Below are 55467 nucleotides of genomic sequence, written 5' to 3'. Positions count from 1 at the left end.
GCGTCGATGCGGCCCTCGACGTGGGTGACGTCGGGGTCGGTGAACACCCGCACGACCTGGCAGATCGCGTCGGACTCGCGGATGTTGGCGAGGAACCGGTTGCCCAGCCCCTGCCCCTCGCTGGCGCCGCGCACGAGCCCGGCGATGTCGACGAAGCTGACCGTCGCGGGCACGATCCGGGCCGAGTCGAACATGGCCGAGAGGCGAGTGAGCCGCTCGTCGGGCACCGGCACCACGCCGACGTTGGGCTCGATCGTGGCGAACGGGTAGTTGGCCGCGAGCACGTCGTTCTTGGTCAGCGCGTTGAACAACGTCGACTTGCCGACGTTGGGCAACCCGACGATGCCGATGGTCAGACTCACGACGGACCACGCTACCTGCGCGACCGCGGTCGGCCGGGGGCCTCAGTCGGCGAGGGGTGCGGGGTGCGCGCGCAGCGTCGACCCCGACTCGCCACGCAGCACCTCGAGCCGCGCCGGCGCCCGCCGCTGCAGCTCGGCGACGTGGCTGACCAGCCCGACCAGCCGGCCGCCGTCGCGCAGCCCGTCGAGCACCTCCATCACCCGGTCGAGCGCGTTGTCGTCGAGCGACCCGAAGCCCTCGTCGACGAACAGCGTGTCAAGCCGCCGGCCGCCCGTCTCCTCCGCGACCACGTCGGCCAGCCCGAGGGCCAGCGACAGCGCGGTCATGAACGTCTCGCCGCCGGACAGCGACGACGTCGGTCGCTCGCCACCGGTCCACAGGTCGCGGACGGCGAGGCCGAGGCCGCTGCGACGGCGCCCGTCGAGCAGGTCGTCGGTGTGCACGAGGGTGTAGCGGCCGCTCGTCATGTGCGACAGTCGCGCGCTCGCGCGGACCGCGACCGCCTCGAGCCGGGCGGCCAGCACGAACGCGGACAAGGTCATGTTGAGCCGGTTGCCCGCGCCTCCCGCTGCCAGCTCGGCGAGGCCCGCGACCAGCGCCAGCCGCTGCTCGACCGGGGCGAGGCGGCGCTCGAGGTCGGCGAGCCGGCCGGCAGTCGCCTGCGCGGCCTCGGTCGCCGCACGGAGGCGGGCTCGCGCCTCGACGGCTTCTTCGTGCCGCCGTTGCGCCAGCTCGGCCGCCGCACGTGCAGCGGCCTCGTCGGCAGGCGGGTCGAGGTCGACCTGCAGCTGCGGCTCGGCGAGCAGGGCGACGACCGAACGGATCTCGTCGTCGTAGGCCGCCAGGCCCGCCTCCTCGTTCTCGACCTGAGCGGCCGACAGCAGAGCCCCACGCGCCGCTGCCACGTCGGTGAACCCCGCGGCCGTGACGGCGCCGGCGAGGGCCGCGACGGCTGCAGCGTGCTCGGCACCGGCACGCTCGACAACCTGCAGCGCATCGGCCGCTGCGGCGCAGTCCTCGGCCCTCCGGGTCAACCGGCCCAGACGGTCCTCGAGGGTCCGTTCGCCGCCACGCGCCGCGTCGAGTCGCGCGCGCCGCTCGGCGGTTGTCGCGCGCAACGCGGCGGCGCGTGCCTGCAGGACGCTCGCGTGACCGTCGGCGGGCCGGGTCTCGGCGGGGAGGTCGGCTGCCGCCGCGGCGCAGGCGGCATCGGCATCCGCCACCGCGGCCTCCAAAACGGCGAGGTCGTCGGTGCCGGCCTCGGCCAGGAGCGGGGCGAGTGCGGCCTCGGCCTCGTGCCGGCGCCGTTGCACGGCGTCGGCGGCCGCCTGCGCGGCCTCCGCGGCGACCCGGGCGGCGTCCTCCTGGTCCTTGCCGACCGCACCCTCGGCCGGCCTGGCCGGAGCCGGATGGTCGTTGCTGCCGCAGACCGCGCACGGCTCGCCGTCGACGAGCCCGGCGGCGAGCTCGGCCGCCATCCCTTCGAGGCGCCTGCGGGCCAGGTCGAGCCAGTGCTCGCGGGCGTCGAGCGCCCGGTCGCGGGCGGCACGAAGCTGCTGCTCCAAGCCATCGACTGCCGCGCGGGTCTCGGCGAACGAGCGACCGGCCGCCAGCCGTGCTGCTGCCTCGGTGCGTGCGGCCCGGGCGATGCCGGCCAGCACCGCGGACAACTCGGTCTCATCGGCCGCCAACTCTCCGGCGAGCGGCAGAAGCGCCCGGACGTTGGCGCACGCGTCGAGCGCATCGCGTTCGGCCGCGCGCAGTGCCGGCACGACGTGGTCGACGTCGGGAGGAAGCACCGACACGGCTCGCTCCGCCGCGACGACCGTCCGGCGCAGGGTGGCGGCGAGCTCCGCCTCACGGGCGAGATCACCGGTGAGCGGCGCGGCGAGGCGCGCGCGGCGAAGCCGGTCGCGCCGGGCCTCGTGGGCGGGTGCCTCGGCCCGGGACCGGGTCAGCCGGTCCTCGAGCTCGCGACGCCGCTGCTGCGCGACCGCCAGCTCCCGGGTTGCGGCGAGGGTCTCGGCCGCGGCGGCTCGGTGCTGCTGGGCCTGCGCGGCTGCGGCGTCGGCCGTGGCGAGCTCCGCCTCGAGCCGCGCGGCGATGCCGTGCGCCCAGTCGGAACGGCGGCCGTCGCCGGGCTCCTCGCTGCCGACGCGGCGAGCCAGCCCGAGCACCTCGAGGTCGGCCTGACGGGCGAGCTCGTCGCGCTCCTCCTGCACCCGGCGCCGATGAGCGGCGAGCTCGTCCTCGACCCGCGCGAAGCGGGCCGTGCCGAAGAGGCTGCGCAGCAGCTTCTCCCGCTGGTCCGCCGGCGCGTGCAGGAAGGCGGCGAACCGGCCTTGCGGGAGCAGGACGACCTGGTGGAACTGCTCCACGGTCAGGCCGACCGCGTCACCGACCGTCAGCCCCACCTCGTCGAGACGGGTCGACACCGTCTGCCAGCCACCCCCGAGCCACTCGTCGAGCTGCGCGGCGGGCTGGCGGGTCGTCGTGCCGGTGCCGCGCTGCTTCGGCACGTCTTGCTTCGGCGAGCGCCGGATGCGGAACCTGCGCTCCCCGACCGAGAACTCCAGCAGCACCCACGTCTCGGCAGCGGCGCCCGCGTGCTCGCACCGCAGGCCGCGCACGCCCCGCTCCCCGGGGACCGCGCCGTAGAGCGCGTAGCCGACGGCGTCGAGGATCGACGTCTTGCCGGCGCCGGTCTCCCCGTGCAGCAGGAGCAGCCCGGCGGCGCCGACCTCGTCGAAGTCGACGGTCTCCTCGCCGGGGAAGGGCCCGAACGCCGAGAGCGTCAGCCGATGGGGCCGCATCAGACCTCGACGGGGGTGCGCGTCGCCGCCTCGACGGCGTCGTGCAGGACGGTCGCCTCCTCGGCGTCGGCCGGCGTGTTGCGGACGTGCCTGACGAACTCGCCGACCACCTCGAGGTCGTCGCGCTGCGCGACCCTCGCCGTGTAGCTGCCGGTGAGGTCGACGACGCCCCCGGCCGGCTCCCACGTCAGCTCGACGGCGTGCGGGAACCGGCGCTGCAGCCGCGGCATGGCGCCGGCGGGGCAGCGGGTGTCGGTCAGCGTGACCGAGACCCAGCTGCCCTCGACCTCGGAGTAGACCGGCGCGGCCAGCAGGTCCTCGAGCGTCCCGCGCAACCGGGCGAGCCGGCGCGGGACCGGCAGGTCGACCTCGTGGACGCGGCGTACGCCGTCGGTGCCGATGTCGAGCAGCCACGCACCCTTGTGGTGGCGCTCCTCGGAGAAGGAGTAGGCGAGCGGGGAGCCGGAGTAGCGCAGCTGGCCCTCGCCGAGCACCTGCCGACCGTGCAGGTGACCGAGCGCGACGTAGTCGAAGCCCGCGAAGGTGCCGGCGGACACCTGCGCCGCCCCGCCGACCGTCAGCGCGCGCTCGCTCGCGCACTCCTCGCCGCCGGCGACGAACGCGTGGGCGACGGCGATGCCGCGCACCCCCGACCGGCCCGCCAGATCGAAGCGGCACCGCTCGGCCGCGGCGCGCAGCACCGTGGCGTGCGTGGGCCGCGCGCCCTCGACCAGATCGGCGGCGACCGACGGCTCCAGGTAGGGGATCGGGTAGACCGCGAGCGCGGCACCGTCGAGGTCGAGCAGCACCGGGTCGGCCGCCCGGGAGGGATCGGTGCGGATGTGTACGCCGGCGCGCTCGAGCAACCCGGCGCCCCCGCCCAACCGGCGGGCCGAGTCGTGGTTGCCGCTGACGACCACGACCTGTGCACCGGCGTCGACGAGCCGCTCGGCCGTGTCGCCCCACAGTTCGACGGCGGAGACCGGCGGAAGCGCCCGGTCGTAGAGGTCGCCCGCGATCAGGACGAGGCCGACCCGCTCCTCGCGCACCACGTCGACCAGGTGGTCGAGCACGGCGGCCTGCGCACCGGTGAGGTCGGCGCCGTGGAACGACCGGCCGAGATGCCAGTCGGAGGTGTGCAGCACGAGCATGTTTCGGACGGTAGGCGGGGCCACCGACAAAACGACGGGACGACACGCCGAGCCCGGTCGAGCCGGTCGCCGTCCACCGGCTGCGGCGGCCGCGGTCCGGGGCGGTTCTGTCACACCCTCGCGCGAAGGTCGGCGGATGGACAACACGGTGATGGCGGCCGCCATCGGTCTACTGCTCGGCGCGGCGCTGGGCGCATGGTTCGCCGGCGCGCGAAACGCGGGGGCGCAGGCCCGGATGGCGCTGCAGTTCCAGGAGCTGTCGGCGGCGGCGCTGGAGCGCAACAACGCGCAGTTCGTCGCACTGGCCGAGGGGCGCCTGCGAGTGGCGGAGACCCGAGCCACCGGCGAGCTCGAGCAGCGCCGGCAGGCCGTCGAGCAGCTGGTCGTGCCGCTTCGCGAGGCGCTCGACCGGGTCGAGCTCCAGCTGCGGGGGTTGGAGCAGGCACGGACGGCGGCCTACGCCTCGCTCGTCGAGCAGGTCGGCTTCGTCCGCGAGACCTCGGAGCAGCTGCGCGCGCAGACCGCGTCTCTGGTCGGGGCGCTGCGGGCGCCGCAGGCGCGCGGCCGCTGGGGCGAGATGCAGCTGCGCCGGGTGGTCGAGGTGGCCGGGATGGTGGAGCACTGCGACTTCGACGAGCAACCGACGCTGGCGACGGCCGACGGGGTGCAACGCCCCGACCTCGTTGTGCGGCTGTCCGGCGGGCGCAGCGTGGTCGTCGACGCGAAGGTGCCGTTGAGCGCCTACCTCGAGGCCGCCGACGCGAGCGACGACGCCCGCCGCAAGGAGCACCTCGCCGGGCACGCCCGCCAGCTGCGGTCGCACGTCGACGCCCTTGCCGGCAAGGCCTACTGGTCAGCGGTCAGCCCGGCGCCGGAGTTCGTGGTGCTGTTCGTGCCGGGCGAGGCATTTCTCGCCCCGGCGCTCGAGCACGACCCCGGCCTGCTCGAGCACGCCATGAGCCGGCGCGTCGTCGTGGCGACGCCGACGACGCTGATCGCGCTGCTGCGCACGGTGGCGTTCTCGTGGCAGCAGGCAGCGCTCACCGACAACGCCAGGGTGCTCTTCGACGCGGCGCGCGAGCTGCACGGCCGATTGGCCACGTTCGCCGGTCACGTCGACCGCATGGGCCGCGCGCTCGGCCGGGCGGTGGGCGACTACAACGCCGCCGTCGGCTCCCTGGAGACGCGGGTGCTGCCGCAGCTGCGCCGCATCCGCGACACCGGTGCCGTCGACGCCGACGTGCCACCGCCGCGCCCGATCGACGACGCCCCGCGGTCCGCCACCGTGGCGACCGAGGCCGACGCATCCGGCTGGTGACAGCTGCGGAGGGGCACGACGTGCCGCCGTGAGGCTTGTTTGACGCCCCGCGTGGTGCGGCACCATCCGGGCATCCGGCGGCTACCGTGCTGACCCGGACATCACGCCCACGGGGTGGATGGGCCGACCGCTCGGCGCCGACGCAGACGGAGGACGACGTGGTGATCTCGGCAGGACGCGAGTTCGGATCACCCAGGCCACGGTCCACGGCGCTCGGGACGAGCCCGGTCGTGGCCCGGCTGGTCGACAGCCGCGGGCTCACCGTGCCGGCCGCCGTGCTGCTGGCCGTGGTGCTCTCGGTGTCCGGCGGCACCATCGACGCGGCCACCGGCTCCGGGCTGCGCACCCTGTTCGCGATCTGCTTCTGTGCCGGCTGCCTGGCGGCCGCGCTGCTGGTCCGGATCGACGGCCTGCGCGCGACCGTGGTCATGCCGCCACTCGTCTACGTGCTGGTCGCGCTGATCGCGGGCACGATCGAGGTGACGGGCGTGACCGGCAGCTTCCTCACCCAGGAGCTGCTCGAGCTCGCTACCGAGCTCATCACCGGCGCGCCGGTGCTCGTCGTCGGCACCCTGCTCGCCGCCGGCACCGCGGGGCTTCGGCACACGGCCCACCGGCAACGGGTGCTCGCGTTGCAGCAGCACCCGGTCGCGCACCGGCCGCCGGATACGCGTCCGGCGTCCTGGCACTGACCTGAGCCGAAGGCTCAGCCGCGCTCGGCGACGGGCAACCGGCGCAGCTCGCGGGGCAACGCGAACAGGAGGTTCTCCTCGGCCGAGGTGATCTCCTCGACGTCTCCGAAACCGCGGGCGGCGAGCCACTCCATGACCTCGACGACCAGCTCCTCCGGCACCGACGCGCCGCTGGTCACACCGACGGTCGTCACCCCGTCGAGCCAGGCCTCGTCGATCTCGCTCGCGTGGTCGACGAGACGCGCCGCACCCGCGCCCGAGTCGAGGGCCACCTCGACCAACCGCACGGAGTTCGAGGAGTTGGCCGAGCCCACGACGATGACGAGGTCGCTGTCGGCGGCGATCGCCTTGACGGCTCCCTGGCGGTTCTGGGTCGCGTAGCAGATGTCGTCGCTCGGCGGGTCGATCAGGTTGGGGAACCGCTCCCGCAAGGCCGCGACCGTCGCGTTGGTCTCGTCGACCGACAACGTCGTCTGGGAGAGCCAGGCCACCCGGTCGGGGTCGCGCACCGTCACGTTGGCGACGTCGTCGGGACCGTCGACCAGGTGCACGTGCTCCGGCGCCTCGCCGGTGGTGCCGATGACCTCCTCGTGGCCGGCGTGGCCGATGAGCAGGATGTCGAGGTCCTGCCCGGCGAACCGACGTACCTCCGAGTGCACCTTCGTCACCAGCGGGCAGGTCGCGTCGATCGCGCGCAGCTGCCGGTCGCGCGCCTCGTCGTGCACGGTCGGCGCGACGCCGTGGGCGGAGAAGACGACGAGCGCGCCCTCGGGCACCTCGTCGGTCTCCTCCACGAAGATCGCACCGCGCGCCTCGAGGGTCTGCACCACGTGCAGGTTGTGCACGATCTGCTTGCGCACGTAGACCGGCGGGCCATAGGTCTCCAGTGCCCGCTCCACCGTCTGCACCGCGCGGTCGACGCCGGCGCAGTAGCCGCGCGGCTTCGCGAGGAGCACGCGCTTGCCGGTGGATTCCATGTGTCGATGGTACGTCGCGGGGCCCGCTCCGCCCGGTCCCGCGAAGCGGGCATCGTCACACCACCCCGCCGGTTAGCCGTCGGACGGCGCCGGGCACGCTGGACCAGGACCATCCGCGCCTGCGGGCACGATCCAGAGGAACTCTCCATGGCTGCCACCCCCGACGACCAGAACCACGACGAGCACACCGGCGTGGCGGGAAACCTGCCGACCCCGGTGGCCGCCGCCCTCGGGATCGTGGTGTCCGGCGTACGCACCGCGAAGAACCTGCCGACGATCGCGCCGCAGCTGCCGCTGATCGGCATGGCGTTCGTCGCCCAGAAGGCGCAGACCGTGCGCCGCGAGTACCTCGGCTACGCGGCCCGCGGCATCGCGTTCGTGCAGAAGATGACCGGCGACGCCGTGGGCCTCGGCACCCAGCTCACCGGCCTGACGGGCGGGCTTCGCGGCGAGTCGGCCAACGGCTCGGTCGCCGAGGCCGCCCGCGGGGCGGAGCGCACGGTCGAGGAGGAGGCGCGCGAGGTCGCGGAGAAGGCACGTGACGCGGTCGAGAAGGCGACCCAGCTGCGGCGCACCACCAGCCGCTCCAGCGACCGGCCGGCCGGGCGCAAGGACGCCGCAGCCAAGCCCACCGGTAAGAGGACCACCACGCGACCGGCGGGCGGCAACCGGCCCAGCGCTCCCGCACCGGCCGAGGAGCTGTCCGAGCAGGCGATCGAGGCCGGCGCACCCGGTGCCGCGACCGCGGTGGCCGAGCAGGCGAGCCAGGAGGCCGGCGCGAACGTCCCGTCGACCGCGGCGGAGGGCGCCGACCTGTCCCCCGACGACCTGGCGATCCCCGACATCGACCACCTCACGCTCGCCTCGCTGCGGGCGCGCCTGCGCCAGCTCGACGTCCCTCAGCTCGTGACGCTGCGGGCCTACGAGCTCGCCCACGCCAACCGCCTGCAGGTCGTGACGATGCTCGAGAACCGCATCGCCAAGCTCGAGGCCGACGGGCCGCATGCGCCCGCCACCGACAGCTCGTCGAACAGCACCGGACCGACCGCCGCCGCCCCGTCCGCGAACGACGGCCAGCAGGCCGCGCAGCAGGCGGCCGAGCCGGCGATACGCCGGGCGGAGTCCGGCGCCGACGACCTCGGCGCGACGCCCCGCCCTTAGCGCCCACCCGGGCTCTAGGTTGGCCGGGTGCCCCTGGAGTCGACGCCCGAGTCACCGCTGCCGGTACGCACGGTCGCGCGCGCGATCGGTGAGTGGATCGGCCGCCTCGGTCGCGTCTGGGTCGAGGGCCAGGTCACGGAGCTCAGCGGCCGGGCGGCCACGGCGTTCCTGACGCTGCGCGACCCGGTCGCCGACGTGTCGCTGCGCATCACCTGCCCGCGCGCGGTGTGCGAAACCGTGCAACCGCCGCTAGCCGAAGGTGCCCGCGTCGTCGTGTGGGCGAAGCCGGACTTCTACCTGATGCGCGGGACCCTGTCGCTCACGGCCTACGACATCCGCCCGGTCGGTGTCGGTGCGCTCCTGGCCCGCCTCGAGCAGCTGCGCCAGGTGCTGGCCGCAGAGGGGTTGTTCGCCGCCGAACGCAAGCGGCCGCTGCCCTTCCTCCCGGGCACGGTGGGACTCGTCACGGGCCGCGACAGCGCCGCCGAGCGCGACGTCGTCGAGAACGCCCGCCGCCGCTGGCCCGCGGTCCGCTTCCGGATCGAGGCCGTCGCCGTGCAGGGCGCGTACGCCGTGAGCCAGATGCTCGACGCGCTCGCCCGGCTCGACACCGACCCGGCCGTCGACGTCATCGTGCTGGCCCGCGGCGGCGGGTCGGTCGAGGACCTGCTGCCGTTCTCCGACGAGGCGCTCTGCCGGGCGGTCGCCGCCTGCCGGACGCCGGTGGTGTCTGCTGTCGGGCACGAGACCGACACCCCGCTGGTCGACCACGTGGCCGACCGGCGCGCCTCGACGCCGACCGACGCCGGCAAGCTCGTCGTCCCCGACATGGCCGAGGAGGTCGGCCGTGTCGAAGCGCTCCGGCAGCGCACCTGGCGGTGCCTGCACGCCCGCCTCGACCAGGAGCAGCGGTCGCTCGACGCGCTGCGCAGCCGCCCCGCCCTGGCCGCGCCGGTCGCCGATCTCGACCGTCGTGCGGCCGACATCGGTGGACACGTCGAACGGGCGCGGCGGTGCCTCGCCGCACGCCTCGACGGCGACCACGGCCAGCTGCAGCAGCTACGGGCGCGGGTCGGCGCCCTCTCGCCGGCCGCGACGCTCGAGCGCGGCTACGCGGTACTGCAGAAGCCCGACGGCACCGTCGTCCGCGACCCGGCCGAGGTGTCGGCCGGCGAGACGCTCACGGCGCGGGTCGCCGGTGGCCGGATCGGCGTCCGGGTCACGGAGTAGTCCAGGTCATCGGCAGGCCGGTCGCGATCCGGAAGCCCATGCCGCTGTAGAGCGGCTCGCCGTAGGTCGTCGCCCGCAGGTCCACCCGCCGGCAGCCCTGCGCGACGCACCAGTCGAGCAACGCCTGCACGACCGCGCGCGCGTGACCCCGGCCGCGGGCGTGCGGCAGGGTCGACATCGACGAGATGTAGCCGCGGCGACCGGCTGCATCCAGCGGGTTCGGCAGGTGGAACTCCACCCAGGCCACGCCCCCGCTGACGGCCTCACCGCCGACCTCGCAGAGCATCCCGGCGAAGTCGTCGCGCGCGAGCCGCTCGACGAGCAGCGAGCGGCACGCGTCGCGCCAGTCCGATCCGGACGTGTCGACCTCGAGCGCGTCGTACATCGCGACCCGCAGCGCCAGCAGGGTGTCGGCGTCGTCGACGGTTGCCCGCCGTACGCTTCGGCTCGCCATGGCAGCCGATCCTGACAGACCGGGCTACGAGCAGGCCCGCGACGAGCTGGTCGACGTCGTCCGCCGGCTGGAGGCCGGAGGTACGACGCTCGAGGAGTCGCTCGCGCTCTGGGAGCGCGGCGAGCAGCTCGCGCAGATCTGCCAGGAGTGGCTGGACGGCGCGCGCGCCCAGCTGGCGGCGGCCGTCGCCGGCGACGAGGACGAGGACGAGGACGAGGACTAGCTACTGCTTCGGCGCCGGGCGCAGGGCGCCCGCCAGCGACTCGAGCTCGGCCTGCTTCGCGCTACCGGTGACCACGAGCGTCAGCCCGCCCGCGGTGCGGGTCAGGGCGAGCTCGCCCTTGGCGTCGTGACGGACCTGCCACGCCGCCGACCCGACGGTCACGGTGCCGTCGACCGTGCGGGCGCCGGCCTTGCCGAGCAGGCCGCGCAGGAAGCCGGCGGCCGGTCCGTCGGACTCCTCGAGCGCGGCGTACTCGCCGGCCGGGGTGACGTAGCCGATGTGCAAGGTCATCGGGTCGCCGTTGCCACCCCCGACGCGGGCGCTGGTCGGCTGCCAGCCGTGGGGCAGTCCGACCGGCTCGAGCACGGCACCCGCGGTCAACCGGGTAGCCGCCCGGACCTCGTCGGAGTAGCTCACGGTCTGCACCTTGTGCCCGTGCCCCGGGAGCACCAGCGAGCGGGCCGGACTCACGAACAGCAGCACGGCGATGAACACGAACACCAGGCCGAGAGACCGTCCCATGTCCCCGACGGTCTGACGGACGCGGGCGTTGGCCGTCGGCCGCGCCGGAGTGCTCGGTGCCACCCCTCCATGCTGACGCACGGACGGCGGCCGTGGGTCAGTCGGGGACGCCGATCCGGTGGATCAGCTCGAGCAGGGCCTCGGCCAGCTCGTAGGCCGCCTCCTGCGACTCCTGCATCGCGACCTCGTGCCCGGCCTGCGCGGCGACCGTCGTGAGCACGAGCACGAGCGCCTCGCCGAGGGGACGCTCGCGCGGCTTGAGCAGGGCGGCGTTGCTCGACACCCACTCGCGGTAGCGCCGCCGGGCGACCAGCTCGAAGCCGGGCGGACCGCCGCCGGCGAGGAACAGCCGCGCGAGGTCGCGCTCCTCCCAGCAGCCGTGGAAGAAAGCCCGAGCGCCGGCGATGAACAGCCGCACGGGGTCGGTCTCACCGGCGACGCGCGCCTGCCGGACGGCGGCGGAGGCGCGGTCCTCCTGGCGGGCCTGGTAGTCCTCGTAGAGGGCGAGGTAGAGGTCGGCCTTGCCGCCGAAGTGGTGGTAGAGGCTGCCGACGCTGGCACCCGCACGCGCGACGACGTCGGAGATGTTCGCGTCGCTGAACCCGCAGGCCGTGAACACCTCGCGCGCGGCGTCGAGCAGCGCCGCGCGGGTCGCCTGCGCGCGGCCGGACGGGCGTGCCGAGGTCTCCGTCACGGCTCCTACTTTGGCACGGGCGGGGCGGCGATGCGCGTGAGGTGCGGCTGCAAGGCTGTGCGGGCTCATCGTCGTCCGCAGATGCGGCTTGATCCTGCGCTATCGTGCCGCACATGCGTAAGCCTGCCGCTCCGGCCTACCGCATGGCGCAAGCCGCCGGCCTGCTCGGCGTCAGCGTCGACACCGTGCGGCGGTGGGCGGAGGCGGAGCGGTTCCCGACCCGGCTCGACGACGGCGGCCACCGGGTCGTCGACGGCACGGCGCTCGCAGAGTTCGCGGTCGCGCTGGCCGAGGAGGAGCCACAGCTCGACGGGGTGACGGTCGTCGGGCGGTCGGCCCGCAACAGGTTCCAGGGCATCGTCACGCGGGTGCACCGCGGCGACGTCGCGGCGCAGGTCGAGATCCAGGCCGGGCCGCACCGGCTGGTGTCGCTGCTGACCCGCGAGGCGGTCGACGAGCTCGGTCTCGTCGAGGGCATGCTCGCCATTGCCAGCGTCAAGGCGACCAACGTGGGCGTCGAGGTGGTCGCCCCGTGAGGCGGCGGGCGGCCGCCCTGGTGGCGGCGCTGCCACTGGTCGCGCTCGCGGCCTGCGGTGGCTCGGGCGGCAGCGATGCTCCGTCGACCCACGCGACCGTGCTCGCCGCCGCGTCGCTGACCGATGCCTTCAACGCCGAGAAGGCAGCCTTCGAGAAGGCCCACCCGGGCACGCAGATCACGCTGTCGTTCGCCGGCTCGCAGTCGCTCGTCGCGCAGATCCAGCAGGGTGCCCCCGCCGACGTCTTCGCCTCCGCGGACGAGCGCTCGATGGACGCCGCACGCCGGGAGACGACCGCCGCCCCGCGGGTCTTCGCCCGCAACACGCTCGCCATCGCGGTCGCGCCGGGCAACCCGAAGCACATCGCGTCGCTCGCTGACCTCGCCCGCCCCGGCGTCGCCGTGGTCCTCGCGGCCCCGGCGGTGCCGGCGGGCCACTACGCACGCACCGCACTGCAGAAGGCCGGCGTCACCGTCGCGCCGAAGTCGCTGGAGGAGAACGTCCGCAGCGTGCTCACCAAGGTCGAGCTCGGCGAGGCCGACGCGGGCATCGTCTACGCCAGCGACATCACCGCCGCCGGTCACCAGGTGTCGCGGGTCACGATCCCACCGGCCGTCAACCAGACCGCGCGCTACCCGATCGCGCCACTGTCCCGCGACGCCACGGGCCGAGCGTTCCTCGCGTTCGTGCTGTCGCCGGCCGGCCAGCGGATCCTCACCCGCTTCGGCTTCCTGCCCGCCTCATGAGCGGGCGGGCGCGATGAAGGCGCGGGCCGCCACGATCCGGCGCACGCCGCTGCCGGTCGGCGGCCTCGCCGTCCTCGCCGTCGTCCTGCTGATGCTGCCGCTCGTCGGCCTGGTCGCGAAGGCCCCGTGGTCGCGGCTGCCGGCCCAGCTGTCCAGCGGCGGTGCCCTCGACGCGCTGCGGCTGTCGATGATCACGTCGACGGCCTCCGTCGTGCTGTGCCTGCTGTTCGGCGTACCGCTGGCCTGGGTGCTGGCGCGGTCGCGGTTCCGCGGACGGTCGCTGCTGAGGTCGCTGGTCACGCTGCCGCTCGTGCTTCCGCCCGTGGTCGGCGGCGTGGCGCTGCTGCTGGCGTTCGGCCGGGCCGGGCTGCTCGGCGGCGCGCTGTCGGCGGCAGGCATCCGCCTGCCGTTCTCGACCGCGGGCGTGGTGCTGGCGGAGACGTTCGTGGCGCTGCCCTTCCTGGTGCTGTCGGTCGAGGGTGCCCTCGCGGCCCTCGACGAGCGCTACGAACAGGTGGCCGCGACGCTCGGCGCCCGGCCGTGGGCGGTGTTCCGCCGGGTGACGCTGCCGATCGCCGGCCCGGCGCTCGCCGCGGGCGCGGCGCTGTCGTGGGCGCGGGCCCTCGGCGAGTTCGGCGCGACGATCACGTTCGCCGGCAACCTGCCCGGCACCACCCAGACCTTGCCGCTCTACGTCTACCTGCAGCTGCAGACCGATCCCGACGCGGCGGTCGCGATGAGCCTCGTGCTGCTCGTCGTCTCGGTGGCGGTGCTCATCGGGTTGCGCGGTCGATGGGCGGTGCGGCGGTGAGCCTCGCGGTCGCGCTGACCGCGCGGGCCGGCACGTTCACCCTGACCGCCGACGTCGCAGCCGAGGCGGGCAGCGTCGTCGCGCTGGTCGGACCCAACGGCGCCGGCAAGAGCACCCTGCTGCGTGCGATCGCCGGGGTACACCCGTCGCACGGCCCCATCGCCATCGACGGCGCCGACGTCGCCGGGCTGGCGACCCACGCCCGCAGGGTCGGCTACGTGCCGCAGGACGGCGCGCTGTTCCCGCACCTCACCGCGCTGGACAACGTGGCCTTCGGCCCCCGCCAGCAGGGCGTACGCCGCACCGCCGCGCGCCGGCGCGCGGCCGAGTGGCTCGACCGGCTCGGCGTGGGCGAACTCGCGCACCGGCGGCCGGCGGCGCTGTCCGGCGGCCAGGCACAGCGGGTCGCCCTCGCCCGGGCGCTCGCCGTCGACCCGCGGGTGCTGCTGCTCGACGAGCCGCTCGCCGCGCTCGACGCCGACGCCCGCACCGACGTGCGGCAGGCGCTGCGCCGGCACCTGTCGGCCTACGACGGCACGACCCTCGTCGTCACCCACGACCCGCTCGACGCCGTCACCCTGGCCGACCGGCTGGTGGTGCTCGACGAGGGTCGCGTCGTGCAGGACGCCTCGCCGGTCGAGGTGACCCGCGCACCGCGGTCGCCATGGGTGGCGCGCCTGCTCGGCGCCAACGCCTACCGCGCGACGTCGGCCGCAGACGGGTTGCGGCTCGACGAGGGCGGGACCCTCGTCGGGGCGGACGACATCGCTCCCGGCGTACCGCTGCTCGCCGTGGTCCCGCCGCACGCCGTGGCCCTGCACCGGCAGCGGCCGGAGGGCAGCCCGCGCAACCTGTGGCCCGGCACCGTGAGTGAGCTGACCCTCGTCGGCGCCCGGGTGCGGGTCGGGGTCGACGGCCGGCCGCCGATCGTCGCCGAGGTGACGGCCGCCGCGGCCGCCGAGCTCGAGCTGCGGGAGGGTGCCCCGGTGTGGGTCAGCATCAAGGCCACCGAAGTGACGCTGGTTGCCTTGTAGCCCGCATCGTTACGATCGCCACAGTCGCAAGGCCCGACGATCATCACCCGCGCCAGGGGGTACGCCCGCTGCCATGACCAACCCCGTGACCGAGCCCGACGCTGCCCACCTCCCCAGCTCCTTGGCCGTTGGTGGGGAGGCGCCCGACCGCAACCTCGCCCTCGAGCTGGTGCGCGTCACCGAGGCGGCGGCGATGGCGGCCGGCCGCTGGGTCGGGCGCGGCGACAAGAACGGCGCCGACGCGGCCGCGGTCAACGCGATGCGCCAGCTCATCAGCACGGTCTCCATGAACGGCGTCGTCGTCATCGGCGAAGGCGAGAAGGACGAAGCGCCGATGCTGTTCAACGGCGAGCAGGTCGGTACCGGCGACGCTCCCGACTGTGACGTCGCGGTCGACCCGGTCGACGGCACGACGCTCACCGCCAAGGGCATGAACAACGCGATCTCGGTCATGGCCGTCGCCGAGCGCGGCACCATGTACGACCCCTCCGCGGTCTTCTACATGGAGAAGCTGGCGACCGGACGGGAGGCGGCCGAGGCCGTCGACATCGAGGCGCCGGTCGCGCACAACATCCGCGCGGTGGCCCGGGCCAAGGGCGGCACGCCCGAGGACGTGACCGTGGTGATCCTCGACCGGCCGCGGCACGAGGAGATGGTCCGGCAGATCCGCGAAGCCGGCGCGCGCATCAAGTTCATCAGCGACGGCGACGTGGCCGGCGCCATCATGGCTGCCCGCGAGGGCACCGGCGTCGACCTGCTGCTCGGCATCGGTGGCACACCGGAGGGCATCATCACCGCCTGCGCGCTGCGCTGCCTGGGTGGCGTCATCCAGGCGAAGCTCTGGCCGCGCGACGACGCCGAGCGGGGCCGCGCCAAGGACGCCGGGCACGACCTCGACCGGGTGCTGTTCACCGAGGACCTGGTGCGCAGCGACAACGTGTTCTTCGTGGCGACCGGCGTGACCGACGGCGAGCTGCTGCGCGGCGTGCGCTACCGCGCCGGCGGCGCCACGACCCACTCGCTGGTCATGCGCTCGAAGAGCGGCACGATCCGCACGATCGAGAGCGAGCACCGGCTGTCGAAGCTGCGGGCCTACTCGAGCATCGACTTCGACCGCGCCACCTGACCGCACCGCGCAGCCCACGAGCGCGCACCTCACCCCCGGCCACGACTTGTCCGGCGGTAAGGGGGTCCCGGGGGCCTTTTCCACCCCCACAACGCCGGACAAGTGGGGGCTGCTCAAGCCCTGGTGGGCGGGAGCGCCCGTGGCCTCAGTCGGCGAGATCCTCCGTGCTGGATAGCCTCGGTCCGTGCCTGAGTTCCGCTACACCGACCTGCTGCCGCTCGGCGCCGACGAGACGCCCTACCGCCTGCTGACCACCGACGGGGTCCGCACCGTCGACGCCGCGGGCCGCACGTTTCTCGAGGTGGGGCCCGAGGCGCTGCGGCTGCTGACCGAGACCGCGATGCACGACATCGCACACCTGCTGCGACCCGGGCACCTGGCGCAGCTGCGCCGCATCCTCGACGACCCCGACGCCTCACCCAACGACCGCTTCGTCGCGCTCGACCTGCTGAAGAACGCCAACATCGCCGCGGGCGGCGTGCTGCCCATGTGCCAGGACACCGGCACCGCCATCGTCTCGGCCAAGCGCGGCCGGCACGTGCTGACCGACGGACGCGACGCCGAGCACATCAGCAGAGGCGTCTACGACGCCTACACGACGCTCAACCTGCGCTACTCGCAGATGGCGCCGCTGACGTTCTGGGACGAGAAGAACACCGGCTCCAACCTGCCGGCCCAGATCGAGGTCTACGCGCAGGACCCGCACGGGCACGCCGACACCTACGAGCTCCTGTTCATGGCAAAGGGCGGCGGCAGCGCCAACAAGTCCTACCTCTACCAGGAGACCAAGGCGCTGCTGAACCCCGACAAGCTGCTGTCCTGGCTCGACGAGAAGCTCCGCTCGCTGGGGACCGCGGCCTGCCCGCCGTACCACCTCGCGGTGGTCGTCGGCGGCACCAGCGCGGAGTACGCGCTGAAGACGGCGAAGTACGCCAGCGCCCGCTACCTCGACGCGCTGCCGACGTCCGGAGACGAGACCGGCCACGGGTTCCGCGACATCGAGATGGAGAAGCGGATCCTCGAGCTGACGCAGGCGTTCGGGATCGGCGCGCAGTTCGGCGGCAAGTACTTCTGCCACGACGTGCGCGTGGTGCGGCTGCCGCGGCACGGGGCGTCGCTGCCGGTCGCGGTGTCGGTGTCGTGCTCGGCCGACCGGCAGGCGATCGGGAGGATCACGCCGGAGGGCGTGTTCCTCGAGGCGCTCGAGACCGACCCGGCGCGCTACCTGCCGGACGTGTCCGACGACCACCTGTCCGACGACGTCGTACGCATCGACCTCAACCGGCCGATGGACGAGATCCGCGCCGACCTGGCGCGGCTGCCCGTGAAGACGCGGCTGTCGTTGAGCGGCCCGCTGGTGGTGGCGCGCGACATCGCACACGCGAAGATCAAGGAACGGCTCGACGCGGGCGAGCCGATGCCGGCCTACCTGCGCGACCACGCCGTCTACTACGCCGGGCCGGCCAAGACGCCCGCCGGCTACGCGTCCGGGTCGTTCGGGCCCACGACCGCGGGGCGGATGGACTCCTACGTCGACCAGTTCCAGAAGGCCGGCGGGTCGCTGGTGATGCTCGCCAAGGGCAACAGGTCGGCCGAGGTGACGCGGGCCTGCCAGGCCAACGGCGGCTTCTACCTCGGCTCCATCGGCGGGCCGGCCGCGCGGCTGGCGCAGGACTGCATCCGGCGGGTCGACGTGCTGGAGTACCCCGAGCTCGGCATGGAAGCCATCTGGAAGATCGAGGTCGAGGACTTCCCGGCGTTCGTGGTCGTCGACGACAAGGGCAACGACTTCTTCGCCGAGACCTCGGCCCCGACGATCACCAACATCCCGGTCGGTCCGCCGTCCTGACGCACAGCGGCAGGGGCATGCTCAGCACATGAGCGAGCAGAGCGGCTTCCGAATCGAGCACGACTCCATGGGTGAGGTCCGCGTCCCGGCCGACGCCAAGTGGCGGGCACAGACCCAGCGCGCGGTGGAGAACTTCCCCGTCTCCGGCCTGACGATCGAGCGCTCCCTGATCGGCGCACTGGCCTCGATCAAGGGGGCCGCGGCGACCGTCAACGGCGACCTCGGCATCGTGGCGACCGACATCGCCGCCGCGATCCATGACGCGGCCGCAGAGGTGGCCTCGGGGCAGTGGGACGACCAGTTCCCGGTCGACGTCTACCAGACCGGGTCCGGCACCTCGTCGAACATGAACATGAACGAGGTCATCGCCACGCTCGCCACCGCCCGGCTCGGTCGCGACGTGCACCCGAACGACCACGTCAACGCCTCGCAGTCGTCCAACGACACGTTCCCCTCGGCGATCCACATCGCGGCGACCCGATCGATCGTGCGCGAGCTGATCCCGGCTTGTGATCACCTGGCCGCGGCACTGGAGCGCAAGTCGATCGAGTTCGTCAACGTCGTGAAGTCGGGGCGCACCCACCTGATGGACGCGACGCCGGTGACGCTCGGGCAGGAGTTCGGTGGCTACGCCGCCGCCGTACGCCACGGGGTCGAGCGGCTGCAGGCGTCGCTGCCGCGCATCGGCGAGCTGCCGCTCGGCGGTACGGCGGTGGGCACGGGCATCAACACTCCTGACGGGTTCGCGCGCGCGGTGATCTCGATGCTGGCGGGCGACATGCGGCTGCCGCTCAGCGAGGCGCGCGACCACTTCGAGGCGCAGGGTGCGCGCGACGCCCTGGTCGAGGCGTCGGGTCAGCTGCGGGTCCTGGCGGTCTCGCTCTACAAGATCGCGAACGACCTGCGCTGGATGTCGTCCGGTCCCCGGGCCGGCCTCGGCGAGATCCACTTGCCCGACCTGCAGCCCGGTTCGTCGATCATGCCGGGCAAGGTCAACCCGGTCATCCCCGAAGCCGTCTGTCAGGTGGTCGCGCAGGTCATCGGCAACGACGCGGCCGTCGCGTTCGGCGGCGCGGCCGGCAACCTCGAGCTCAACGTGATGCTGCCGGTGATCGCCCGCAACCTGCTCGAGTCGATCCGCCTGCTCACCAACATCTCCCGGCTGCTGGCCGACCGGTGCGTCGACGGGATCTCCGCCGACGTCGAGCGGTGCCGGTCCTACGCCGAGTCGTCACCGTCGATCGTCACGCCGCTCAACCGCTACATCGGCTACGAGAACGCCGCCAAGGTCGCCAAGCAGTCGCTGGCCTCCGGCAAGACGATCCGCGAGACGGTCATCGACATGGGCTTCGTGGCAGAAGGCAAGCTGACCGAGGCCCAGCTCGACGAAGCCCTCGACGTCCTGGCTATGGCGCGCCCGCACCGGGGTAGGGGCCGCTCATGAGCAACGACTTCCTGACCGACGTGCAGACGCTGCGGGCCCGCGCCCGCGAAGAGATCGAGAAGGGGCCGATCACCTCGGCCTACGCCGCCGACGTCGACCGCGTGATCAAGGTCCTCAACGAGGCCCTGGCCACGGAGCTCGTCTGCGTGCTGCGCTACAAGAACCACTACTACGCCGCCGACGGCCTCAACGCCGAGCCGGTCGCCCAGGAGTTCCTCGAGCACGCGGGCGAGGAGCAGATGCACGCCGACCGCATCGCGACGCGCATCGCGCAGCTCGGCGGCGAGCCCGACCACAACCCCGACACGCTCACCGCCCGGTCGCACTCGGAGTACAAGACCTCGGGCGACCTGCTCACGATGATCAAGGAGGATCTCGTCGCGGAGCGCGTGGCGATCGCGTCGTACGCCGAGATCATCCAGTGGCTCGGTGACAAGGACCCGACCACGCGCAGGTTGCTGGAGTCGATCCTCGAGAACGAGGAAGAGCACGCGGACGACCTGCGCAGCCTTCTCGAGAAGAACGCTCAGTAGAAGTCGTAGCTCTGCGAGTGCGACCAGGCGGCGCACGGCGTGCCGTAGCGCTGCGCGATGTAGTGCAGCCCCCAGAAGATCTGGGTGCGCGGGTTGTCGCGCCAGTCGCTGCCCGCCCAGGCCATCTTGTAGCCGGGCAGCGCCTGCGGGATGCCGTAGGCGCCGGAGCCGGGGTTGGTGTTGTGCACCTGCCACGAGCTCTCGCGCGTCCACAGCGCGTCGAGGCACGACCACTGGGCGTCGCCCCAGCCGTAGTCGGCCAGCATCGCCCGGGCGATCGTGCGCGGGTCGCCGCTGTAGAGCGCGCGGCGGTGGGCCTCGCGGCTGGCCCGCTCGGCCGCGGCCTGGCGGGCCGCCTCCGCGCGGGCGAGCTCCGCCTTGCGTGCGGCGGCCGCGGTGCGTAGCTGGGCCGCGCGGAGGTCGGCCGTGTGGCGGGCATGTGCCTGGTCGAGCTGCAGTTGGTGGATCTCGCCGCGCACGTCGTAGGTCGACGTTGCGGCGGCGTCGTCGTGCACGTGCGGCGAATCGTTCGCCGCCGCGGCGATGCCAACTGCTCCCATCCCCGACGTCACCGTCGCGACGGCGACTGCAAGCGTGGCCCCCCGGATCGAGATCCGGCGCACAAGACTTTCCCTTCGTGTGGGGTCGCGCTGACTTGCTGCAGCACGGACGCAACGCTCTGGGCGCTGCGAGGCAGACCTAGGAGCCCGGCTGCCACGGGCCGCCTGTAGGCAGGCGTTCAAGACGGACTTAGACAGTTAAGTGCAAACTCCTGCACGCACGCCCCGGCGAGGGCGCCAGAACACGTGACAAGACTCACAATGTCCACGACCGGCGCCTCAGCGGGCGCAGGAGTCACACCTGTCGCAAGGGCGCGGGCCGATGCCGGTCGACGAGCAGCAGCGTCACCAGAACGCCGAAGACGAAGCCGGCGACGTGGGCAAGGTAGGCGACACCGGCCCCGGAGGCCACCGCTGAGCCCGAGGCGTAGGCGTACTGCAGCACGAACCAGAACCCCAGCACGACCCAGGCGGGCAACCGGAACGGGATGAAGAACAGGAACGGCACCAGGGTCGTGACCCGCGCCCGCGGATAGAGCACCAGGTAGGAGCCGAGCACGCCCGCGATCGCCCCCGAGGCCCCGATCAGCGACTCGGTCGACCCGGCGTTGGCGAAGGCGAAGGCATAGGTAGCCACGTAGCCCGCGACCAGGTAGAAGACCAGGTAGCGCAGCGGCCCGAGCCGGTCCTCGATGTTGTTGCCGAAGACCCACAGGAACAGCATGTTGCCGAGGATGTGCAGCAGCCCGCCGTGCAGGAACATCGCCGTCAGCACCGTGAGAACCGGCGGCACCGACTCCTTCACCACCGGGCAGGCGACCGGGCCCTGGTTGGTGCTCACGACGACCCGGTGCGGCGGCAGGTTCTGGTTGTCGATCAGCTCCTTGGGCACCGCGGCGTAGTCGTCGAAGAACCGCTGCTGCTCGCAGAACTGCCCGACCGTCTGCGTGCTACTGACGGTCGGGAAGTGGTTGATCGGCTCGAGGGCGAAGAAGACGACGAAGTTGACGATGATCAGCGCGTAGGTCACCCACGGCGTGCGCCGGGTGGGGTTGGCGTCGTGGACCGGGATGACCATGCGCGCCAGTCTCCCCGCCGACCGGCCGCTAGAACGCCGGGCCCTCCAACAGCTCGGTGACCAGGGCGGCGATCGGGGATCGCTCCGAGCGGGTGAGCGTGACGTGGGCGAACAGCGGGTGGCCCTTGAGCGACTCGATCACCGCGGCGACGCCGTCGTGACGGCCGACCCGCAGGTTGTCCCGCTGGGCGACGTCGTGGGTGAGCACGACCCGGGAACCCGCGCCGATCCGCGAGAGCACGGTGAGCAGCACGCCGCGCTCCAGCGACTGCGCCTCGTCGACGATCACGAACGCGTCGTGCAGGGAACGTCCGCGGATGTGGGTGAGCGGCAGCACCTCGAGCATGCCGCGGTCGACGACCTCGTCGATGACCGCGTCGGAGACCAGCGCGCCAAGGGTGTCGAAGACCGCCTGCCCCCAGGGCGACATCTTCTCTTGCTCGCTGCCGGGCAGGTAGCCGAGCTCCTGGCCGCCGACCGCATAGAGCGGGCGGAAGACGACGACCTTCTTGTGCTGGCGGCGTTCCATCACCGCCTCGAGTCCCGCGCACAGCGCCAGCGCCGACTTGCCGGTGCCGGCCCGCCCGCCGAGGCTCACGATGCCGACCTCCGGATCGAGCAGCAGGTCGAGCGCGATCCGTTGCTGGGCGCTGCGGCCGTGCAGCCCGAACGCGTCGCGGTCGGCCCGCACCAGCCGCACCCGCTTGTCGGCGGTGACCCGCCCGAGTGCGCTGCCCCGCTCGGAGAGCAGCACGACGCCGGTGTGGCAGGGCAGCTCCCGGGCGCACTCGATGTCGCGCACGTCCTCGGCGTAGAGCGCGTCGATCTCCGCGGCAGCGACCTCGAGCTCTGCCATGCCGGTCCAGCCCGAGTCGACCTGCTCGGCGAGGTACTCCTGCGCCGGCAGCCCGACGCTGGCGGCCTTGACCCGCAGCGGCAGGTCCTTGGAGACCAGCACCACGTCGAGACCCTCGGCGGCCAGGTTGAGCGCGACCGCGAGGATGCGGCTGTCGTTGTCGGCCACCCGGAATCCGGGCGGCAGCACCTCGGCGTCGGTGTGGTTGAGCTCGACGCGGCACGTGCCGCCCTCGTTGCCGACGGGCAGCATCTCGTCGAGCCGCCCGTGCTCGACGCGCATCTCGTCGAGCCGCCGCAACGCCGCCCTGGCGAAGTAGCCGAGGTCCGGGTGCTGGCGCTTGGCCTCGAGCTCGCTGATCACCACGATCGGCAGCACGACCTCGTGCTCGGCGAACCGGTCGAGCGCACCGGGATCGGCGAGCAAGACGCTCGTGTCCAGCACGTAGGTGCGACGCGGGGGCTTGCGCCGCCGGGTGGTGGCGGCGGGTGCCGCCGGGCGGGTCGAGACGCGGGTGCTGGCACGGGCAGTCGTCACAGAGTCGGTCCTCCCCCGAGGTCACCGGACGCGCCGGCGGGTGCCGGTCCGCCATCGGCGACGGTACGGCCGGGCCGTGATCCACAGGTGGCGACACGCGGACGGCGTACGCCGGAGGGCCGAGGACAACGCCGCCGGCCGCCGCTCCGGGCGTCGCTAGGCGCCGAAGCGGCGCTCGCGCTGGGCGTAGGCGCGAAGGGCTCGCAGGAAGTCGACCCGCCGAAAGTCGGGCCAGAACGCCTCGCAGAAGTAGAACTCGCTGTGCGCGCTCTGCCAGAGCAGGAACCCCGAGAGCCGCTGCTCGCCCGAGGTGCGGATCAGCAGGTCGGGATCGGGCTGGCCGCGGGTGTAGAGGTGCGCGGTGATCTGCTCGACGTCGAGCGTCGCCGCCACCTCGTCGAGGGAGTCGCCGTGCGCCGCGCGGTCGGCGAGCAGCGAGCGGACCGCGTCGGCGATCTCCTGGCGGCCGCCGTAGCCGACCGCCACGTTGACCAGCAGGCCGGGTCGGTCGACGGTGTCGTCTGCCGCGGACTTGAGGACCTGCGCGGTCGCGTCGGGCAGGAGGTCGAGCGCACCGACCGGGTGCACCCGCCACGGGCGGTGCGGAGCAGCGAGATCGCGCACGGTGTCCTCGATGATCCGCAGCAGCGGGTCGAGCTCTTCCGCCGGGCGCGACAGGTTGTCGGTCGACAGCAGCCAGAGGGTGACGACCTCGACGTCGGCCTCGGCGCACCAGCCGAGCAGCTCGACGATCTTGTCGGCGCCACGGCGGTGGCCGGTCGCCGCGTCGAGCCCGACGGCCCGCGCCCAGCGGCGGTTGCCGTCGAGGATGACGCCGACATGGCGGGGGCGGGGGGCGTCGGCGAGCGAGGCGAGCAGCCGCCGTTCGTAGGCGGCGTAGATGAGATCGCGCAGGTCCTTCATCGGCGGCCCTCCCGGCGTCGCGAGCGGCGGCAGGCGACATCCTCAGGAGTGCTCACGTTCGGAGGTTACTGCGGTCAGAGCACAGACTTGACGATCTCCTCGTGCAGGCCGGGGTAGCTGGCGAGGTAGTCCTTGCGCTCCCGCTTGAACCGCTCGACCCACTGCTCGTAGTCGCCGAGGCGGTTCGTGCGCTCGTAGAGCCGGCGCGGCTGCAGCTTCTCGTGGTCGCTGATGCCGGGGCAGGAGACCGCGACGTCGTAGCCGAAGTCGGCGTCGGCCTCCCACGCGATCGTGCCGGTGACGATGCCCTCGACGATCGCGGCCGAGTCGGCGATCGTCATCTTCTTCGAGCCCTCGTCGTCCTTCCCGCCGCCGACCCAACCGGTGTTGAGCAGGAAGACCTGCAGGTCGGTGCTGTCGAGCAGCTCGAGCATGCGGTTGCCCATGTCCGCGTGGGCGCGCGGGAAGAACGGGTTGGTCCCGGGCACCCGCAGGCTCTTGCCGGCCTCGGCGGCGCCGCCCGCCGACGTACCGGTCGTCTCGCCGAGCATGAAGTAGGCCGCCGCCTGCACGCGGTCGAGCCGCGCGACTCCCGGCACGATGTTCTGGTTGCGGTTGAGGATCAGCAGGTACGACGCGGGCGGGGCCTCCCGCGGCGGCAGCGGGTCGACATAGGTGAACGGCCAGGTGGTGCGCCCGTTGGGCGTGGGCTCCGGGTCGTCGAAGTCGACCTTGCCGGTCTCGCCGTCGACGTGGACGTTCTCGAGGTAGGCGTCCGGCTGCACGGTCGCGTGGTAGATCTCCGGCTCCGTGTCGGCGGACAGGCCGAACGTCTTCGCGAAGCAACCGGCCTCCGACCCGTGCACCACGCCGCCGGGCATCAGCGCGACGAAGTCGTCCTGCACGGGCTTGGAGCCGAGCACCTCGCGGAACGTCGTCGTGGTCTTGCCGGTGCCGGACAGCCCGACGATGACGACGGTCTTGAGGTCGCCGTCGACCGGCACCACCTTGCAGCCGGCGTGCAGGGCGAGCCCGCCGCGCTCGTAGACGATGTTGTTCCACATCCGCAGGCCGCCCTTCTTCGACTCCCCGAAGTAGTCGGAGTTGAGGACTCGCGTGACGTTGCTCTCGAGGTCGACCAGGATGGCGCGCTCGTCGGGGTAGCCCGCGACCGGCAGGTTCGGCGTGTAGACGACCGTGGTGACCGGCTCGCTGTCGGGCTGCTCGCCGTGCGCCCACTCGCCGGGAAAGTAGAGCTGCTGCTGCATGCCGGCGATGTTGGCGTTGGCCGCCTCGATGACGAGCCGGGCCCGGGTGCGGAACGCCGGGTCGTCGCCGATGTAGCCGTCGATCACGAGCATGTCCTGCGCGCGGATGTAGTCGTCCTGCAGCTGCGCGATGCGGTCGAGCTCGGCGCGCTCCACGGTCTGGTCGGTGACCGACGCGGGGTCGTCGGTGACGATGTAGGTGGAGCCCTTGCTGCGCGCGTGCACGCGGGTCAGCACGTCGATGCTGCCGAACTCCGTCCGGTAGGCGTTCGGCATCCGGGCGGCGAGCTCACGCAGCCGCTCCGGCGACGGATTCCACTCGACCGACTTCGCGTTCAGCGCATAACCCATGCGGGCTCGATGCCCGGCTGCCTGCAGACGGAAACGATCGGGGCGACCCCCCGGAGGGTCGGCCGAGATCAGGCGCCGAGGCGCTGCACGAGTGCGTCGTACTGCTGCCACAGAGCCTTGGGCAGCCGGTCGCCGAAGCGCTCGTAGTGCTCGGGGATGCTCTTGGCCTCTTCGCTCCACGCCTCGGCGTCGACGGAGAGCAGCAGCTCGAGCTGCTCGTCGGTGAGGTCCAGCCCCGACAGGTCGAGCGAGTCCTTGGCCGGCACCCGGCCGATCGGGGTGTCGGTTGCGGCGGCGGCGCCCTCGAGCCGGTCGACGATCCACTTCAGGACGCGGGCGTTGTCACCGAAGCCGGGCCACACGAACTTGCCGTCGGCGTCCTTGCGGAACCAGTTGACGTAGTACATGCGCGGCAGCTTGTCGGCGTCGGTGCTCTGCCCGATCTTCAGCCAGTGGCCGAAGTAGTCGCCCATGTTATAGCCGCAGAACGGCAGCATCGCGAACGGGTCGCGGCGCAGCGCGCCCACCTTGTTCTCGGCGGCGGCGGTGCCCTCCGACGACACGTTGGAGGCGAGGAAGACGCCGTGCTCCCAGTCGAACGCCTCGGTCACGAGCGGCACGTTGGTCGCCCGTCGCCCACCGAAGAGGATCGCCGAGATCGGTACGCCGGAGGGGTCCTCCCACTCGGGCGCGATCGTCGGGCACTGGCCGGCCGGTGCGGTGAAGCGGGAGTTGGGGTGAGCCGCGGGTTCGGCGGAGCCGGGGGCCCAGTCGCGACCCTTCCAGTCGATGAGGTGCGCGGGCGGCTCGGACAACCCCTCCCACCAGACGTCGCCGTCGTCGGTGCGCGCGACGTTGGTGAAGACGCAGTTGCCCCAGAGCGTGTCGAGGGCGTTCTTGTTGGTCTCGGCGCTGGTGCCGGGGGCGACGCCGAAGAAGCCGGCCTCGGGGTTGATCGCGTAGAGCCGGCCGTCGGCGCCGAACCGCATCCAGGCGATGTCGTCACCGACCGTCTCGGCCTTCCAGCCCGGGATCGTCGGCTGCAGCATCGCGAGGTTGGTCTTGCCGCAGGCGGACGGGAAAGCCGCGGCGATGTAGCGGACCACCCCGGCCGGTGAGGTGAGCTTGAGCACGAGCATGTGCTCGGCGAGCCAACCCTCGTCACGGGCCATCACCGAGGCGATGCGCAGCGCGTAGCACTTCTTGCCGAGAAGCGCGTTGCCGCCGTAGCCGGAGCCGTAGGACCAGATCTCGCGAGTCTCGGGGAAGTGCGTGATGTATTTCGTGTCGCTGCACGGCCACGCCACGTCGGCCTCGCCGGGCGCGAGCGGCTTGCCGACCGAGTGCACGGCCGGCACGAAGAACCCGTCGTCGCCGAGCTGGTCGAGCGCCGCCTTGCCCATGCGGGTCATCACGCGCATCGACACCGCGACGTAGGCCGAGTCGGTGATCTCGACGCCGAGAGCGGAGATCTTCGAGCCGAGCGGGCCCATGCAGAACGGGACGACGTACATCGTGCGGCCGCGCATGCAGCCGGCGAAGAGACCGTGCAGGGTCTCCTTCATCTCGGCCGGGGCGGTCCAGTTGTTGGTCGGCCCGGCGTCGATCTCCTTCTCGGAGCAGATGAACGTGCGGCTCTCCACGCGGGCGACGTCGCTGGGGTCGGAGGCGGCGTAGAAGCTGTTGGGGCGCTTCTTCTCGTCGAGCTTGATCAGGGTGCCCTGCTCGACGAGCAGCGCGGTGAGACGGTCCCACTCCTCCTGCGAACCGTCGCACCACTCGACCCGGTCGGGCTGGGTCAGCTCGGCGATCTCCCGGACCCAGGAGACGAGGCGCTGGTGCGTGGTCGGGGCTTCGTCGAGTCCGGGGATGGTCGCCGATGCCGTCATCGAATCCGCTCCTCGCGCGCGTTACCGGGGTTCTTTGATCATGAATTCTACGCGCGCGGCTAAATACCTCGGTTTGGGTGTCAACCCACTGCGACGCCGAGCCGGCGCCGAATCTCGTCGACGCCGGTGAGGGGTCGGTCGCACACGAAGCCCTGGCACACGTAGACCGCCGGCCGGCCGTCGACCAGCGGCCGGTCGGCGAGCAGCGGGCTCGCCGGGCTGCCCACCTCACCGACGACCACGACCGCACCGGGCGAGGTGGACAGGCGCGCCGCCCGCTCGACGTCGCGCCGGCCGTCGGTGTCACCGACGACAGCCACCTCGAGCGGCCCGGCCAGCAGCGCCTCGCCGACCGCAGCCGACCAGCCGACGAACCGGGCGTGCTGCGCGGCGAGCGGCGCGACGGTGCCGAGGGCGCGCTCGGCGGCCTCGCGGTGCCGGCTCGATCCGGTGAGCGCGGCATAGGTCACGAGCGCCCCCGCGGCCGCGGACATGCCGGCCGGGGTGGCGTTGTCGGTCGGGTCCTGCGGCCGGCGGACCAGCTGCTCCGCATCATCGGCGGTGTCGAAGAAGCCGCCCTGGCCGTCGGCGAACCGGTCGAGCACGACGTCGAGCAGCCGGCCCGCGACGTCGAGCCAGCGGCGCTCGCCGGTCACCTGGTGCAGGGTCAGCAGCCCCTCGGCCAGGTCGCCGTAGTCCTCGAGGACACCGGCCGGTTCGCCGACCCTGCCGGCCCTCGACGTGCGGCGCAGCCGACCCTCGACGAGGTGCAGGTTGACGATCAGATCGGCGCACGCGACGGCGGCGGTGACGAGGTCGACCCGATCGAGGAGGACGCCGGTCTCGGCGAGCGCCGCGATCGCCAGGCCGTTCCAGGCGGTGACGACCTTGTCGTCACGGGCCGGTGGCACCCGCCGACGTCGTAGGTCGAGCAGGCGACGGCGTTCGTCCTGCCAGCGTCGCGCGTCGTCCGCGTCCCGCAGGAGCTGCAGCACCGAGCGGCCGTGCTCGAACGTGCCCTGCTCGGTGACGCCGAACAGCCCGGCGGCGTAGGCACCGATCTCCTCGGGCGTCCAGACGTAGTACCTGCCCTCCTCGCCCTCGCTGTCGGCGTCGAGCGCGGAAGCGAAGCCCCCCTCGGGAGTGCGGAGGTCGGCGAGCATCCACTCGCAGGTCTCGACCGCGATCCGTTGCGCGAGCGCCGACCCGGTCGCGCGCCACAGGTGGGTGTAGACGCGGGCCAGCAACGCGTTGTCGTAGAGCATCTTCTCGAAGTGCGGCACCACCCACTGCCCGTCGACCGAGTAGCGGGCGAAGCCGCCCGCGAGCTGGTCGTAGATGCCGCCGCGGGCCATTCGCTCGCAGGTGCCCGCGACCATCGCGAGCGAGTCGGGGTCGCCGGTGCGGGCGTGGTGGCGGAGCAGGAACTCCAGCACCATCGAGGGCGGGAACTTCGGCGCGCCGCCGAAGCCGCCGTGCGCGCCGTCGTACGCCGAGGAGAGCGAGCGCGCCGCCGCGTCGAGCACCTCGGCGGTCAGCTGCTGACCGGAGGGGGCGGCGCGCTGCTGTGACAACGCCTGCACGACCTGCGCGCCCTGGGCCTTGAGGTCGTCCCGCCGCTCCCGCCAGGCCTCGGCGACCGCGATCAGCACTCGCCGGAAGGCCGGCATGCCGTGCCGGTCGTCGGGTGGGAAGTACGTGCCGCAGTAGAACGGCTCGCCCTCGGGAGTGAGGAAGGCCGTCATCGGCCAGCCGCCGTGGCCGGTCATCGCGGTCACGGCCTCCATGTAGACCGCGTCGACGTCGGGACGCTCTTCGCGGTCGACCTTGATGTTGACGAACAGCTCGTTCATGAGGTGCGCCGTCTCCGGGTCCTCGAACGACTCGTGCGCCATCACGTGGCACCAGTGGCAGGCGGCGTAGCCGACCGACAGCAGGATCGGCACGTCGCGCCGGCGGGCGGACGCGAACGCCTCCTCGCCCCACTGCCACCAGTAGACCGGGTTGTCCTTGTGCTGCAGGAGATAGGGACTGGTCGAGTCGGCGAGCCGGTTCGTCATGCCCGGTGATCTCCTGTCAGGTGACCGAACGCGTGCCCCCACTATGGCTACCAGTCGTGAACCGTTGCGGCGATGAGGGCCCGCGCCATCCACACCAGGAGGTCGACGGCCTGGTCGCGCGCCAGACCGGCGATGTCGGTGGTCCACACGATGGCGTCGGACCCGAAGAGCGGGGTGAGAGCGGCCGCAAGGCGGGCCCGAGCGGGGGCCGGCACATCGTCGGGCAGGCCGCGCAGGAGCGACTTGATCCAGCGGTCCCGGTTGGTCATGGCCCGTCTCGCCTGCCGCTTGTCCGGGTCCGGGTTGAGAGAGAGCCAGAGCGCGGTGCGCAACTCGGTCTCGTGGTCGAAGGCCCAGGCCGCGGTCGCTCGCACCAGCTCGGCGGCTCGGGCATCGAGCTCTTCCGGCGAGCCGGCCGCGGGCGCAGCGGTGTCGGCCACGGGGTCCACGGCTATCGCCATAGTTGCGTGCAGCACGACCGACTCGTTGTTCGGGAAGTAACGGTAGGCGGTCGCCCGGGATACGCCGGCGACCTCGGCGACGGCCGGCACGGTGAGAGGTCCGCCGGTGCGGAGCAGCTCCTCGGCGGCCTGCCGCAACAACCGCCGGGTGCGCTCCTTCGGACCAGGACGCGCTTCCTGCTCACCGGATCCGTCCACCATCCACTCCTTGACAGGGTCCGCCGACAGGATAATGATACGGCCCGTCTCATCCTGAGATGTCATCTCTCAACCCTGGACACTCTATCTCACGATCGGCCGCAGCCCCGCACAGCGAGGAGGGATCATGAGCATCGCGATGGAACAGGCACGATCCAGTCCGGTGGTCCCGACGGTTACCGGCTTGCAGCACCTCGGCCTCACCGTCCGCGACATCGACGCGAGCGAGGCCTGGTACACCCGGGTCCTGGGGCTCGTCCGCGCCTTCGTCGAGCCGCACGCGATCGGTGACGGTTACGCCGTCGTGATGACCCGTCCGGGGACCGGGTTGTTCCTCGGGTTGGAGCACCACCCCGCCGCGGACCGGGAGATGTTCAGCCCGCTACGCACCGGGCTCGATCATCTGGCGCTGCAGGTGCCCGACCGGTCCGATCTCGACGCGTGGAGCGCCCACCTGGACGCACTCGACGTCGAGCACGGCGCGATTTCCGAAACCGACGAGCCGCCGGCACACGCCCTGCTCTGCTTCCACGACCCTGACGGCATCCCGATCGAGCTGTTCTGGTTCGGGGGCTGACATGACCGAGACCTCCACGCTGCCCGTCCGGGCGGGCAGCCGGCCGCAGATCACCACCGACTTCCCGCAGAGCCAACTAGACCAGCAACCCGCGGACAGCAGCTACGTGGACGAGATCCTGGCCGAGGCCCGGACCTGGCCGTGGGTCCAGGAGCAGCCCTCCAAGATCTCGGTCGAAGGCGCCCGCGCACTCACGTTGGAGACCGGTGCCGCCGTGGGACCGCGCGAGGCATTCATGGTCGGGCAGGAGTTCTGCCACGTGCACGCGCAGGGTGACCACAGCCTGCACGCCACCCTGCCGTTGCACCTGGCCGCCGCGGCGGAACGGGCCGGATGGGCCGAACCACACTTCCTCGTGCACACCGGGCAGGCGCCGGCGACCGTCGTCATGATCTACGCGCCGCGCGACGAGGTGGAGAGGGACATGGTCCTGCAGCTCGTGCGTGCGTCCTACGAGTTCGCCTCGTCGCCCAGCGGGCGCAACGGCTGACCGCCGACCCTCGCTCCGCATCCTCTTCAGGAGATCTCCATGGCCATCCACGTCGTACGGCCGGACGATGGCGAGCAGTCGGGTGGCGGGCCCATCCGGTGCCGCATCATCGAGGACGGCTCACACACCGGTCACCGGCTCGGCCTCATCGAAGCGGTCGTGCCGCCGGGGCCGGCCGGTCCTCCGCAGCACATCCACCGCGAGCACGACGAGGTCTTCATCGTGACCCGGGGCACGCTCCGGTTCGGCTCGGGAGACGACAGCGTCGACGTTGCGGCGGGCGGGTGCGTCACGGTCCCGTCTGGCACGCCGCACACGTTCTCCAACCCGTTCGACGAGCCGGCGACGTTCATCTGCACGCTCACGCCCGACCTCTACGTGGACTACTTCCGCGACCTCGGCAAGCTCCCCACCGACGGCAACGGACAGCTGAACCCGCCCGACATCGGGCGCACGATGGCCAAGTACGCCACCGAGGTCACGCGCTGACCGACGGCACGACCGGCGCGCGCGAGGCTGCACCGCCCGGTCCCGGCGCCGGGAACAACTAGTACGTTCGGGCCATCCGACCCGCCGAGCGGACAACTCGGACAAGCTGCACAGCGGATGGTGCCGGTTGTGCCGCCTTCCTACTGTCGCCGTTACCGCGCGACACGAGGAGTGGCGATGGACGGCAACCGCTTCGAAGCTCTGCCGGACAGCTGGGACGAGGCGCGCGACGCTGCGTTCTTCCGGCTCGTCAACGCGCTGTTCCCGCACGACTTCCTGTACAGCGCGAGCGTGTTGCTCGCGACGTACGACGAGAGTCCCCTCGCCGCCCTCAGCTGACAGGTCTCCCAGCCCGCCGGTAGGAGCGCGGTCCTACCCGATGCGGAGGGGAAGCGTGCGCGGTCCGCGCACCTGGCCGGCGGCCCACCGGATGCCCTGCGGGTCGGCCAGCGCGAACTCCGGGAAGCGCTCGAGCCAGACCTCCAGCGCGATCCGCAGCTCCATGCGGGCGAGGTGCGAGCCGACGCAGCGGTGGATGCCGAGGCCGAACGCCGCGTGCTTGTTGACCTCTCGGTCGATCACGACTTCGTCGGCCCGGTCGAACTGCGCCGGGTCACGGTTGGCCGACGGGAACGACAGCAGGATCCAGTCGTCGGCCTTCATCTCGACGCCGCCCCAGGTCATGTCCTCCTTGACCAGCCGCGCCATCGTCACCGGACCGTAGGCCCGCAGGAACTCCTCCATCGCCGTCGGCAGCAGGCCCGGCTCGGCCACCAGGCGCTGCCGGTCGGCGGGCGTCTTCGCCAGGTGCCACAACGACGCCCCGATCGCGCTCCAGGTCGTGTCGATGCCGGCGATGAGCAGCAGGACCATCGTGCCTGCGACGTGGAAGGGGTCGAGCTTCTGGCCGTAGAGCTCGGCGTTGAGCAGGTAGGTGGTGAGGTCGTCGCGCGGGTTGGCGAGGTGGTCGTGAATCTGCGCGAGGATGTACTCGCCGAGCTTCTGCCCCCGCTCGATCTGCTCCTCGAGCGGCAGGTTGATGCCCTCCAGCGCGTTCTCGACGAACTCGCGGAACATCGGGCCGTCCTCCGGCGGAAAACCGAGCATGTCGGCGATGACCCGCATCGGGATGTGCTGGGCGTAGTCGTGCGCGGCGTCGACGACGTCCTGCCCGGCGAGCCGGTCGATGAGCTCGTGGCAGAAGGCCCGGGTCGACGCCTCGAGCTTGGCGACGTTGGTCTTGGTGAACGCCGGCAGCAGCAGCTTGCGCGCGTCGTGGTGGAACGGCGGGTCGGACGAGATGGGCGGCGACCCGCCGATCGGCGCGATGTCGACCGGCGGCCGGAAGTTGCCGATGATGATCGCCCGCGAGGAGAACCGCTCGGTGTCGTAGGCGATCGCGGAGACGTCGGCGTAGGTCGTCGGCAGCCAGGCGCCGCCGAACCGTTCGGTGTGGGCGATCGGGCAGCGTTGGCGCAGGTCGTCGAGGATCGGGTAGGGATCCGACGCCCACTCCTCCTCGAGGTGGTCGAAGTCGGTCGCCCAGTCCGACACGGCTCCGGTGACGACCGCGTTGAACGTGCCGCGGAGCATCTCCTCCGCCTGGATGGCGTTGATCTCTTCGAGCGACTGGCTGAACCGGTCGTCCACCGTCACCTCAGGGCCTCCTCGACCGGGCCGGCGCCGGCCGGGCGCCACGATTGGTCGCGAAGGTATCCAAGAGCCGCAGGGGCGGCTAGGAAGGTGCGTTCACAAGTGCGCCAGCCGCTCGCGGGCGCGCAGCTCGACCTCCTCGGGCAGCGCGACGTCACCGTGCTCGCGCAGCTCGCTGCGCGCGGTGCGGATCGCGCGGAAGACCGTGGCGACGGGGAGCTCGTCGAACTCGGCGAACAAGCGGTCGGCAGCGGCCAGCATCCGAGCCTCGTACGACGAGGTTCGGTGCGTCGTGGGCGTCAGCACGCGTCGTCCTCCGTCCGTGAGCGGTGCGTGTCCCACGGTCGCCCACCAAGATGAAGAGAATCTGACGACGACTTGAACTTTCCGTGACGATGCCGGCTACTTCGGCGCGACCTGCGCGTAGTCCGCGCGGGACCGCGGCGTGCTGGCGAGCGACCCGCTGCCGTCGGGCACCTCGATCACCTTGCCGCCGATCGCGAACTGCACCGCGCGCACCGCGCCCGTCGACGTGAGCGTGTAGACGATCTGCGCGACCGCGAGCACCTGGTCGCTGCCGCCCGCCGTGCCGAACTGTTCGCTCAGGTCGACGGTCGCAATGCTTCCGACGACGTCGAGCGAGATCAGCCGGGTGCCTTCCGGGATGTCGCTGGTGATGTTGCGCGCGGCCTCTTCACGGGTCGGCCCGTCCAGCAGCATCCGGACTATCTCGGCCGGTGCGTTGTCGCCGTCGACACGTCGCAACGACGTCACCAGCCGGTCGTCGCGCACGAAGTAGACGGCGGTCGGCTGGCCCTGGGCCTTCGGGCTGGCCAGCTCCGCGGGCGATGGCGACAGCAGCCCGAACGGCACGCCCGACGGGTCGATCGTCTGCGTCTGACCCGTGGCGGGCAGCCCGCACGCGGCGCAGCCCAGGGCGATCACCGCCGCGGCGACCGCGGCCCGAAGCCGGCTCCTCATCGGCGCCTCCTCGGCAGCTGCACCGTGAACCGCGCCCCGCCCGAGGGCGCGTCCTCGACGTGGACGCTGCCGCCGTGAGCACGGACGTGCTCGGTGACCAGGGCCAGCCCGAGACCGGTGCCGCGCTGCGACGCCCTGCGAGATCCCTGCCGGCCGCGGGAGAACCGGTCGAAGATGCGCTCCCGCTCCGCCTGCGGCACGCCCGGCCCGGCGTCGTCGACGTGGATGGTCACGGCCTCCCGACCCGTCGTCACTATGACGGCGGTGGCCCCGCCCGCGTAGGTCGCGGCGTTGTCGAGCAGGTTGCGCAGCGCCTGGTGCAGCCGGCGCTTGTCCCCCAGGACCACGGCCTGGTCGCAGTCGCCCTCGACGCGCGACGGGATCCCGGCGTACTCCGAGGTCTGCAGGAGGTTCTCCACCAGCTGCCCGACGTTGACGGGCTCGGGGTCGACCAGGCGCGCCTGCGTGTCGGCCCGGGAGATCTCCAGCAGGTCCTCGACGAGGCGCTCGAAGCGCGCCAGCTCGGTCGTGAGCAGGTCCAGCGCGTCGCGGGCCCGGTCCGGCATCTCGTCGCGGCGGGCCTGCAGCACGCCGAGAGACGTCGCGAGCGTGGTCAGCGGGGAGCGCAGCTCGTGGCTCACGTCCGCGGCGAAGCGGGTGTCCCGCTCGATCCGGGCCCGCAGCGTCCGGACCATCGTGTTGAAGCTGTCGACGAGGTTGGCGACGTCACGGTCGCTCTCGGCGGGCAGCTCGGCCTGCAGGTTGCCCGCGGCGATGCGCCGCGCCGCGTCGTCGACGGCCCGCAGCGGCGCGGTCAGCCGCCGGCTCAGCCACCAGCCGAGCGCGGCGCCCGCGGCCGTGGTCGCCGACGCCGCGGCGACGAGGATCGTGCGCAGCAGGCTCAAGGTCTGCTGCAGCGACGACTCGTCGAAGACCTGGAAGTACGCCGCGTTCGCCGCGGGCAGGGGCACGCCCACGATGATCTTCGGCGCCCGGTCGATCCGGGACCACGATCGCACCACCGACCCGGCGATGACCTGCTGGCGCATCTGCAGCGGCAGCGCGTCGCGCGAGATGGTCAGCGACGACGCGTACCAGCGGCCGCCGCGGTAGATGACCGTGGTCGCCGCGGAGCCCGTCGTCAGGGTGTCGAGCACGCCCGGGACGTCGGGGTCGGGCTGGATCAGCCGGGCCCGGGCCTGCGCGGCGTTGAGGTAGGTCTGCCGCAGCGTGATGCGCTCCTGCTGCTGCACCTGGAACCGCAGGGTGAACAGGTAGGCGCTGAGGGCAACGGCCGACGAGACCAGCAGGGCACCGAGGGTGAACGCCAACGTGATCCGCAACGTCAGGCCGAGCCGCGGTCGGGCCCTGCCGGCGATCACGGCTCGAGCTTGTACCCGAAGCCCCGCACGGTGATCAGCCGCTGCGGCTTGCTGCTGTCCTGCTCGATCTTCGCTCTCAGCCGCCGGATGTGGACGTCGACGATGCGGGCGTCACCGAAGTAGCCGTAGTCCCACACTCGCTGCAGCAGCATGTCGCGGCTGAACACCCGGCCCGGCGACGAGGCCAGCTCGTAGAGCAGGTGGAACTCCGTCTTGGTCAGGTGCACCGGGCGCCCGGCGACCGTGACCTCTCCGCGGTCGGGGTGCACGACGATGTCGCCGGCCACGAGCTCGTCGGGCTTGTCGCTGACCGATCGCAGCCGCCGGCGCAGCGCTCGCAGGCGTGCGGCGAGCTCGGGGATGTCGAAGGGCTTGCGGATGTAGTCGTCGGCGCCGGCCTCGAGCCCGGCGACGACGTCGTGGCTGTCGCCTCGCGCGCTGATGATCAGGACCGGTACGTCGCTGCTGCGCCGCATCTGCCGGCAGCACTCGAAGCCGTCCATGCCGGGCAGCATCAGATCGAGCACGACGACGTCCGGCGGCTCGGTCCGCATCCGGTCGAGAGCGGTCTCCCCGTCGGGCGCCTCGAGCACCTTGTAGCCGTGGTCCTCGAGCGCCAGGCGCAGGGAGGTCCGAATGCCGTCGTCGTCGTCGACGACCAGCACGGATCCAGGCATAACCACCATCGTGTCACCGGTCACGTGGAAGCGTCACACCTCGCGTGGCGCCGGAGAGGTCGACCGGTGATCAAGCAGCCAGCCGGATGCCGTGCCGCTGGGCGATCTGCGAGAGCTCCTCGAGCCGGGCACGGAGCACGTCGACGAGGTACTGGTCGTCACAGCTGCGCGCCCAGTTGAGCCTGGTCCTGGCGTCCCGCATCTGGCAGCGCAGCTCGTCGGCAAGCACGTTCACGATCACGACATCTCCCTCCTACGTGGCACGGTCCGATGCACCGAGCGCACCGGAGCCCACATCGTGTCCGGCCGATGTGACGGGAGCCCGATCCGACGTGTGACGGTTAGATGACGGTCACGAACAGCGCCGGATGCCGCTGCCGATCGCAGGAGGTGGCCCGATCGACGCCGACGTCGTGGTCGTGGGTGCCGGGCCGGCCGGGTGCGCGCTCGCCGCGCGGCTGAGCGAGGACCCGGCACGGTCGGTGCTGCTGCTCGAGGCCGGCCCGGCGTTCACGCGCGCACGCGACTTTCCCGCGGAGATCCGAAGCGCCCGCTCCCTCGCCGCGACCGATCCGGCCAGCCCTCTCAACTGGGCTTTCACGACGGAGCTGGCGCCCGGCCGCCACGGCCCCGTGCCCCGCGGGCGCATCTTCGGGGGGTCGAGCGCCATCAACGCGGGCTACTTTGTGCGCGGCCGGCCTGCGGACTTCGACGGCTGGGCAGCCGCCGGCAACGCCATCTGGTCGTACGACGCGGTGCTGCCCTTCTTCCGGCGGCTCGAGGCCGACGCCGACTTCGGGACGTTGCCCGGCCACGGCGACGCCGGCCCCGTACCGGTGCGTCGCGTCGCCGCGCACGACCTGCACCCGGCCAGTGCGGCGTTCGCCGAGGCCTGCCGCGACGCGGGGTTCGCGGCCGAGCCGGACAAGAACGGCGCCGGTGCCGAAGGCGTCGGCCCGGTGCCCCTCACCGTGGTGGACGGGACCCGCGTCAACGCGGCGATGGCCTACCTGCTCCCGCACCTGGACCGGCCGAACCTGCGGGTCCAGGGCGGCAGCGTCGTACACCGAGTCCTCCTCGCGGGCCGGCGGGCGACCGGGGTCGAGGTCGCGACCGGCCGGACGACACGGGTGATCCGCGCCGACCACGTGGTGCTCAGTGCAGGGGCGGTGAAGTCGCCACACCTGCTGATGGTCTCGGGCATCGGACCGGCGGCGCAGCTGCGCGCTCAGGGCATCGAGGTCCACGTCGACCTGCCCGGCGTAGGGCAAGGGTCGAGCGACCACCCCTCGGTCGCCGTCGCGTTCCGCTCGCCGCCGGCCACGGGCCGGGCCGCGTCGTCGGCGGTCGAGGTCGCTCTCAACGACGACGACGTCGAAATTCTTTGCTACACAGCATCTTTCGAGCAGCTCGTGACCGGCGCGGGCGACGGCGAGCTCGCACTCGGCGTCGGGCTGCAACGCTGCGAGGCCCGGGGGTCGATGCGCCTGACCTCACCGGACCCGGACGTCCCTCCGCAGCTGTCGTCGCACTACCTGACGAGCGACGTCGACCGGCGCCGGATGCGCGCAGCAGTCCGCCTCGCCGCTGCCTTGCTCGCGTCGGCACCGTTCCGACGCCTCGGCGCGTCAGCGCCCGCTGAGGTGGATCTCGGCACTGACCGGGCCCTCGACGCGTGGGTCGCGCAGAACCTGTCGACCTCGGTGCACCTCTCGGGCACCTGCCGGATGGGGCCGGACCGCGACGCCGGCGCGGTGGTCGACGAGCTCTGCCGGGTGCGCGGGATCGAGGGTCTGCGCGTCGTCGACACGTCGATCATGCCGACGGTGACGACGCGGGGGCCTTACGCGACCGCGATCATGATCGGCGAGCGCGCGAGCGACTTGTTCGCCGCACCGTGAGACTTCCTCCGGGTGCGCGAGGCCGTAGGGGCAAGGACAAGATGGGCCGACGGCCGACGCCGGTGAGCGGCAAGGCCATACTCGGCGCGACGACACCCCCACCGGAGAGGTGACCATGCAGAAGCTCTCGCTCGACGCCCTTGCCCGCGAACATCTCGAGCGCGCCCGCACGTCCAGTGCCGGTCGCAGCGCGGAGACCGTCTTCGGCGGGCACGAGCACACGCTGCGCCAGACCCTGGTCGCGCTGACGGCGGGCACCACCCTGGCCGAGCACGAGAACCCCGGCGAGGCGACCGCGCACGTGCTGGCCGGGCGGGTGAAGCTGGGCTCGGGTGGCGAGTCGTGGGAGGGCCGCAAGGGTGACCTCATCGTGATCCCGCCGGCGCGCCACGACGTGCAGGCGATCGAGGACTCGGCGGTGCTCCTCACCGTCGCGAAGCTCGCGCCGGCCCAGAAGTAGGAGGATCAGATGCCGTTGCTCCGCCTCGTCACGCTCGTCGCCTTCCTCGGCGCCCTCGCGACGACCGCCCTCTACTTCGCCGGCACGACCATCGCGGGGCCGATCGCCCTGGTCATGGGCTCGATCGTGCTCACCGCCGGCTCGACGACCTCGCTGGCCCGGCTGCGCTCCTGGGGCGTGCCGGGCGACCACGCCTGAGCGGCGCCGGTCAGGCTGCGGGCGCGACCGGGGGACGCTCGAGCGTCACGCTCACCGTCGCGCCGAGGCGTGGTGGGGTCGGGCCGTCCTCGCACGTGCACCGGCTGATGTGCCGGGCGCATTCGGGCGAGAAACACATGTCGAAACCGATCCGCTCACCGGTCGCGGTCACGGCGTAGCGGCACCATTCGTCGTTCACATCGACGACAACACATGTCGCCATCCGAGATATTCCCCACGTGGTTGTTTTTGACGAGATCTGATGTGACAATCGCGGCATGACCACGTCTTTCGTCGACCCCCCGGCGCCGGTGGCCGTCGGCAGCCGACGTGAAGAGGTGCTCGCGCTGCTCCGCGCCGCCGACGGGCCGCTGTCCGCCGCCCAGGTCGCCGAGACCACCGGGCTGCACCTCAACACCGCACGCTTCCACCTTGACGGCCTCGTGGAGGAGGGGCTCGCGATGCGGGCCTCGGAACCGCGCGACGTCCCCGGCCGGCCGCGCATCCTCTACTCCGCCGACGGGCCGGTCCCCGGCCCGCGCAGCTACGGCCTGCTCGCGGAGATGCTCACCGGTCTGGTTGCCTCGCTCAAGGACGCCGGCCCGGCGGCCGCCCATGCGGGCAGGGCCTGGGGCGGCCATCTCGTCGAGCGGTCCGCGCCGTCGGAGCGCATCGGTGCCGGGGAGGCCGTGACCCGGCTCAACCGCGTGCTCGACGCCGTCGGCTTCGCACCGGAGGCGCGCACCACCAAGCAGGGCACCGAGGTCCTGCTGCACCACTGCCCGTTCCGGGAGGTCGCCGAGAAGCACACCGACGTCGTGTGCGCGATCCACCTCGGGCTCATGCAGGGGGCGCTCGAGGAGCTCGACGCCCCGATCGACGCGACGTCACTGGAACCCTTCGTGACCCCGCAGCTGTGCGTGGCCCGGCTGCAGCCGAAGAAGGCCGGGAGCCGATGACGGCGGCCGCACCTCGCGGCCGCGTCGTACGGCGCGTACCCCGCAACCGGCTCGCGCTCGGCGCTCTCGGCCTGGCCGCCCTGCTGGCAGGCCTGTGGGCCGCCCTGCTGATGCTCGGCCTCGACGTACCGACACCACGCCCCGACTTCGCCGAGGTGCACGGCCCCCTCATGGTGCTCGGGTTCCTCGGCACGCTGATCGCGCTCGAGCGCGCGGTGGCGATCGACACCCGCGCGGGCTACCTCGCGCCGGCGACGGCCGGGCTCGGCGGGCTCGCCCTGATCGCCGGCCTGCCGCTGCTGGTCGGTCAGCTGTTGCTGGGCGTCGCCGGCGTCGGCCTCATCGGCCTCTACGTCGCCGCCGGGCGCAAGCAGACCGCCCTGCACCTGTGGGTGATGGCGAGCGGCGCCGTGTCGTGGGTGGTCGCGGTCGGGCTCTGGCTGACCGGGTGGGACGTCGGCCGGCTGATTCCGTGGCTGGCCGGGTACCTGGTCCTGACCATCACCGGTGAGCGGCTGGAGCTCTCGCGGGTCGGCAGGCTGAGCCGCCGTGCCCATGCGACGTTCACGACGGCGGCCGCCGTCTTCGGCGTCGGCATCACCGTGGCGATCGGCGCCTTCTCGATCGGCGCCCGGATCGCCGGGGCCGGCCTGCTGCTCCTGACCGTGTGGCTCGCGGCCCACGACGTGGCGCGCCGCACCGTGCGGCAGAGCGGCCTCACCCGCTACATGGCGGCCTGCCTGCTCGCGGGATTCTGCTGGCTCGGCGTGGCGGGTGCACTGTGGCTGCGCTACGGGCTGGCCGGCGGGCCGGCCTACGACGCGATGCTGCACGCGCTGTTCCTCGGGTTCGTCATCGGCATGGTCTTCGCGCACGCGCCGGTCATCGTGCCCGCGGTGTTCCGGGCCGCCGTCCCCTACCGGCGGCACTTCTACGGTCATCTCCTGCTGCTGCACGGGTCGCTGCTGCTGCGCCTCGTCGGTGGCGACCTGGCCGGCAACCGCACCGCCTGGCAGGTCGGTGGCGTGCTCAACGAGGTGGCGCTGCTCTGCTTCCTGGCGGTCACGATCGCCGCGGTCCGTCAGGGCCGGCGGGGACTGGTCGTGGCTCACCGCGACGGTTCGATCCGCACCCCGGCGGCGGCGAGCTCGTCGAGCGCCCGGTCGCCGTCGCCGGCCGCCCGGTCGACGGCTGCCACGCCGTCGGTCAACAACGTCGTCTCGTAGCCGAGCCGCACGGCGTCGAGCGCGGTGTGCTTGACGCAGTAGTCGGTGGCGAGACCCACGACGACGACCTTGCTCACGCCCCGGGCGCGCAGCGTCGCGTCGAGCTCCGTCGGCATCTCTGCACCCGTCGTCGGGTCGCGCATCGTGAAGCCGGAGTAGCCGTCCTCGCCGTGCGATCCCTTGCGCACCACCGGGCCTGCGACGCCAAGACCTGGCACGAGCTCGGCTCCCCAGCTGCCCTGCACGCAGTGGACGGGCCAGATGCCGCCGTCCTTCGCGAAGTGCGGCGTCGCCGGCGGGTGCCAGTCCTGCGTGTAGACCACCACCGCTGCGGCCTCACCCGCCGCCTCGACCTCGCCGTTGACGACCGGGAGCACGCCGGCCGCACCGGACACCGAGAGCGAGCCGGCCGGGTCGGCGAAGTCGTTCTGCATGTCGACGACGACGAGGGCGGTGTGCGCGTCGTACCTCATGACCGCGCATTGTCCTCCGGGTCATCTCCCGACCGTGACTTATTACATACATCTCTTGTTTATATGAGTCCGCCGCGGCAGAATAAGAGCCAGTCATCAGGAGGTGCGCTATGACCGTCACCCTCATCGGCGACTTCGCCGATCCCTTGTCGTTCCTCGCGAGCCAGCGCATCGCACAGATCCGGTCGCTCGGCATGCACGACGTGCGGTGGCTCGCGGTGGAGGCCGACCGGTCGCGCCCCATGGGCGGGCGACCGGTCGACGAAACGGCCGCGCAGACCGCCGAGCGCCTGCTCCTGCCCGGCGAGGTCGGCCCGATGCCGGGCGTCCTCGTGCCCAGCAGCCGCGCGGCCACCGCCGCCTACGCCGAGTCCGTCGCCGACGGCGTCGAGGACGCGCTGCGCCAATCGCTGTTCGACGCGCTCTGGCTGCACGGGCGCAACATCGCCGACCCGGACGTGCTGCGTTCGCTCGTCTTCGCGGCTCACAACCCCGATCCTCCGGCGCAGCCGATCGAGTGGCGGATCCGCGCCAACCAGCCGATCGTGCCGCTGGGCGACGTCGACATGTTCGCGGTCGGTCGCCGCCTCGGCCTCGTCGCCTCGCTGGGTCGTGGCCCGCTCACCCGCATCGGGGAGCGGCGGCGCGACGCATGGCTACACCTCTGGCTGCACCGGGGCGCGCCCGAGCTGCCGCTGGTGCTGACCGACCTCGGCGAGGCGTTCGCCGGCGAGACCGCGCTGCTCTGGCTCGCCGACCGGTTGCCGCAGGGCGAGGCCGTTGACCGGCGGCCGCGCCAGACGGTCGCGGCCCGGTGAGGCCGGCGGTCGCCACCGAGCCCGGCCCGGCCGACGCCGGCGACGAGTTCGCCCGCCTGCTGACCCGCGCCCTGCGGCTCCTGCACCAGGCCGGTGCGACCGATCCCGCCTGCCAGCTGGCCGCCCAGGCCTGGCGGGCCGCCCATCACGCGGGCCACCCGGCCGAACAACGGTTCAACGGCCTCCTGCACTACCTCACCCAACGCACACCCGACGAAGGAGAATGCATGTCCGACGACGCGATCCTCGACGTCCGCCAGGAGATCCCGGCGCGACGGCACGAGCTGATCTTCGACACCTACGGCCACCTGGCGCCCGGCGACGGGTTCGTGCTCGTCAACGACCACGATCCGAAGCCGCTCTACTACCAGTTCGCGGCCGAGCACGCGAACCAGTTCGAGTGGGACTACCTCGAGCAGGGGCCGCAGGTCTGGCGGGTGCGCATCGGCCGACCGGCCGCCGCCTGATCGCCCGGGCCCACAACGGCCCGCCGATCACGCCGTACACCGATCATGAAAGAAGCGTGGTCATCTCCCTGCAGAGATGACCACGCTTCTTTCCGTGATCAGTGGCGGGCCGTCACCAAGGGCGAGCGCCTATGCGGCCTTCTCGAGGATGTGTACGCCGCAGGCCGAGCCGAGCCCGATGACGTGGGCGAGCCCCACCTTGGCCCCCTCGATCTGCCGGTCGCCCGCCTCGCCGCGCAGGTGGTGGCAGACCTCCCACACGTTGGCAATGCCGGTCGCCGCGATCGGGTGACCCTTCGACTGCAGGCCGCCGGAGACGTTGACCGGCATGCGCCCGTCGCGCCACGGCGCCCCGGACTTGAAGAAGTCGACCGCCCCGCCCTCCGGGCAGAGCATGAGGTTGTCGTAGTGCACGAGCTCCGCGGTGGCGAAGCAGTCGTGCAGCTCGACGAGGTCGAGGTCGTCGGGGCTGACGCCGGCCTGGTCGTAGGCCTGCTTCGCGGCGTTGCGGGTCAGCGTGTTGACGTCGGGCAGCACCTGGCAGCCCGGCTCGTAGGGGTCGGTCGTCAGCACGGAAGCGGCGATCTTGACCGCGCGCCGGCGCTGGTCGGGGTCGAGCGTCTTGAGCTTCGCGTCGCTCACGAGCACCGCGGCGGCAGCGCCGTCGCAGTTGGCCGAGCACATGGGGCGGGTGTTCGGGTAGGCGATCATGACGTCGTTCATGATCTGCTCGAGCGACATCGCCTTGCTGTAGGCCGCGAGCGGGTTCAGTGTCGAGTGCTTGTGGTTCTTCTCGCTGATGCGGGCGAACAGCTCGAAGTCGACGCCGCCGTAGCGGTGGCCGTACTCCATGCCGACCTGGGCGAACGTGCCCGGCATGTTCTCGGTGCCGACCCGACCGTCGAGGTCCATGATCGCGCCCTGCCGCCCCTGCGGCTGCCAGGTGTCGGAGTCCTTCTTGCGACCGGACGCACCGAGCAGGCCCGCACCGGCGAGCTTCTCGACGCCGACGGCGAGGCCCATGTCGCACTCGCCGGCCTTGATGGCCATGACGACGGTGCGCAGCGCGGTGGCGCCCGTCGCGCACGCGTTGGCGACGTTGTAGACCGGGATGCCGGTCTGGCCGATCTGCTTCTGCAGCGCCTGGCCGATCCCGCCGCGGCCCATGAGGTTGCCGGCCGCGAGCACGCCCATGTCCTGCATGGTCACGCCGCCGTCGTCGAGCGCGGCGAGCGCGGCCTCGGCGGCGAGACCGACGGTGTCGTCGTCGGGGCGCTTGCCGAACTTCGTCATCTTGATGCCGAGGATCCAGACGTCGCCGCTGGCCATCGCGTGTCTCCTTCTACTCCGCCGGGGCGAACCCGAAGCCCACGGCCTCGGTGCCCTCGCTGTCCGTGCCGAGGGGGAACGTCGAGAGCTTGACCTTCATCCCGAGCCAGACCTTGCTCGGATCGGCCTCGACGTCGACGAGGTTGGCCCGCACCCAGGTGCCGTCGCAGTCGACGACGGCCGCCACGAACGGCACCGGCACGCCGGGGGCGGCGAACGTCACGATCGTGAACGACGCCACCTCGCCGGTGGTCGCGATGTCGACCGGGCGGAACTCCCGGGCGAAGCAGTTCGCGCAGGCCACCCGATGGTCGAAGAACCGGGCGCCGCAGGAGGTGCACTCCTGCGCGACGAGATGCGGCTCGGGTTCGAGCACGAGGTAGTCGACCAATGGCACGCGAGCAGCCACCGCAGTCCCCATCCGTAGCCCCCATTCATCGGGATGGCTCCGGACGCTAGCAGCCCTCCGGGCCAGGGCGACGCGGGGTCGAAGATCGCGAGATCAGGGCTTGCGCGACACGCGGTCGGAGGCCGCCTTCGCCGGCGGCTCTGCAGGCTCGTCGAAGCTCTTCGGCACCCGCTTGAGGTGGGTGTTCATCGAACGGAAGAGGACGACGGCGGCCGCGATCAACGCGAGGATCACGAGGAAGCCGAGACCTCCGGCCCCGATCGTGGGGGCGGCCAGGACGAGCACGCCCACCACGGTAGCCCCTGGATGACGGTCAGCGGCCGGCGCGGGCGTCGGCCCGCACCCCGGCGAACAGGTCGTCCTCCGGGATCGACGTCTCGACCAGCGACCGGGCCAGCTGGTAGTCCTCCGTCGGCCACACCTCGCGCTGCAGGTCCCGCGGGATCGTGAAGAACCACCCGGTCGGGTCGACCTGCGTGGCGTGGGCGATCAGCGCGCGGTCGCGCACGTCGAACCAGTCCGCGCACGGCACCCGGGTGGTGATCTTCTCCTGGTCATCGGGGCGGTCGAGCCAGCGCTGCAACCGCTCGCCGTAGGGCGACTCCAGGCCGCGGGCGAGCATCGCGTCGTGCAGCGCGGTGACGCGCGCCTTGTGAAACGTCTGGTGGTAGTAGAGCTTGAGCGGCTGCCACGGCTCGCCGGCGTCGGGGTAGCGCTCCGGATCGCCCGCCGCGTCGAACGCCTCCATCGACACGTTGTGCGTCTGCACGTGGTCGGGGTGCGGGTAGCCACCGCTCTCGTCATAGGTCAGGAGGACGTGCGGGCGGTGGGACCGCACCAGCTCGACCAGCGGCCGGGCCGCCACCTCCAGCGGCTGCAGCCCGAAGCAGCCCTCGGGCAGCGGCGGCAGCGGATCGCCCTCCGGCAGGCCCGAGTCGACGAAGCCCAGCCACTCCTGGCGAACGCCGAGGATCTCGCGCGCGGCGTCCATCTCGCGACGGCGGATGGCGGGCAGGTCGGCGACGACCTCCGGCCGGTCCATCGCCGGGTTGAGCACCGATCCGCGCTCTCCACCGGTGCAGGTGACGACGAGCACGTCGACGCCCTGCGCGACGTACATCGCCATCGTCGCGGCGCCCTTGCTCGACTCGTCGTCGGGATGGGCGTGCACGGCCATCAGCCGCAGCTGCTCGCTCACCCCTCCATCTTTACCTACGAATCCGGCTAGCCTTGACCGTCCAGGTGCCACCTACGACTCGATACGGGAGCTTCGCGGTGACCCAGACGCCCGAACAGAACATCACCTGGTTGACCCAGGAGGCGTACGACCGGCTGAAGTCCGAGCTCGACCACCTGTCGGGTCCGGGCCGCACCGAGATCTCCAAGAAGATCGAGGCGGCGCGCGCCGAGGGCGACCTGCGGGAGAACGGCGGCTACCACGCCGCCAAGGAGGAGCAGGGCAAGCAAGAGGCTCGCATCCGCCAGCTCACCCAGCTGCTGCGCGATGCGAAGGTCGGCGAGGCTCCTCCGGCCGACGGCATCGCCGAGCCCGGCATGGTCGTGACCGTCCGCTTCGAGGACGGCGAGGAGGAGAAGTTCCTGCTCGGGTCGCGCGAGCAGGCCGCGCACAGCGACATCGCGGTCTACTCCCCGCAGTCGCCGCTCGGCCAGGCGGTCAACGGTCATCGGGCCGGCGACGTGCTCGACTACCAGCTGCCCAACGGCACGACGATGCGGGTGACGGTGCTCGACGCGGTCCCCTACGCGGGCTAGTCCAGGTGCAGCGGGTAGCCGGCGCGGCGTAGCCGGGTGAGCACCTCGTGGCAGTGCTCGGCGCCGCGGGTCTCCAGCTGCAGAGCCACCTCGACCTCGTCGATGTGCAGCTTCGCGCCGGTGCGCCGGTGCTCGACGTCGAGCACGTTCGCGCCGGAGGCGGCGAGCATGCCCAGGAGCCGGGCCAGCTCACCCGGCCGGTCGGGGATCCGCAGCCGGAACGACAGGTAGCGGCCGGCCGCGATCATGCCGTGGCGCAGCAGGCGGAGCAGCAGGATCGGGTCGATGTTGCCGCCCGAGAGCACGACGGCAACCGGCGGCTCGTAGGCCTGCGGCTCCTCCATCACGGCGCCGACACCGGCCGCACCGGCCGGCTCGACGAGGAGCTTCGCGCGCTCCAGGCACAGCAGCAGCGCGCGGGAGAGCGCCTCCTCGGACACGGTGACCACGTCGTCGACCAGCGCGGCCACGTGCGCGAACGTCACCGACCCCGGCTCGCCGACCGCGATCCCGTCGGCAATCGTCGCCATCGCGTCGAGCGGCAGGGGACGCCCGGCGGCCAAGGAGGCGGGAAAGGCCGCGGCTCCGGCGGCCTGCACGGCGACGATGCGTACGTCGGGCCGCGCAGGCTTCACGGCAGCGGCGATGCCGCTCACCAGCCCGCCGCCGCCGGTCGGCACGAGGATGGTGCGGACCTCGGGCCACTGCTCGAGCAGCTCGAGGCCTGCGGTGCCCTGCCCGGCGACGATGTCCGGGTGGTCGAAGGGGTGGACGAAGACGGCCCCCTGCTCCTCGGCGTACGCCGTCGCCGCCGCGAGCGCCTCGTCGACCGTGGCACCGGCGAAGCGCACCTGCGCGCCGTAGCCGCGGGTCGCCTCGACCTTCGGTAGCGGCGCCCCTTCCGGCATGAACACCGTCGCGGCCGTGTCGAGCAGCGAGGCGGCGTAGGCGACTCCCTGGGCGTGGTTGCCCGCGCTGGCCGCCACGACGCCGGCTGCGCGCTCCGCCGGCGCCAGGCGCGAGATCCGCACGTAGGCGCCGCGGATCTTGAACGACCCGGTGCGCTGGAGGTTCTCGCACTTGAAGGCCACCGGGCCGCCGGCCCGTTCCGTGAGCGGCCGCGAGTGGAAGACCGGGGTGGTGCGGATCACGCCGGCCAGCGCCGTCCGGGCCGCCTCGACGTCGCCGCGCGAGACCAAGGTCACGAGGGCGAGTGTGCCCGGCACACCCGCAGTCCCGAAAATCGGCTCGCCCGCGGAATGCGCCGCTGCGTACAGTTGCTTGCTACAAACATCTGCGACCACCCCGCCCGAAGGTCCTCATGCCCCACACCAAGTCGGCCCGGCTCGCCGCGCTCGAACACGCTCTCTTCCGCGTCGGGCGCACGGTCGCCGGCCTCAAGGTCGCGGCCTACGCCGCCGACTCGCCGGTCGACCGCGCCGGGGTCGCCATGCTCTCCCGGCTCAACGACCACGGTGGCATCCGACTGTCGGACCTCGCCGCTGCGCTCGGCCTCGACGTCTCGACCGTGAGCCGCCAGGTGCGCCACCTCGAGGAGGCCGGGCTCGTGCACCGGGCCGACGACCCCGAGGACCGCCGCGCCTACCGGCTCTCGATCACGGACAAGGGCCGCGACCTGCTCGACCAACTGCGCAGCGCGCGCAGGGAGATGCTCTGCGCCGCCTTGCGGGACTGGTCCGACGACGACCGCGACCGCCTCACCGACCTGCTGACCCGCCTCGCCGACGACCTCGGCCCCGACCTCGGCGCGTGCGCCGCGCACCGCCTCCAGGAGAACGCTTCATGACCTCCCCCGCACCCACCGAGCAGCGGGACGGCTTCGGGCTCTCGCACCGGCAGATCCAGCTGGTGTTCGTGGGACTGATGCTCGGCATGTTCCTGTCGGCACTCGACCAGACGATCGTGTCGACGGCGCTGCCGACGATCGTCGCGGACCTCGGCGGCTACGACCACCTCTCCTGGGTGGTCACGGCCTACCTGCTGACGTCGACGGCGTCGACGCCGCTCTACGGGAAGATCTCCGACCTCTACGGCCGGCGCATCGTCTTCCAGGCCGCGATCGTCATCTTCCTGGCCGGGTCCGTGCTGTCCGGGATCAGCCAGAACATCGGCGAGCTGATCGCCTTCCGCGGCGTGCAGGGCCTGGGCGCCGGTGGCCTGATGACGCTGGCGTTCACGATCATCAGCGACGTCGTCAGCCCCCGTGAGCGCGGCCGCTACCAGGGTTACTTCGGCTCGGTGTTCGCCGTGTCCAGCGTGGCCGGCCCGCTGATCGGCGGCGCGTTCACCGACCACCTGAGCTGGCGCTGGGTGTTCTACATCAACCTGCCGATCGGGATCCTCGCGCTCGTCGTCACCAGCGCGGTCCTGCGGCTGCCGTTCGAGCGCCGCGATCACGCCGTCGACTACATCGGCGCGGCCCTCATGGTGTCCGGGGTGAGCAGCCTCCTCCTCGTCACCGTCTGGGGCGGCACCCAGTACCCCTGGAACTCCGACGTGATCATCGGCCTCGCGGTCGCCGGTGTGGCGCTGGTCGCGGCTTTCCTGTGGTGGGAGCATCAGCGGGCGACCGAACCCATCCTGCCGCTGCGGTTGTTCCGCCTGCCGGTGTTCGGCGTGACCAACGCGCTCGCCTTCGTCGTCGGGCTGGGCATGTTCGGCGCGATCGTCTACCTGCCGCTCTACTGGCAGCTGGCCCGAGGGGCCTCGGCCACGGAGTCGGGTCTGCTGATGATCCCGATGATGGCCGGCGTCCTCACGGCATCGATCGGTTCCGGCCGCACGATCACGAAGATCGGCCGCTACCGCATCTTCCCGATCGTCGGCTCGGTCGTGATGGCAACCGGCATGTACCTCTTCACGCACCTCAACCTCGACACGTCGAAGGTGCTCGCCGGTCTCTTCATGCTGATCCTCGGCCTGGGCGTCGGCATGATCATGCCGGTCCTCACGCTCGCCGTGCAGAACGCCGTGCCGGCCCGCGACATCGGTGCGGCCACTGGCGCGGTCAACTTCTTCCGGTCGATGGGCGGCTCGTTCGGCACCGCGCTGTTCGGCGCGATCCTGTCCGCGCGCCTGGACTACTGGTTGCCGCGGCTGCTGCCCGGCGGCGCCCACATCACCCCGGGGGCCGGGCTGAGCATCAGCCCGCAGAAGCTGCACACCCTGCCGGTGCCGATCCAGCACGGCGTGACCGAGGCTTTCGTGCGTTCGCTGCACGTGGTGTTCTGGGCCGGCGTGCCGGCCGCGGTCATCGCGTTCGCGCTCGCCCTGTGCGTAAAGGACCTCGAGCTGCGCAATGCACCGGGCATGGCCGGCACGCCGTCGGGTGACGCGGCCGTCGGCGCCCCGGGCGGCGCATCGGTGGCGGCGGCGTTCGCCGAGGTGCCCGAAAGCGCCAGCCAGGCGAGCTAGCGGCTGTCCTTAGTTGCCGGACCAGTAGCGGTCGCCGGCCAGCACCAACGCGGCGGCGCCGACCAGCCCGGCGTCCTGGCCGAGCGCGGCCGGCACGATCCGGCAGTCGCGGGCGAACGGCATCCGGGCGTGCCGGCGGAAGGCCTCCTGCATCGGCCCGAACAGCAGGGGGCCTGCCTGCGACAGGCCGCCACCGACCGCGACCGCCTCGATCTCGAGCAGGTGCACCACCGAGGCGATCGCAACACCGAGGGCCTGTCCCGACCTGGTCAACGCGGCGATGGCCACCGGGTGACCGCGGGCGGCGTCCTCCGCCACGGCGCGGCCGCTGACCTCGCCGGCCGTGTGCCAGCCCTCCCGCTGCGCCCAGGCGGCGACGGCGGGACCGCTGGCGATCGCCTCGAGGCACCCGCTGCCGCCGCAGGCACACGGCGGCCCGTGCGGGTCGACGACCACGTGCCCCACGTGGCCGGCGTTGCCGGTCAGCCCGTCGACGACCCGACCGTCGACGACGACCCCGCCGCCCACACCCGTCGACACGACCATCCCGAGAAAGCCGCCGACCCCGGCGCCCGCGCCGCGCCAGTGCTCACCGACCGCCAGACACACCGCGTCGTTGTGGACCCGCACCGGCAGGTCGGGGAAGCGCTCCTGCAGCCGGCGGCGCAGCGGAAAACGCCGCCAAACGGGGATGTTCAGCGGTGACACCTCACCTGCGGGCCAGCGCATCGGACCGCCGCAGCCCACCCCCACCGCGGCGACCGGCCGGTCGTCGACGACCGACTCGACCAGCGACAGCAGCGTGCGCCACAGCCCCTCGGCGTCGACGTTGCGCGGCGTCGGGACATGGAGCTTGCGCACCACCCGCCCGCCGTGGTCGACGCGGCCGACTGCGAGCTTGGTGCCGCCCACGTCGACGGCGAGCACCTCACCGGTGTCGCTAACCATCGGGCTCGGCGAGCGCCTCGGCGTCGAAGGCGAGGATCGACGCAGTGAATCCGTGCACGTAGTTGCGCCCGGACACCGGACCGATCTCGCCGCCCGCGAAGAAACCGCCCACGCCGGCGGGCGCGAGCTCGCGCCGCAGCGACAGGACGTCGTGGTCCGCCGTCGGGAACAGCGCACGGCCCCGGCCGTTGCAGGAGAACAGCAGCGCGCCGTCGACCCGCTCGGCCGACTCTCCGCGCAGCCGGCTCAGCGTGCGGATCAGGTCGTCATCGGCCGCGTCCGCATCGCGTACCTGGAAGCGAACCGTGCGACCGACCTCGACCAGGTCGCCCACGATGATCCCGCCGCGGTCGTTGTCGGCACCGGCGATGCCGCGGATCAGAAAGTCGCCCTGATCGTGCTCCTCGGCGTACTCATCCATCGCGATGCCGATCTGGAGCCCTTGTGTCGCGAGCGCCTGGTCCCCCGGCGGCAGCGCGGCGACGATCTCCTGCAGCTTGTCGAGCGCGGGCGTGCCGGCCAGCTCGAGCAGCACGTTGCCGGCGGCGGCGGTCACCGTCATCTCCGGTCCGACCGGGCGGCAGCCCTGGCTCACGAGAGCCCGCGCACGCACGTCGCCGGCGAGCAGCGCACCGACGGCTCCGCGGTCGACCGCGCGGCCGTCGATGAACAACCGGGTCGAGCCGGGCCCGCGAAACCCGGTCGCGACGCCGCCGACGAGCGGGAGGCCCGCGAGCGCCTCGTTGGCGCGCGCGACGAAACCGTCGACGGGGAAGGAGTAGGGGTCCGCGAGCAGCACGCCGACCTCGTCGTCGGCACGCTCCGGCAGCCCGACGACCGCCATCCCGTCGGGGGTGCGCATGACCTCGAGATGGAAGGTGCGGATGCGTACGCCGGGGAGCACGCCCGCCCAGACGCTGACGGCGCTCATCGCCTCGACACCCTGGCCCGCGCCGATCACCCCGGACGCGCTGCAGCCGAGCACGGCCCTGGCCCCCGACAGCGCTGCGGCGCGGCGGCCGGCCTGCTCCACCGCGTCGGGGTCCTCGCCGCAGACGAAGACGCAGAGCAGGTCGGGCACGCCTCCGTCGAGGCCGTCGAGCGCCTGCGCGACGGCGGCGTCGGAGGCACGGGACAGGTCCATGTCGATCGCCAGACCGTCGCCGAACCGCGCCATGCGCCCATCCTCCCCCAGGTCGGAGCGGTCAGGCGAGCAACGCGTCCGCGGCGTAGCGTGCAGGAATGACGAGCGCCCCGCCCGACACCACCCTCGGCGACCTCCGTGCCGCCGGTCACGTCCACAAGTCGGTCAAGGCCGAGATCCGCGACAACCTGCTCGCCCGCCTCGCCTCCGGCGAAGACCGTTTTCCCGGCATCGTCGGTTTCGACGAGACGGTCGCCCCGCAGCTCGAGCGCGCGCTACTCGCCGGTCACGACCTGGTGCTGCTGGGCGAGCGCGGGCAGGGCAAGACCCGGCTGATCCGCACCCTCACCGGCCTGCTCGACGAGTGGACCCCCGTGATCCAGGGCTGCGAGATCAACGACCACCCCTACTCGCCGGTGTGCACCCGGTGCCGGCGGCTGGTCGAGGAGCGCCGCGACGAGACGCCGGTCACCTGGAAGCACCGCGACGAGCGCTACGGCGAGAAGCTCGCAACCCCCGACGTCTCCGTCGGCGACCTGATCGGCGACGTCGACCCGATCAAGGTGGCCGAAGGCCGGACCCTGGGCGACCCCGAGACCGTGCACTTCGGTCTCGTGCCGCGCACCAACCGCGGCATCTTCAGCGTCAACGAGCTGCCCGACCTCGCGGAGCGCATCCAGGTCGCGCTGCTCAACGTGCTGGAGGAACGCGACATCCAGGTGCGTGGCTACGTGCTCCGGCTACCGCTCGACGTGCTGCTCATCGCCTCGGCCAACCCCGAGGACTACACCAACCGAGGGCGGATCATCACGCCGCTGAAGGACCGGTTCGGTGCCGAGATCCGCACCCACTACCCGCTTCGCCTCGACGACGAGCTCGCACTGATCCGGCAGGAGGCCCTGGTCGGCTGGGGCCCCGACGCGGTGTCGGCGATGCTGCCCGACCACCTCGTCGAAGTGATCGCACGGTTCACCCGGCTGGTGCGCGAGTCGCCGGCGGTCGACCAGCGTTCCGGCGTCTCCGCGCGGTTCGCCGTCGCGGCCGCGGAGACCGTCGCCGCGTCCGCCGTACGCCGCGCCGCGCTGACCCGCGAGGACGTCCCGGTCGCCCGCGTCTGCGACCTGCCGGCCGTCATCGCCACTTGCCGGGGCAAGGTCGAGTTCGAGGCCAGCGAGGAGGGCCGCGAGGAGGAGATCCTCGCTCACCTGCTCAAGCGCGGGATCGCCGACACGTTCCGTGCGCGCCTCGGCGGCGCCGACCTGTCCGGGCTGCTCGCGAAGTTCGAGGAGGAGGGCACCATCGAGACCGGCGACATGGTGCCGGCACCCGAGCTGCTGTCGCGCGTCGGACCGGTGCAGGGGCTCGCGAAGATCCTCGAGCGGCTGGGCATGGAAGAGGCCGCGGAGACGCCCGGCCTCGCCGCCGCCGGCATCGAGTTCGCCCTGGAGGGCCTGCACCTGCTGCGCCGGCTGTCCAAGGAAGAGCTGCCCGGCCGCACGGTCTACGGCGCCTGAGGGACCTGACCTCGTGAGCCGCCTTCGTTACGGCCCCTGGCACGGTGGGGAGGACCCGCTCGCCCCGCCGTACGACGTCGCCAAGGCACTCGACGCGCTGGGCGACGACGTCCTCGACGGCGGGCTGTCGCCGGCCGAGGCGCTGCACCGGATGCTGCGGCGCGGGCCGCAGGGGCTACGCGGCCTCGACGACATGCTGCGCCGCATCCGGGAGCGGCAGCGGGAAGCGCGCAACCGCGGGCGGCTCGACGGCACGCTCGAAGAGGTCCGAGCCCTGCTCGACAAGGCGATCGGCGAGGAACGCGCGGAGCTGTTCCCCGACCCGTCCGACGACGCGCGCCTGCGCGAGGCCGAGCTCGACACGCTGCCCAGCGACACGGCTCGCGCGGTGCGCCGGCTGTCCGACTACGACTGGCGCAGCCCGCAGGCCCGGCAGACCTTCGAGCAGATCCAGGACCTGCTGCGCCGCGAGGTGCTCGACAGCCAGTTTCGCGGGATGAAGCAGGCGCTGGAAGGCGCCGACCCGCAGCAGATGCAGCGGGTCAAGGACATGCTCAGCGACCTCAACAACATGCTGGAGGCCGACGCCCGCGGCGAGGACACGTCGCAGGCGTTCCAGCAGTTCATGGACAACTACGGCGACTTCTTCCCCGACAACCCGCAGTCGCTGGAAGAGCTCGTCGACTCGCTCGCCCGTCGCGCCGCTGCCGCGCAGCGGCTGCTCGAGTCGCTGTCGCCCGAGCAGCGCGAGGAGCTGGCCAACCTGATGGCCGCGATGATGGAGGACATGGGGCTGGCGGCCGAGATGAGCCGGCTGTCCGACCAGCTGCACGCCCGCCGCCCCGACCTCGACTGGCGCGGCCGCGAACGGATGCGCGGCGAGAACCCCATGGGGCTGGGCGACGCGACCAGCGCGCTGGAAGACCTGGCCGACCTCGACGAGCTGGAATCCGCGCTCGCGCAGGACTACGCAGGCGCCAGCCTCGACGATGTCGACGACGAGGCGGTCGAGCGGGCACTCGGTCGCCAGGCGGTCGACGACCTGCAGCAGCTGCGGCGCATCGAGCGCGAGCTCGAGCGGCAGGGCTACCTGCAGCGCGAGGAAGGTCGTCTCGAGCTGTCGCCCAAGGCGATCCGCCGGCTCGGTCAGACCGCGCTGCGCCGGGTGTTCTCGGAGATCGACGCTCGCGGTCCAGGCGACCACGACCAGCAGGACGCCGGAGCGGCGGGCGACCTCACCGGCGCGTCGCGGGCGTGGGAGTTCGGCGACGAGCAGCCGCTCGACGTGGTCCGCACGGTGCGCAACGCGGTGCTGCGCAACGGCCCGATGCAGGCCGACCGCCGTGGGGTGCGGCTGGCGGTCGAGGACTTCGAGGTCGCCGAGACGGAGCGGCGTACGACGGCCGCGGTCGCGCTGCTCGTCGACCTGTCCTACTCGATGGCGCTGCGCGGCACGTGGGGCGCGGCGAAGACGACTGCCCTGGCGCTGCACGCGCTGGTGACGACGAAGTACCCGCAGGACGCGATCCAGGTGATCGGCTTCAGCAACTACGCGCGGGTGCTGCAGCCGAAGGACCTCGCCGGCCTGTCGTGGGACATGGTGCAGGGCACCAACCTGCAGCACGCGCTGATGCTCGCCAGCCGCCACCTCGGCAAGCACCCGCAGGCCGAGCCGATCGTGCTGGTCGTCACCGACGGCGAGCCGACCGCGCACCTGCTGCCCAACGGCGCGCCGTTCTTCGACTGGCCGCCGCACCCGGAGACGCTGGCGCTGACCATGGCCGAGGTGGAGAAGGTGTCGCGCCGCGGGGCGACGATCAACATCTTCATGCTCGACGACGAACCTCGACTGGTGCGCTTCGTCGACGCGGTCGCGCGCCGCAACGGCGGCCGGGTGTTCTCCCCGGACCCGTCGCGCCTCGGCGAGTTCGTCGTCAACGACTACCTCCGCGCCCGCCGCGGCCGCCGCGCCTCCTGACGGTAGGGCACCGAATGCGCCGACATGTCCTCTATGGAGTGACCTTGCCGGAACACACTTTCGACTGACACTTTGCAGCCTTCTCGCTAGAGTCCTCCGCACGCCGCCTCGGGACGCGGCCGCCGATCGCGCTCGCAGCGCGCATGCCTTCTCGCCGGCGCCCACCCCGGGGCAACCACAGACCTAGGGAGGGGAACAGTGCGGATCTCCATCAAGACGTTGAGCGCGACCGCGGCCACCGGCCTCGTCGCCGCGCTCGCCGGCGCCGTGCCGGCACATGCGGCAACCACGATCACGGTCAGTCCCGGCCAGTCGATCCAGGCCGCG

58 protein-coding genes (1 of these 58 only partly in view) are annotated in these 55467 nt (G+C 72.4%); 29 read left to right on the top strand and 29 right to left on the bottom strand.

What is annotated here, in order from left to right; genetic code table 11:
• The 3 genes in view from ychF to VFJ21_11285 are tightly spaced (at most 42 nt apart) and all read right to left on the bottom strand, a layout consistent with a single transcriptional unit that may run on beyond the window.
• Positions 1–362, bottom strand: the 5' portion of a protein-coding gene (gene ychF, locus VFJ21_11295; protein ID HET7407706.1) for a redox-regulated ATPase YchF. 715 nt of this gene lie to the left of the window's left edge; only the first 362 of its 1077 coding nucleotides appear in the window; it begins with the start codon at positions 360–362; its stop codon lies off the left edge, out of view.
• Between the two features lie 42 nt (positions 363–404).
• On the bottom strand, positions 405–3176 hold the full coding sequence (locus VFJ21_11290; protein ID HET7407705.1) for an SMC family ATPase: 2772 nt from the start codon (positions 3174–3176) through the stop codon (positions 405–407).
• A complete protein-coding gene (locus VFJ21_11285) occupies positions 3176–4327 on the bottom strand; it encodes an exonuclease SbcCD subunit D (protein ID HET7407704.1) in 1152 nt (383 codons plus the stop codon). Before VFJ21_11285 ends, VFJ21_11290 begins: the two co-directional genes overlap by 1 nt.
• A gap of 136 nt (positions 4328–4463) precedes the next feature.
• Between VFJ21_11285 and VFJ21_11280 the strand changes: the two genes are divergently transcribed.
• Positions 4464–5645, top strand: a complete 1182-nt coding sequence (locus tag VFJ21_11280; GenBank protein ID HET7407703.1) for a DNA recombination protein RmuC — start codon at positions 4464–4466, stop codon at positions 5643–5645.
• Between the two features lie 230 nt (positions 5646–5875).
• A complete protein-coding gene (locus VFJ21_11275; protein ID HET7407702.1) occupies positions 5876–6337 on the top strand; it encodes a DUF6542 domain-containing protein in 462 nt (153 codons plus the stop codon).
• A gap of 14 nt (positions 6338–6351) precedes the next feature.
• Here the strand turns inward: VFJ21_11275 and VFJ21_11270 are convergent, their stop codons facing one another.
• Complete coding sequence (locus VFJ21_11270; GenBank protein HET7407701.1) at positions 6352–7314, bottom strand: 4-hydroxy-3-methylbut-2-enyl diphosphate reductase; 963 nt, start codon at positions 7312–7314, stop codon at positions 6352–6354.
• Between the two features lie 147 nt (positions 7315–7461).
• Here VFJ21_11270 and VFJ21_11265 point away from each other — a divergent pair, with 147 nt between their 5' ends.
• A complete protein-coding gene (locus VFJ21_11265) occupies positions 7462–8475 on the top strand; it encodes a hypothetical protein (protein HET7407700.1) in 1014 nt (337 codons plus the stop codon).
• Between the two features lie 27 nt (positions 8476–8502).
• Positions 8503–9705, top strand: coding sequence for an exodeoxyribonuclease VII large subunit (gene xseA, locus VFJ21_11260; protein HET7407699.1), 1203 nt, complete (start codon positions 8503–8505; stop codon positions 9703–9705).
• Here the strand turns inward: xseA and VFJ21_11255 are convergent.
• Entirely contained in the window at positions 9695–10159 is a 465-nt protein-coding gene (locus VFJ21_11255) for a GNAT family N-acetyltransferase (GenBank protein HET7407698.1), read from the bottom strand. The two genes, xseA and VFJ21_11255, sit on opposite strands and share 11 nt — an antisense overlap.
• On the opposite strand from VFJ21_11255, the gene VFJ21_11250 reads away from it, so the two are divergent.
• Positions 10158–10382: an exodeoxyribonuclease VII small subunit gene (locus VFJ21_11250; protein HET7407697.1), complete on the top strand. Its 225-nt coding sequence runs from the start codon at positions 10158–10160 to the stop codon at positions 10380–10382. The genes VFJ21_11255 and VFJ21_11250 overlap by 2 nt on opposite strands.
• On the opposite strand, the gene VFJ21_11245 is transcribed toward VFJ21_11250, so the two are convergent.
• Together VFJ21_11245 and VFJ21_11240 are read right to left on the bottom strand one after the other, a co-directional pair.
• Positions 10383–10967 (bottom strand): DUF4245 domain-containing protein, encoded by a 585-nt coding sequence (locus VFJ21_11245; protein HET7407696.1) that lies wholly within the window; start codon positions 10965–10967, stop codon positions 10383–10385.
• Between the two features lie 34 nt (positions 10968–11001).
• Positions 11002–11598 carry a TetR/AcrR family transcriptional regulator gene (locus VFJ21_11240; GenBank protein ID HET7407695.1) on the bottom strand — a complete coding sequence of 199 codons (597 nt, stop codon included), beginning with the start codon at positions 11596–11598 and terminating at the stop codon, positions 11002–11004.
• Between the two features lie 113 nt (positions 11599–11711).
• Between VFJ21_11240 and VFJ21_11235 the strand changes: the two genes are divergently transcribed.
• The 8 genes from VFJ21_11235 (at position 11712) to VFJ21_11200 (ending at position 19677) form a co-directional block, all read left to right on the top strand.
• Positions 11712–12134 (top strand): TOBE domain-containing protein, encoded by a 423-nt coding sequence (locus VFJ21_11235; protein HET7407694.1) that lies wholly within the window; start codon positions 11712–11714, stop codon positions 12132–12134.
• The gene (gene modA / locus VFJ21_11230) at positions 12131–12880 is read left to right on the top strand and encodes a molybdate ABC transporter substrate-binding protein (GenBank protein HET7407693.1); all 750 of its coding nucleotides are present in this window, start codon (positions 12131–12133) and stop codon (positions 12878–12880) included. The genes VFJ21_11235 and modA overlap by 4 nt, the downstream gene beginning before the upstream one ends.
• A 13-nt stretch (positions 12881–12893) precedes the next feature.
• The gene (locus VFJ21_11225) at positions 12894–13691 is read left to right on the top strand and encodes an ABC transporter permease (GenBank protein ID HET7407692.1); all 798 of its coding nucleotides are present in this window, start codon (positions 12894–12896) and stop codon (positions 13689–13691) included.
• Positions 13688–14725, top strand: a complete 1038-nt coding sequence (locus tag VFJ21_11220) for an ABC transporter ATP-binding protein (protein ID HET7407691.1) — start codon at positions 13688–13690, stop codon at positions 14723–14725. The genes VFJ21_11225 and VFJ21_11220 overlap by 4 nt, the downstream gene beginning before the upstream one ends.
• A 73-nt stretch (positions 14726–14798) precedes the next feature.
• A complete protein-coding gene (glpX, locus tag VFJ21_11215; GenBank protein ID HET7407690.1) occupies positions 14799–15851 on the top strand; it encodes a class II fructose-bisphosphatase in 1053 nt (350 codons plus the stop codon).
• 184 nt (positions 15852–16035) lie between these two features.
• Entirely contained in the window at positions 16036–17700 is a 1665-nt protein-coding gene (locus VFJ21_11210) for a fumarate hydratase (GenBank protein ID HET7407689.1), read from the top strand.
• 28 nt (positions 17701–17728) lie between these two features.
• The gene (locus tag VFJ21_11205; protein ID HET7407688.1) at positions 17729–19144 is read left to right on the top strand and encodes a class II fumarate hydratase; all 1416 of its coding nucleotides are present in this window, start codon (positions 17729–17731) and stop codon (positions 19142–19144) included.
• Positions 19141–19677, top strand: a complete 537-nt coding sequence (locus tag VFJ21_11200; GenBank protein ID HET7407687.1) for a DUF892 family protein — start codon at positions 19141–19143, stop codon at positions 19675–19677. The genes VFJ21_11205 and VFJ21_11200 overlap by 4 nt, the downstream gene beginning before the upstream one ends.
• Here the strand turns inward: VFJ21_11200 and VFJ21_11195 are convergent.
• The 8 genes from VFJ21_11195 to VFJ21_11160 all read right to left on the bottom strand — a co-directional run bounded on the left by VFJ21_11195 (position 19671) and on the right by VFJ21_11160 (position 29925).
• Complete coding sequence (locus VFJ21_11195) at positions 19671–20237, bottom strand: hypothetical protein (protein HET7407686.1); 567 nt, start codon at positions 20235–20237, stop codon at positions 19671–19673. The two genes, VFJ21_11200 and VFJ21_11195, sit on opposite strands and share 7 nt — an antisense overlap.
• Positions 20238–20532: 295 nt before the next feature.
• Positions 20533–21315, bottom strand: coding sequence for a rhomboid family intramembrane serine protease (locus VFJ21_11190; GenBank protein HET7407685.1), 783 nt, complete (start codon positions 21313–21315; stop codon positions 20533–20535).
• A 28-nt stretch (positions 21316–21343) separates the two neighbouring features.
• Positions 21344–22615, bottom strand: coding sequence for a PhoH family protein (locus VFJ21_11185; protein ID HET7407684.1), 1272 nt, complete (start codon positions 22613–22615; stop codon positions 21344–21346).
• 249 nt (positions 22616–22864) lie between these two features.
• Positions 22865–23632 carry an isoprenyl transferase gene (locus VFJ21_11180; GenBank protein HET7407683.1) on the bottom strand — a complete coding sequence of 256 codons (768 nt, stop codon included), beginning with the start codon at positions 23630–23632 and terminating at the stop codon, positions 22865–22867.
• 74 nt (positions 23633–23706) lie between these two features.
• On the bottom strand, positions 23707–25251 hold the full coding sequence (locus VFJ21_11175; protein HET7407682.1) for a phosphoenolpyruvate carboxykinase: 1545 nt from the start codon (positions 25249–25251) through the stop codon (positions 23707–23709).
• 68 nt (positions 25252–25319) lie between these two features.
• Positions 25320–27140, bottom strand: coding sequence for a phosphoenolpyruvate carboxykinase (GTP) (locus VFJ21_11170; GenBank protein ID HET7407681.1), 1821 nt, complete (start codon positions 27138–27140; stop codon positions 25320–25322).
• Positions 27141–27220: 80 nt separating this feature from the next.
• The gene (locus tag VFJ21_11165) at positions 27221–29200 is read right to left on the bottom strand and encodes a thioredoxin domain-containing protein (protein ID HET7407680.1); all 1980 of its coding nucleotides are present in this window, start codon (positions 29198–29200) and stop codon (positions 27221–27223) included.
• Positions 29201–29247: 47 nt separating this feature from the next.
• Complete coding sequence (locus VFJ21_11160) at positions 29248–29925, bottom strand: TetR/AcrR family transcriptional regulator (GenBank protein ID HET7407679.1); 678 nt, start codon at positions 29923–29925, stop codon at positions 29248–29250.
• A gap of 61 nt (positions 29926–29986) precedes the next feature.
• Here VFJ21_11160 and VFJ21_11155 point away from each other — a divergent pair, with 61 nt between their 5' ends.
• The 4 genes from VFJ21_11155 to VFJ21_11140 all read left to right on the top strand — a co-directional run bounded on the left by VFJ21_11155 (position 29987) and on the right by VFJ21_11140 (position 31754).
• A complete protein-coding gene (locus tag VFJ21_11155) occupies positions 29987–30436 on the top strand; it encodes a VOC family protein (protein HET7407678.1) in 450 nt (149 codons plus the stop codon).
• A 1-nt stretch (position 30437) separates the two neighbouring features.
• Positions 30438–30926: a luciferase family protein gene (locus tag VFJ21_11150; protein ID HET7407677.1), complete on the top strand. Its 489-nt coding sequence runs from the start codon at positions 30438–30440 to the stop codon at positions 30924–30926.
• A 39-nt stretch (positions 30927–30965) separates the two neighbouring features.
• Positions 30966–31415 carry a cupin domain-containing protein gene (locus VFJ21_11145; GenBank protein HET7407676.1) on the top strand — a complete coding sequence of 150 codons (450 nt, stop codon included), beginning with the start codon at positions 30966–30968 and terminating at the stop codon, positions 31413–31415.
• Positions 31416–31592: 177 nt separating this feature from the next.
• Complete coding sequence (locus VFJ21_11140; protein HET7407675.1) at positions 31593–31754, top strand: hypothetical protein; 162 nt, start codon at positions 31593–31595, stop codon at positions 31752–31754.
• A 33-nt stretch (positions 31755–31787) separates the two neighbouring features.
• Here VFJ21_11140 and VFJ21_11135 read toward each other — a convergent pair whose 3' ends face one another.
• The 6 genes from VFJ21_11135 to VFJ21_11110 form a co-directional block, all read right to left on the bottom strand.
• Complete coding sequence (locus tag VFJ21_11135; GenBank protein HET7407674.1) at positions 31788–33071, bottom strand: cytochrome P450; 1284 nt, start codon at positions 33069–33071, stop codon at positions 31788–31790.
• A gap of 93 nt (positions 33072–33164) precedes the next feature.
• Entirely contained in the window at positions 33165–33374 is a 210-nt protein-coding gene (locus VFJ21_11130) for a hypothetical protein (protein ID HET7407673.1), read from the bottom strand.
• Between the two features lie 96 nt (positions 33375–33470).
• Entirely contained in the window at positions 33471–34049 is a 579-nt protein-coding gene (locus tag VFJ21_11125) for a GerMN domain-containing protein (GenBank protein HET7407672.1), read from the bottom strand.
• Complete coding sequence (locus VFJ21_11120) at positions 34046–35431, bottom strand: HAMP domain-containing sensor histidine kinase (GenBank protein HET7407671.1); 1386 nt, start codon at positions 35429–35431, stop codon at positions 34046–34048. Before VFJ21_11120 ends, VFJ21_11125 begins: the two co-directional genes overlap by 4 nt.
• Complete coding sequence (locus VFJ21_11115; GenBank protein ID HET7407670.1) at positions 35428–36108, bottom strand: response regulator transcription factor; 681 nt, start codon at positions 36106–36108, stop codon at positions 35428–35430. Before VFJ21_11115 ends, VFJ21_11120 begins: the two co-directional genes overlap by 4 nt.
• Positions 36109–36178: 70 nt before the next feature.
• Positions 36179–36349, bottom strand: coding sequence for a hypothetical protein (locus tag VFJ21_11110; GenBank protein HET7407669.1), 171 nt, complete (start codon positions 36347–36349; stop codon positions 36179–36181).
• 127 nt (positions 36350–36476) lie between these two features.
• Between VFJ21_11110 and mftG the strand changes: the two genes are divergently transcribed.
• The 5 genes from mftG (at position 36477) to VFJ21_11085 (ending at position 40852) form a co-directional block, all read left to right on the top strand.
• Complete coding sequence (mftG, locus tag VFJ21_11105; protein ID HET7407668.1) at positions 36477–38009, top strand: mycofactocin system GMC family oxidoreductase MftG; 1533 nt, start codon at positions 36477–36479, stop codon at positions 38007–38009.
• Positions 38010–38124: 115 nt separating this feature from the next.
• The gene (locus VFJ21_11100) at positions 38125–38469 is read left to right on the top strand and encodes a cupin domain-containing protein (protein HET7407667.1); all 345 of its coding nucleotides are present in this window, start codon (positions 38125–38127) and stop codon (positions 38467–38469) included.
• Positions 38470–38478: 9 nt separating this feature from the next.
• Positions 38479–38667, top strand: a complete 189-nt coding sequence (locus VFJ21_11095) for a hypothetical protein (GenBank protein HET7407666.1) — start codon at positions 38479–38481, stop codon at positions 38665–38667.
• A 278-nt stretch (positions 38668–38945) separates the two neighbouring features.
• On the top strand, positions 38946–39626 hold the full coding sequence (locus VFJ21_11090; GenBank protein HET7407665.1) for a helix-turn-helix domain-containing protein: 681 nt from the start codon (positions 38946–38948) through the stop codon (positions 39624–39626).
• Positions 39623–40852, top strand: coding sequence for a hypothetical protein (locus VFJ21_11085; GenBank protein HET7407664.1), 1230 nt, complete (start codon positions 39623–39625; stop codon positions 40850–40852). Before VFJ21_11090 ends, VFJ21_11085 begins: the two co-directional genes overlap by 4 nt.
• Here the strand turns inward: VFJ21_11085 and VFJ21_11080 are convergent.
• Entirely contained in the window at positions 40735–41325 is a 591-nt protein-coding gene (locus tag VFJ21_11080) for an isochorismatase family protein (GenBank protein HET7407663.1), read from the bottom strand. The two genes, VFJ21_11085 and VFJ21_11080, sit on opposite strands and share 118 nt — an antisense overlap.
• A 110-nt stretch (positions 41326–41435) precedes the next feature.
• Here VFJ21_11080 and VFJ21_11075 point away from each other — a divergent pair, with 110 nt between their 5' ends.
• Complete coding sequence (locus VFJ21_11075) at positions 41436–42143, top strand: hypothetical protein (GenBank protein HET7407662.1); 708 nt, start codon at positions 41436–41438, stop codon at positions 42141–42143.
• Positions 42140–42610, top strand: a complete 471-nt coding sequence (locus tag VFJ21_11070; protein HET7407661.1) for a DUF2249 domain-containing protein — start codon at positions 42140–42142, stop codon at positions 42608–42610. Before VFJ21_11075 ends, VFJ21_11070 begins: the two co-directional genes overlap by 4 nt.
• 129 nt (positions 42611–42739) lie before the next feature.
• On the opposite strand, the gene VFJ21_11065 is transcribed toward VFJ21_11070, so the two are convergent.
• The 4 genes from VFJ21_11065 to mca all read right to left on the bottom strand — a co-directional run bounded on the left by VFJ21_11065 (position 42740) and on the right by mca (position 45525).
• A complete protein-coding gene (locus tag VFJ21_11065; protein ID HET7407660.1) occupies positions 42740–43939 on the bottom strand; it encodes a thiolase family protein in 1200 nt (399 codons plus the stop codon).
• 13 nt (positions 43940–43952) lie between these two features.
• Positions 43953–44348, bottom strand: coding sequence for an OB-fold domain-containing protein (locus tag VFJ21_11060; protein ID HET7407659.1), 396 nt, complete (start codon positions 44346–44348; stop codon positions 43953–43955).
• A gap of 93 nt (positions 44349–44441) precedes the next feature.
• Positions 44442–44633 (bottom strand): hypothetical protein, encoded by a 192-nt coding sequence (locus VFJ21_11055; protein HET7407658.1) that lies wholly within the window; start codon positions 44631–44633, stop codon positions 44442–44444.
• 28 nt (positions 44634–44661) lie between these two features.
• Positions 44662–45525 (bottom strand): mycothiol conjugate amidase Mca, encoded by an 864-nt coding sequence (mca, locus tag VFJ21_11050; GenBank protein ID HET7407657.1) that lies wholly within the window; start codon positions 45523–45525, stop codon positions 44662–44664.
• Positions 45526–45623: 98 nt separating this feature from the next.
• On the opposite strand from mca, the gene greA reads away from it, so the two are divergent.
• Complete coding sequence (gene greA / locus VFJ21_11045; GenBank protein HET7407656.1) at positions 45624–46121, top strand: transcription elongation factor GreA; 498 nt, start codon at positions 45624–45626, stop codon at positions 46119–46121.
• On the opposite strand, the gene ilvA is transcribed toward greA, so the two are convergent.
• Complete coding sequence (gene ilvA, locus VFJ21_11040) at positions 46118–47326, bottom strand: threonine ammonia-lyase (GenBank protein ID HET7407655.1); 1209 nt, start codon at positions 47324–47326, stop codon at positions 46118–46120. The genes greA and ilvA overlap by 4 nt on opposite strands.
• 116 nt (positions 47327–47442) lie before the next feature.
• On the opposite strand from ilvA, the gene VFJ21_11035 reads away from it, so the two are divergent.
• Entirely contained in the window at positions 47443–47928 is a 486-nt protein-coding gene (locus VFJ21_11035; GenBank protein ID HET7407654.1) for a MarR family transcriptional regulator, read from the top strand.
• Positions 47925–49556, top strand: a complete 1632-nt coding sequence (locus tag VFJ21_11030; protein ID HET7407653.1) for an MDR family MFS transporter — start codon at positions 47925–47927, stop codon at positions 49554–49556. Before VFJ21_11035 ends, VFJ21_11030 begins: the two co-directional genes overlap by 4 nt.
• A gap of 9 nt (positions 49557–49565) precedes the next feature.
• On the opposite strand, the gene VFJ21_11025 is transcribed toward VFJ21_11030, so the two are convergent.
• Both VFJ21_11025 and VFJ21_11020 read right to left on the bottom strand, forming a co-directional pair.
• Complete coding sequence (locus VFJ21_11025; GenBank protein HET7407652.1) at positions 49566–50504, bottom strand: ROK family protein; 939 nt, start codon at positions 50502–50504, stop codon at positions 49566–49568.
• A complete protein-coding gene (locus tag VFJ21_11020) occupies positions 50497–51681 on the bottom strand; it encodes an FIST N-terminal domain-containing protein (protein HET7407651.1) in 1185 nt (394 codons plus the stop codon). Before VFJ21_11020 ends, VFJ21_11025 begins: the two co-directional genes overlap by 8 nt.
• Positions 51682–51746: 65 nt before the next feature.
• Here VFJ21_11020 and VFJ21_11015 point away from each other — a divergent pair, with 65 nt between their 5' ends.
• Entirely contained in the window at positions 51747–53162 is a 1416-nt protein-coding gene (locus tag VFJ21_11015; GenBank protein HET7407650.1) for a sigma 54-interacting transcriptional regulator, read from the top strand.
• 13 nt (positions 53163–53175) lie between these two features.
• On the top strand, positions 53176–55140 hold the full coding sequence (locus tag VFJ21_11010) for a hypothetical protein (protein ID HET7407649.1): 1965 nt from the start codon (positions 53176–53178) through the stop codon (positions 55138–55140).
• Positions 55141–55467: the final 327 nt, after the last annotated feature.

The organism is Mycobacteriales bacterium (genome assembly GCA_035690485.1).
GTDB lineage: Bacteria > Actinomycetota > Actinomycetes > JAFAQI01 > DASSKL01 > DASSKL01.
Note: the sequence above shows the minus strand (reverse complement) of the source record. Positions and strands in the feature narration are given on the sequence as shown.

Excerpts from the sequence above, each read along its gene's own strand:
- VFJ21_11290 (HET7407705.1), bottom strand. The coding sequence starts at position 3,176 with ATGCGGCCCCATCGGCTGACGCTCTCGGCGTTCGGGCCCTTCCCCGGC.
- VFJ21_11285 (HET7407704.1), bottom strand. The coding sequence starts at position 4,327 with ATGCTCGTGCTGCACACCTCCGACTGGCATCTCGGCCGGTCGTTCCAC.
- VFJ21_11280 (HET7407703.1), top strand. The coding sequence starts at position 4,464 with ATGGACAACACGGTGATGGCGGCCGCCATCGGTCTACTGCTCGGCGCG.
- VFJ21_11270 (HET7407701.1), bottom strand. The coding sequence starts at position 7,314 with ATGGAATCCACCGGCAAGCGCGTGCTCCTCGCGAAGCCGCGCGGCTAC.
- VFJ21_11265 (HET7407700.1), top strand. The coding sequence starts at position 7,462 with ATGGCTGCCACCCCCGACGACCAGAACCACGACGAGCACACCGGCGTG.
- VFJ21_11250 (HET7407697.1), top strand. The coding sequence starts at position 10,158 with ATGGCAGCCGATCCTGACAGACCGGGCTACGAGCAGGCCCGCGACGAG.
- VFJ21_11255 (HET7407698.1), bottom strand. The coding sequence starts at position 10,159 with ATGGCGAGCCGAAGCGTACGGCGGGCAACCGTCGACGACGCCGACACC.
- VFJ21_11235 (HET7407694.1), top strand. The coding sequence starts at position 11,712 with ATGCGTAAGCCTGCCGCTCCGGCCTACCGCATGGCGCAAGCCGCCGGC.
- VFJ21_11225 (HET7407692.1), top strand. The coding sequence starts at position 12,894 with ATGAAGGCGCGGGCCGCCACGATCCGGCGCACGCCGCTGCCGGTCGGC.
- glpX (HET7407690.1), top strand. The coding sequence starts at position 14,799 with ATGACCAACCCCGTGACCGAGCCCGACGCTGCCCACCTCCCCAGCTCC.
- VFJ21_11205 (HET7407688.1), top strand. The coding sequence starts at position 17,729 with ATGAGCGAGCAGAGCGGCTTCCGAATCGAGCACGACTCCATGGGTGAG.
- VFJ21_11200 (HET7407687.1), top strand. The coding sequence starts at position 19,141 with ATGAGCAACGACTTCCTGACCGACGTGCAGACGCTGCGGGCCCGCGCC.
- VFJ21_11195 (HET7407686.1), bottom strand. The coding sequence starts at position 20,237 with ATGGGAGCAGTTGGCATCGCCGCGGCGGCGAACGATTCGCCGCACGTG.
- VFJ21_11190 (HET7407685.1), bottom strand. The coding sequence starts at position 21,315 with ATGGTCATCCCGGTCCACGACGCCAACCCCACCCGGCGCACGCCGTGG.
- VFJ21_11180 (HET7407683.1), bottom strand. The coding sequence starts at position 23,632 with ATGAAGGACCTGCGCGATCTCATCTACGCCGCCTACGAACGGCGGCTG.
- VFJ21_11175 (HET7407682.1), bottom strand. The coding sequence starts at position 25,251 with ATGGGTTATGCGCTGAACGCGAAGTCGGTCGAGTGGAATCCGTCGCCG.
- VFJ21_11170 (HET7407681.1), bottom strand. The coding sequence starts at position 27,140 with ATGACGGCATCGGCGACCATCCCCGGACTCGACGAAGCCCCGACCACG.
- VFJ21_11165 (HET7407680.1), bottom strand. The coding sequence starts at position 29,200 with ATGACGAACCGGCTCGCCGACTCGACCAGTCCCTATCTCCTGCAGCAC.
- VFJ21_11160 (HET7407679.1), bottom strand. The coding sequence starts at position 29,925 with ATGACATCTCAGGATGAGACGGGCCGTATCATTATCCTGTCGGCGGAC.
- VFJ21_11155 (HET7407678.1), top strand. The coding sequence starts at position 29,987 with ATGAGCATCGCGATGGAACAGGCACGATCCAGTCCGGTGGTCCCGACG.
- VFJ21_11150 (HET7407677.1), top strand. The coding sequence starts at position 30,438 with ATGACCGAGACCTCCACGCTGCCCGTCCGGGCGGGCAGCCGGCCGCAG.
- VFJ21_11145 (HET7407676.1), top strand. The coding sequence starts at position 30,966 with ATGGCCATCCACGTCGTACGGCCGGACGATGGCGAGCAGTCGGGTGGC.
- VFJ21_11140 (HET7407675.1), top strand. The coding sequence starts at position 31,593 with ATGGACGGCAACCGCTTCGAAGCTCTGCCGGACAGCTGGGACGAGGCG.
- VFJ21_11125 (HET7407672.1), bottom strand. The coding sequence starts at position 34,049 with ATGAGGAGCCGGCTTCGGGCCGCGGTCGCCGCGGCGGTGATCGCCCTG.
- VFJ21_11115 (HET7407670.1), bottom strand. The coding sequence starts at position 36,108 with ATGCCTGGATCCGTGCTGGTCGTCGACGACGACGACGGCATTCGGACC.
- mftG (HET7407668.1), top strand. The coding sequence starts at position 36,477 with ATGCCGCTGCCGATCGCAGGAGGTGGCCCGATCGACGCCGACGTCGTG.
- VFJ21_11100 (HET7407667.1), top strand. The coding sequence starts at position 38,125 with ATGCAGAAGCTCTCGCTCGACGCCCTTGCCCGCGAACATCTCGAGCGC.
- VFJ21_11095 (HET7407666.1), top strand. The coding sequence starts at position 38,479 with ATGCCGTTGCTCCGCCTCGTCACGCTCGTCGCCTTCCTCGGCGCCCTC.
- VFJ21_11090 (HET7407665.1), top strand. The coding sequence starts at position 38,946 with ATGACCACGTCTTTCGTCGACCCCCCGGCGCCGGTGGCCGTCGGCAGC.
- VFJ21_11085 (HET7407664.1), top strand. The coding sequence starts at position 39,623 with ATGACGGCGGCCGCACCTCGCGGCCGCGTCGTACGGCGCGTACCCCGC.
- VFJ21_11080 (HET7407663.1), bottom strand. The coding sequence starts at position 41,325 with ATGAGGTACGACGCGCACACCGCCCTCGTCGTCGTCGACATGCAGAAC.
- VFJ21_11075 (HET7407662.1), top strand. The coding sequence starts at position 41,436 with ATGACCGTCACCCTCATCGGCGACTTCGCCGATCCCTTGTCGTTCCTC.
- VFJ21_11065 (HET7407660.1), bottom strand. The coding sequence starts at position 43,939 with ATGGCCAGCGGCGACGTCTGGATCCTCGGCATCAAGATGACGAAGTTC.
- mca (HET7407657.1), bottom strand. The coding sequence starts at position 45,525 with ATGGCCGTGCACGCCCATCCCGACGACGAGTCGAGCAAGGGCGCCGCG.
- VFJ21_11035 (HET7407654.1), top strand. The coding sequence starts at position 47,443 with ATGCCCCACACCAAGTCGGCCCGGCTCGCCGCGCTCGAACACGCTCTC.
- VFJ21_11030 (HET7407653.1), top strand. The coding sequence starts at position 47,925 with ATGACCTCCCCCGCACCCACCGAGCAGCGGGACGGCTTCGGGCTCTCG.
- VFJ21_11025 (HET7407652.1), bottom strand. The coding sequence starts at position 50,504 with ATGGTTAGCGACACCGGTGAGGTGCTCGCCGTCGACGTGGGCGGCACC.
- VFJ21_11020 (HET7407651.1), bottom strand. The coding sequence starts at position 51,681 with ATGGCGCGGTTCGGCGACGGTCTGGCGATCGACATGGACCTGTCCCGT.
- VFJ21_11015 (HET7407650.1), top strand. The coding sequence starts at position 51,747 with ATGACGAGCGCCCCGCCCGACACCACCCTCGGCGACCTCCGTGCCGCC.